The 57,671-nt window shown below is 42.0% G+C and carries 45 protein-coding genes, 1 pseudogene and 1 riboswitch (2 of these 47 cut by a window edge); of the genes and pseudogenes, 35 read left to right on the plus strand and 11 right to left on the minus strand.

The annotated features are described in order from the left end of the window. A protein-coding gene (locus CSV77_RS05990; protein ID WP_158232030.1) for a S8 family peptidase crosses the window boundary here: on the plus strand, positions 1-620 show its final stretch. Its footprint begins 895 nt before the window's first position; only the last 620 of its 1,515 coding nucleotides appear in the window; its start codon lies off the left edge, out of view; the stop codon is at positions 618-620. A gap of 67 nt (positions 621-687) precedes the next feature. Here the strand turns inward: CSV77_RS05990 and CSV77_RS05995 are convergent, their stop codons facing one another. The 3 genes from CSV77_RS05995 to CSV77_RS06005 are packed head-to-tail and all read right to left on the minus strand — an operon-like array spanning position 688 to position 3,241. Continuing rightward, a complete protein-coding gene (locus tag CSV77_RS05995) occupies positions 688-1,728 on the minus strand; it encodes an ABC transporter substrate-binding protein (protein ID WP_099672699.1) in 1,041 nt (346 codons plus the stop codon). Continuing rightward, positions 1,725-2,477, minus strand: coding sequence for an ABC transporter permease (locus tag CSV77_RS06000; protein WP_233212182.1), 753 nt, complete (start codon positions 2,475-2,477; stop codon positions 1,725-1,727). Before CSV77_RS06000 ends, CSV77_RS05995 begins: the two co-directional genes overlap by 4 nt. After that, a complete protein-coding gene (locus CSV77_RS06005; protein ID WP_099672803.1) occupies positions 2,474-3,241 on the minus strand; it encodes an ABC transporter ATP-binding protein in 768 nt (255 codons plus the stop codon). The genes CSV77_RS06000 and CSV77_RS06005 overlap by 4 nt, the downstream gene beginning before the upstream one ends. Before the next feature lie 87 nt (positions 3,242-3,328). After that, positions 3,329-3,426, minus strand: a riboswitch (TPP riboswitch). 159 nt (positions 3,427-3,585) lie between these two features. On the opposite strand from CSV77_RS06005, the gene CSV77_RS06010 reads away from it, so the two are divergent. The 3 genes from CSV77_RS06010 to CSV77_RS06020 all read left to right on the plus strand — a co-directional run bounded on the left by CSV77_RS06010 (position 3,586) and on the right by CSV77_RS06020 (position 8,797). Continuing rightward, positions 3,586-4,155 (plus strand): TetR/AcrR family transcriptional regulator, encoded by a 570-nt coding sequence (locus tag CSV77_RS06010; RefSeq protein ID WP_099672700.1) that lies wholly within the window; start codon positions 3,586-3,588, stop codon positions 4,153-4,155. Between the two features lie 39 nt (positions 4,156-4,194). After that, positions 4,195-7,251, plus strand: coding sequence for a YhgE/Pip domain-containing protein (locus tag CSV77_RS06015; RefSeq protein WP_099672701.1), 3,057 nt, complete (start codon positions 4,195-4,197; stop codon positions 7,249-7,251). A 562-nt stretch (positions 7,252-7,813) separates the two neighbouring features. Continuing rightward, positions 7,814-8,797 carry a nuclease-related domain-containing protein gene (locus CSV77_RS06020; RefSeq protein WP_099672702.1) on the plus strand — a complete coding sequence of 328 codons (984 nt, stop codon included), beginning with the start codon at positions 7,814-7,816 and terminating at the stop codon, positions 8,795-8,797. Between the two features lie 259 nt (positions 8,798-9,056). On the opposite strand, the gene CSV77_RS06025 is transcribed toward CSV77_RS06020, so the two are convergent. Beyond that, complete coding sequence (locus CSV77_RS06025; protein ID WP_099672703.1) at positions 9,057-9,377, minus strand: GRAM domain-containing protein; 321 nt, start codon at positions 9,375-9,377, stop codon at positions 9,057-9,059. A gap of 478 nt (positions 9,378-9,855) precedes the next feature. Here CSV77_RS06025 and CSV77_RS06035 point away from each other — a divergent pair, with 478 nt between their 5' ends. The 13 genes from CSV77_RS06035 to CSV77_RS06090 all read left to right on the plus strand — a co-directional run bounded on the left by CSV77_RS06035 (position 9,856) and on the right by CSV77_RS06090 (position 23,370). Then, entirely contained in the window at positions 9,856-10,833 is a 978-nt protein-coding gene (locus CSV77_RS06035) for a LacI family DNA-binding transcriptional regulator (protein WP_099672705.1), read from the plus strand. Continuing rightward, positions 10,833-11,711, plus strand: coding sequence for a ribokinase (rbsK, locus tag CSV77_RS06040; RefSeq protein WP_099672706.1), 879 nt, complete (start codon positions 10,833-10,835; stop codon positions 11,709-11,711). Before CSV77_RS06035 ends, rbsK begins: the two co-directional genes overlap by 1 nt. Then, the gene (gene rbsD, locus CSV77_RS06045; RefSeq protein ID WP_099672707.1) at positions 11,708-12,097 is read left to right on the plus strand and encodes a D-ribose pyranase; all 390 of its coding nucleotides are present in this window, start codon (positions 11,708-11,710) and stop codon (positions 12,095-12,097) included. Before rbsK ends, rbsD begins: the two co-directional genes overlap by 4 nt. A 16-nt stretch (positions 12,098-12,113) precedes the next feature. Further along, complete coding sequence (locus tag CSV77_RS06050) at positions 12,114-13,610, plus strand: sugar ABC transporter ATP-binding protein (protein ID WP_099672804.1); 1,497 nt, start codon at positions 12,114-12,116, stop codon at positions 13,608-13,610. Continuing rightward, entirely contained in the window at positions 13,597-14,538 is a 942-nt protein-coding gene (gene rbsC, locus CSV77_RS06055; protein WP_099632244.1) for a ribose ABC transporter permease, read from the plus strand. The genes CSV77_RS06050 and rbsC overlap by 14 nt, the downstream gene beginning before the upstream one ends. A gap of 15 nt (positions 14,539-14,553) precedes the next feature. Further along, a complete protein-coding gene (gene rbsB / locus CSV77_RS06060; RefSeq protein ID WP_099672708.1) occupies positions 14,554-15,489 on the plus strand; it encodes a ribose ABC transporter substrate-binding protein RbsB in 936 nt (311 codons plus the stop codon). A 728-nt stretch (positions 15,490-16,217) separates the two neighbouring features. Next, a complete protein-coding gene (locus CSV77_RS06065) occupies positions 16,218-17,471 on the plus strand; it encodes a M20 family metallo-hydrolase (protein WP_099672709.1) in 1,254 nt (417 codons plus the stop codon). Between the two features lie 35 nt (positions 17,472-17,506). After that, a complete protein-coding gene (locus CSV77_RS06070; RefSeq protein WP_099632241.1) occupies positions 17,507-17,731 on the plus strand; it encodes a hypothetical protein in 225 nt (74 codons plus the stop codon). Then, positions 17,731-19,194 (plus strand): sodium:solute symporter family protein, encoded by a 1,464-nt coding sequence (locus tag CSV77_RS06075; protein WP_099632264.1) that lies wholly within the window; start codon positions 17,731-17,733, stop codon positions 19,192-19,194. Before CSV77_RS06070 ends, CSV77_RS06075 begins: the two co-directional genes overlap by 1 nt. Positions 19,195-19,233: 39 nt before the next feature. Beyond that, on the plus strand, positions 19,234-20,859 hold the full coding sequence (locus CSV77_RS06080; protein WP_099672710.1) for an amidohydrolase: 1,626 nt from the start codon (positions 19,234-19,236) through the stop codon (positions 20,857-20,859). 288 nt (positions 20,860-21,147) lie between these two features. Then, the gene (locus CSV77_RS16995) at positions 21,148-21,294 is read left to right on the plus strand and encodes a hypothetical protein (RefSeq protein WP_199171330.1); all 147 of its coding nucleotides are present in this window, start codon (positions 21,148-21,150) and stop codon (positions 21,292-21,294) included. 20 nt (positions 21,295-21,314) lie between these two features. Next, positions 21,315-22,865, plus strand: a complete 1,551-nt coding sequence (locus CSV77_RS06085) for a sodium/proline symporter (protein WP_099672711.1) — start codon at positions 21,315-21,317, stop codon at positions 22,863-22,865. A gap of 19 nt (positions 22,866-22,884) precedes the next feature. Next, the gene (locus tag CSV77_RS06090) at positions 22,885-23,370 is read left to right on the plus strand and encodes a hypothetical protein (RefSeq protein ID WP_099672712.1); all 486 of its coding nucleotides are present in this window, start codon (positions 22,885-22,887) and stop codon (positions 23,368-23,370) included. Between the two features lie 94 nt (positions 23,371-23,464). On the opposite strand, the gene CSV77_RS06095 is transcribed toward CSV77_RS06090, so the two are convergent. Further along, positions 23,465-25,081, minus strand: coding sequence for a PucR family transcriptional regulator (locus CSV77_RS06095; RefSeq protein ID WP_099672713.1), 1,617 nt, complete (start codon positions 25,079-25,081; stop codon positions 23,465-23,467). Positions 25,082-25,229: 148 nt separating this feature from the next. Here CSV77_RS06095 and CSV77_RS06100 point away from each other — a divergent pair, with 148 nt between their 5' ends. The 4 genes from CSV77_RS06100 (at position 25,230) to CSV77_RS06115 (ending at position 31,261) form a co-directional block, all read left to right on the plus strand. After that, entirely contained in the window at positions 25,230-26,699 is a 1,470-nt protein-coding gene (locus tag CSV77_RS06100) for a CoA-acylating methylmalonate-semialdehyde dehydrogenase (protein WP_099672714.1), read from the plus strand. 19 nt (positions 26,700-26,718) lie between these two features. Continuing rightward, a complete protein-coding gene (locus tag CSV77_RS06105; RefSeq protein ID WP_099632235.1) occupies positions 26,719-28,089 on the plus strand; it encodes an aspartate aminotransferase family protein in 1,371 nt (456 codons plus the stop codon). A gap of 182 nt (positions 28,090-28,271) precedes the next feature. Further along, positions 28,272-29,411 carry an alanine dehydrogenase gene (ald, locus tag CSV77_RS06110; RefSeq protein WP_099672715.1) on the plus strand — a complete coding sequence of 380 codons (1,140 nt, stop codon included), beginning with the start codon at positions 28,272-28,274 and terminating at the stop codon, positions 29,409-29,411. A gap of 179 nt (positions 29,412-29,590) precedes the next feature. Beyond that, a complete protein-coding gene (locus CSV77_RS06115) occupies positions 29,591-31,261 on the plus strand; it encodes an N-acetylglucosaminidase (protein ID WP_233212185.1) in 1,671 nt (556 codons plus the stop codon). Positions 31,262-31,306: 45 nt separating this feature from the next. On the opposite strand, the gene CSV77_RS06120 is transcribed toward CSV77_RS06115, so the two are convergent. Further along, a complete protein-coding gene (locus CSV77_RS06120) occupies positions 31,307-32,218 on the minus strand; it encodes an NAD(P)/FAD-dependent oxidoreductase (RefSeq protein WP_233212183.1) in 912 nt (303 codons plus the stop codon). Positions 32,219-32,408: 190 nt separating this feature from the next. On the opposite strand from CSV77_RS06120, the gene CSV77_RS06125 reads away from it, so the two are divergent. Continuing rightward, on the plus strand, positions 32,409-33,344 hold the full coding sequence (locus tag CSV77_RS06125; RefSeq protein ID WP_099672718.1) for a carbohydrate kinase family protein: 936 nt from the start codon (positions 32,409-32,411) through the stop codon (positions 33,342-33,344). A 290-nt stretch (positions 33,345-33,634) separates the two neighbouring features. Here the strand turns inward: CSV77_RS06125 and CSV77_RS06130 are convergent, their stop codons facing one another. Next, entirely contained in the window at positions 33,635-33,919 is a 285-nt protein-coding gene (locus CSV77_RS06130) for a hypothetical protein (protein ID WP_099637427.1), read from the minus strand. Between the two features lie 255 nt (positions 33,920-34,174). Between CSV77_RS06130 and CSV77_RS06135 the strand changes: the two genes are divergently transcribed. The 4 genes from CSV77_RS06135 to CSV77_RS06150 all read left to right on the plus strand — a co-directional run bounded on the left by CSV77_RS06135 (position 34,175) and on the right by CSV77_RS06150 (position 37,936). Next, complete coding sequence (locus CSV77_RS06135) at positions 34,175-35,563, plus strand: trypsin-like peptidase domain-containing protein (RefSeq protein WP_099672719.1); 1,389 nt, start codon at positions 34,175-34,177, stop codon at positions 35,561-35,563. A 137-nt stretch (positions 35,564-35,700) separates the two neighbouring features. Then, positions 35,701-36,405, plus strand: a complete 705-nt coding sequence (locus CSV77_RS06140) for a CBS domain-containing protein (protein WP_099672720.1) — start codon at positions 35,701-35,703, stop codon at positions 36,403-36,405. A gap of 23 nt (positions 36,406-36,428) precedes the next feature. Then, the gene (locus tag CSV77_RS06145) at positions 36,429-37,175 is read left to right on the plus strand and encodes an ABC transporter ATP-binding protein (protein ID WP_099632220.1); all 747 of its coding nucleotides are present in this window, start codon (positions 36,429-36,431) and stop codon (positions 37,173-37,175) included. Continuing rightward, entirely contained in the window at positions 37,172-37,936 is a 765-nt protein-coding gene (locus tag CSV77_RS06150) for an ABC transporter permease (protein ID WP_099632219.1), read from the plus strand. Before CSV77_RS06145 ends, CSV77_RS06150 begins: the two co-directional genes overlap by 4 nt. A 1,190-nt stretch (positions 37,937-39,126) precedes the next feature. Here CSV77_RS06150 and CSV77_RS06155 read toward each other — a convergent pair. Next, positions 39,127-40,479 (minus strand): YjiH family protein, encoded by a 1,353-nt coding sequence (locus CSV77_RS06155; protein ID WP_099672721.1) that lies wholly within the window; start codon positions 40,477-40,479, stop codon positions 39,127-39,129. Positions 40,480-41,054: 575 nt separating this feature from the next. Here CSV77_RS06155 and CSV77_RS06160 point away from each other — a divergent pair. From CSV77_RS06160 to CSV77_RS06180, 5 genes are all read left to right on the plus strand, one after another. Beyond that, positions 41,055-41,579, plus strand: a complete 525-nt coding sequence (locus CSV77_RS06160; RefSeq protein ID WP_099632217.1) for a DinB family protein — start codon at positions 41,055-41,057, stop codon at positions 41,577-41,579. Positions 41,580-41,674: 95 nt separating this feature from the next. Beyond that, positions 41,675-43,297, plus strand: a complete 1,623-nt coding sequence (locus CSV77_RS06165; protein WP_099672722.1) for a M20/M25/M40 family metallo-hydrolase — start codon at positions 41,675-41,677, stop codon at positions 43,295-43,297. A 414-nt stretch (positions 43,298-43,711) separates the two neighbouring features. Continuing rightward, positions 43,712-45,592 carry an ABC-F family ATP-binding cassette domain-containing protein gene (locus CSV77_RS06170; protein WP_099672723.1) on the plus strand — a complete coding sequence of 627 codons (1,881 nt, stop codon included), beginning with the start codon at positions 43,712-43,714 and terminating at the stop codon, positions 45,590-45,592. Between the two features lie 21 nt (positions 45,593-45,613). Next, positions 45,614-46,735 (plus strand): virulence factor, encoded by a 1,122-nt coding sequence (locus tag CSV77_RS06175; RefSeq protein WP_099672724.1) that lies wholly within the window; start codon positions 45,614-45,616, stop codon positions 46,733-46,735. Between the two features lie 159 nt (positions 46,736-46,894). Beyond that, a complete protein-coding gene (locus CSV77_RS06180) occupies positions 46,895-48,997 on the plus strand; it encodes a methyl-accepting chemotaxis protein (protein ID WP_099672725.1) in 2,103 nt (700 codons plus the stop codon). Positions 48,998-49,195: 198 nt separating this feature from the next. On the opposite strand, the gene CSV77_RS06185 is transcribed toward CSV77_RS06180, so the two are convergent. Then, positions 49,196-50,110, minus strand: a complete 915-nt coding sequence (locus tag CSV77_RS06185; protein WP_099672805.1) for a LysR family transcriptional regulator — start codon at positions 50,108-50,110, stop codon at positions 49,196-49,198. 125 nt (positions 50,111-50,235) lie between these two features. On the opposite strand from CSV77_RS06185, the gene CSV77_RS06190 reads away from it, so the two are divergent. The 4 genes from CSV77_RS06190 to CSV77_RS06205 all read left to right on the plus strand — a co-directional run bounded on the left by CSV77_RS06190 (position 50,236) and on the right by CSV77_RS06205 (position 55,827). Continuing rightward, entirely contained in the window at positions 50,236-51,252 is a 1,017-nt protein-coding gene (locus CSV77_RS06190) for a YeiH family protein (protein ID WP_099672806.1), read from the plus strand. 178 nt (positions 51,253-51,430) lie between these two features. After that, positions 51,431-51,877 carry a MarR family winged helix-turn-helix transcriptional regulator gene (locus CSV77_RS06195; RefSeq protein ID WP_099672726.1) on the plus strand — a complete coding sequence of 149 codons (447 nt, stop codon included), beginning with the start codon at positions 51,431-51,433 and terminating at the stop codon, positions 51,875-51,877. A 3-nt stretch (positions 51,878-51,880) separates the two neighbouring features. Continuing rightward, positions 51,881-54,523 carry an MMPL family transporter gene (locus CSV77_RS06200; RefSeq protein ID WP_099672727.1) on the plus strand — a complete coding sequence of 881 codons (2,643 nt, stop codon included), beginning with the start codon at positions 51,881-51,883 and terminating at the stop codon, positions 54,521-54,523. Between the two features lie 107 nt (positions 54,524-54,630). After that, positions 54,631-55,827 carry an NAD(P)/FAD-dependent oxidoreductase gene (locus CSV77_RS06205; RefSeq protein WP_099672728.1) on the plus strand — a complete coding sequence of 399 codons (1,197 nt, stop codon included), beginning with the start codon at positions 54,631-54,633 and terminating at the stop codon, positions 55,825-55,827. Positions 55,828-55,966: 139 nt separating this feature from the next. On the opposite strand, the pseudogene CSV77_RS06210 reads toward CSV77_RS06205, so the two are convergent. Continuing rightward, positions 55,967-57,292 (minus strand): annotated as a pseudogene (locus tag CSV77_RS06210) (CitMHS family transporter). A 186-nt stretch (positions 57,293-57,478) separates the two neighbouring features. Next, positions 57,479-57,671: the 3' portion of a response regulator gene (locus CSV77_RS06215; protein ID WP_099672729.1), read on the minus strand. The gene runs 503 nt beyond the window's last position; the window shows 193 of its 696 coding nt (coding positions 504-696); its start codon lies beyond the right edge, outside the window; its stop codon occupies positions 57,479-57,481.

Consider the following 57,671-nt stretch of genomic DNA (forward strand, 5'->3'; position numbering starts at 1 on the left):
TTTCAAACTATAACTCTCACGTTAGCTTAGTTGCGCCAGGCGTGGCAATCAATACAACATCAATCAATAATAGCTATATATCAGTCAGTGGAACCTCTTTTTCAGGACCTATGGTAGCAGGCGCCGCGTCTTTAGTGAAGTCTTTGAAGCCGGAAGCAACGCCTGCTGAGATTAGTAGGCTACTTGAAATGACAGCGACTGACTTAGGGGCACCGGGTAAAGATATTTATTTCGGTGCGGGTTTAGTCAATATAGAACGACTTAGCAACGCGTTGCCTGCTATCACTACACCTACTTCACCGAATGAATTTACCGGTGATTTTCCAGAGTTGAAAGTACTACCGAATAAAGTATTCACAATCAAATTTACGAGCGAATTGTCACTTGGAAAAGAGTATGCTCCACATATTTTTATTACCCGTAAGCCAAACAGTGCAGAACGTATCGAAAGTTTTACAGCGAGAGTGGATCCTATGAATAGTAAGCAATTATTCATTACACCAACTACAGAATGGCAGCCAGGTGTTCATTATTTACGTGTGGATCGAGGGCTACAGAATAAAAATGGGATTGCAATGAAGAAGTCCTTTGCTGTGATGTTTACCGTATATCCTGACTAATCACATACAATCGAAAAAGGCTATTGCGATCAGTCATGGAGACGCCCGCAATAGCCTTTTGTGTACTTTACTTCGTTACTTTAGAAAACATTTCATCCGTACTAATATCTAAGATCATATCGTCCACTTCAGGTTTCGTCTTGATCATTTCCATTTCATGGAGCCAGTCCCGTACATCTTCCCACGAAGTTTCATCCAGAGCGCCAAAAGCTTCACCGTGTGTATCCATCTTAGGCAATAGAATTTGTAAGCTTTCCGTTTCGATTGCTTTGTCCAACGGGAAGTTTGCTTGATCTTGGTTGTTCAGCAAGAGGTCGAGTGCTTCTTCGGGCTGTTCTACCATAAATTCATAGCCTTTTTGTGCTGCTCGCCAGAAAGCCTGGATCGCGTCTTGTTCTTTATCCCAAGTATCATCACTCGTCAATAACACGATTTCACTATAATTCGGCACGCCATAGTCTACCGGATTAAAGTAGCGTGTTTTGAATCCTTTTGAGTCCATGACAGGCACTTCGTGATTAATAAATGTTCCCGTCACGGCATCGACGCGTTTTGAAACGAGTGAAGATTCCAGTTCAAATCCGACGTCGATCATATGTACTTTGTCGTAATCGCCCCCGTCATTCGACACCATCGTTTTAATCAACGATTCGTTCAGTGGAATCCCGGGATAGCCGATAGTTTTCCCTTCAAGGTCTTTAGGTGATTGAATCGAGCTTTCTTCCAGCATGACGGTGTAATTAAGCGGCTCACGCACGATGGAGGCAATCGCTTTAACCGGAATATCTTCATTTGCTTGCGCTAAAATGACATCGGGTTGGTAATACAGTCCAAGTGTCACTTTTCCCGCTGCAGTCAAGTTCATTGGATCGGTCGGATTGGCAGGAAATTGAATGTCTACCTCCACATTTTCTTCATTAAAATAGCCTTTTTCCTGCGCTACATATAGATAACTATGTACGGCATTCGGATACCAGTCGAGCATGATACTAACTTTTTTCATTTCATTGCTAGGTGTTTCTTCTTGTTTAGCAGGGGGTGTATCTTTCGTACATCCAGCTAGCAATAACAGAAGAAACATGATGCTAAGGAACAGACGTTTTTTCATTGATGATTCCTCCAGTGTAAAAAGTGTTTTTCTAATACGACGACGAGTAGAAAGAAGATAATACCTACTGCAGAAAGCAAGACGATCGGTGCGAATACGGCGGCACTGTCAAATTGCGTCATCATTCTTCTGCTGAAATACCCGAGTCCTGCCTGAGCGCCTAGCCATTCTCCAATAGCTGCACCGATTACGCTAAGTGTAACCGCCACTTTGAGCCCGGAGAAGAATGATGGCAAAGCGGAAGGTAGGTCTAGTTTATAGAAGATATCTTTTGAAGATGCGCCCATTGTCCGCATTAATTCATGCAAGTTTTTATCCGAAGAGCGTAAGCCGTCGAAAACGCTGACGGTTATCGGGAAAAAAGTAATGAGGACGGTGACCGCGACTTTACTCCAAATGCTGTAGCCGAACCACAAGACAAAAATCGGTGCGAGCGCAATGACAGGAATCGTTTGCGACGCGATGAGAATAGGGTAAAACGCTTGCTCAATTGGCTTCTTACTATACATCGCAATCGCCAGTGTGGATCCGATGATGATCGAAATAGATAAGCCGATCAAAATAGTTAAAGCAGTCGGAGGTAAGTGGTGGATAAACAGCTCCGTTTTCAGCTCCCATAACCTGATCAGAATCGCAGAAGGGGACGGGAAGAGGAAGCTTTTGTCGTAAAGACGTGCTGCAATTTCCCATACGCCAAGTACGATCGCGACGAAAAGTATAGACCAACTATACGAAGTCATCTTCTTCATAGCCGCGCCTCCGAACGAAGGTCGCCGATGAGTTGCTCTTTCAGTTCCATCAGTTCCGGGCGTGCCAAGTCCCGCGTCGTGCGTGGTCGGCTGAGAGGCACGATGACTTCGCGAATCGTCTGCACCGGTTTTTCAGCGAGCACAAAGATGCGATCGGATAGAAATAAAGCTTCGTCGATATCATGTGTGATGAAGACGATGGTTTTATCGAGTTTCTGCCATTGATCGATTAGCCACTCTTGCATCGTCAGCCGCGTGATTGCGTCCAGTGCGCTGAATGGCTCGTCCAATAATAAAATATTTGAGCCGGTCAGGATCGTTCGCAAAAAGGAAACACGTTGTCGCATCCCGCCGGATAAGTTTCCAGGGTAGGCGTTTTCTTCTCCAGCTAGTCCGAAGTCAGCGAGTAGTTGGATGATTTCATCGGAAGAAGGTTTGCGTCCTTGAAGCTCTACTGGTAATTGAACATTTTCTAGAATCGTTCGCCACGGCATGAGTAAGTCTTGCTGCGGCATATAGCCGACCTTGCCTAGCCGCCCCATTGTCACTTCTCCGTTCAATGAAATCTTCCCACTGTCAGGGTTCTCAAGGCCGGTGACGAGTCGGAATAACGTACTTTTACCATACCCGCTTGGTCCAATAATGCTAACGAATTCGCCTTCTTTAACGTGCCAGTCAACTTGATCGAAAATAACAGTAGGTTTCGAAGCTTTCGTTGCTTGATAATGAAAAGAGACATTCGTAAACTCTAAAACTTTATTCATCATATTCTTACCACTTCTCATTTCTTCAAAAAATTCACACAAAAAAACCACTTCTCTGTGCGAAGCGGTTGCATAGTACGGCCAAAATCCGTCATATGTCCACTTCCCTCCGCTAGCATTATCTAGTGCAGGTTCAAGGGTTAAGGCGAACGCCTTTCTCAGCTAAAGCACCCCTAGTGTTTATCCAACTCTTATCGTTACATAGTCTAGTAAAGTAGTCAACTTCAATTTAGTAACTATTCTAGTAACAATCCGCAAACCTCTTGCATTTAATTGGTCATCTATGTAATATAATGACTAGCAGACCGGAATGGTATTTCGGTCATTTTAAAGGGAGTGTCTTCATGGATCGAAGAGAAGAAATTATATTGGCGGCTGAAAAATCATTTTCGATGTTTGGCTATAAAGCGACGACGATGGATCAGGTAGCGAAGATAGCGAATGTAGGAAAGGGTACGATCTATACGTTTTTCTCAAATAAAGAGGAATTATTTCATTCAATTGTGTGGAAAATGGTTGAAGAAATGAAAGATATCTCTGAACGGACAGCTATAGAAGGTGCGACTTTTCAAGAGAATGCCCATGCGCGTATTATGCAGTTGCTGAAATTTCGCGAGACGCATCAGTTATTCATTAAACTGATAGAAGAAGAGAAAGAGTTGCGCACACCTGCTGTAGGAGATGTGTTAACTACTATTGAGAAGGAAATAGTGAATTTCATTGCTGGAAAGATTGATCGCGGTGTCGCAAAAGGAGAATTGAAGCCATGTGACAGCGAGCTGATTGCATATCTTTTATTCAAATCTTATGTAGCACTAGTTAACGATTGGTCAAAAACGCATGACAAACAGCTGACGGAGAAGCAAATCACGGACGTGTTAAACAATACAATTTTCTCCAATTTATTAGTGTGACGTGCGAATGACGGAATATAGAGTGAGGGTTTATACTAGATGAATAAAATTTGGTTCATAGTCAGACGGGATCTCCGGAATATCTCCAAGAATAAAGCCGCGCTCATTGTCATTGCGGCGATTGCGTTTCTCCCTTCCCTTTATGCTTGGATGAACATCCTCGCTTCGTGGGATCCCTACTCCAATACGAAAGGCGTAGAAGTCGCGGTCGTCAGTGAAGACGTAGGTGCAAAAATCGAGGATAAGGAATTCAATGTCGGGGATGAAGTCATCGTCTCGCTGACCAAGAACGACGATCTAGGCTGGCAGTTTGTAACGAAAGATGAAGCGTTAAAAGGCGTGAAACACGGCGATTACTATGCTGCGATCATTATTCCGGAAGACTTCTCAGAGAATTTAAGCAGTATCGTAACCGATGATATTAAAAAGCCATCATTGGATTATTATATTAATGAAAAAATCAATGCAATTTCCCCGAAAGTAGCGGGCAAAGGCGCGTCTGCTATTGTAGAAAATATCGACAAAACATTCGTCGAACAAGCGAATGAAGCAGTCCTCAAAGTATTCAATAATCTCGGAGTAGAAATTGAAGGAAATCGAGTGAATATCGAAAAACTACGGGATTTAATTTATCAATTGGAATATGACATTCCTGAAATTTATTCGAAATTACAGATGGTAGATAAAGGCTTGGATTTTGCCGATTCATCTATTGATCGCGTAGATGTCGTGCTGGATGATGTCAATGCCGTGCATGCTAATGCGAAAAAGTTGAACGCACGCTTGATCAATAAGTTGCAAGAGAATGAAAAGGCTGTGGATCACACGTTGCGCGTCATTACGTCTAATTTGGAGAGTGCACAGACGGCATTTCGCAAAGTACCTAATTTAACGAGCGAGCTGTCAGGCAAAGGAGAAGACGTCGATCGTCTTGTCGAATCGCTACGTGATAAGCAAGGCAAGTTGGAAGATACGAATGCGCGTTTAGATGATATTTACGATTATTTGAAAAAACAAGATCAGAACCTTAAAGAATCTACAAACATTAAAGATTTGCAGAGTACTTTGAATGATAGCGTCACAGATTTAAACCGTCTGAAAAAGAATTTGGAAACGATCATTTCTACTTTGCAGAGCGGTAACAATCCAGCGACTGATTTAATTACGCAAACACAAGCGCTGTCTGACAAACTCGCTGAAGATATGGAAAAAATTAAAGGCAATTACGAAAATGTATTATCACCGCAAACTCAAAAGCTCATGAAGCAGTTGAATGAGCTTTCCGTAAATATGACGAGCATATTAAATCGCGCGACTGAAGTAAACAGCAATGCACAGAAAGTCGTTCAAAGCTTAATCGGTAAGCGTGAATCCATTGACTTCAGTAAATACCAGGAGCAATTCGACACTATGTCTACTGCGATAGAAAGTCAGATTGGTAAAATGGATACAGTCATTTCTGTTTTAGAAGCGGCAAGTAAAGTGACAGGCAGTGACAAACTTGACGGTTTGCAACAGAGATTCATCGCGTTACGGGATCAATTATCGTCGACCAAACAAGCCATTGATAAAGTGCAAGCCGCTATTACTAAAGGGGAGAAACCGAGCCTCGAGTTGTTGAATCAACTAAACGGACAGCTACAGGCAAGCCAGCAGAAGATTGTCGATGCACGCAATCAATTCGATACGAATAGCCAAAATGCAATTCAAGATGCTATGGAACAACTACAAACTTTCGATGAAGGACTTCGCGATCGGTTCAATGAACTTCAAGCCTCAAAAACAGAAATTGATGAGAAACTTGCTGGATTGCTAGAAACGACGGAAGATCCCAAGGTGACAATTGGTGTACTTCAAACGATGGTCGGCCGAATCGATAACGGACTTTCGGCAATTGGCTCCATCCAAAATGGATTAACGGATCTTGAGAAATTTATTAATTCGGATACACTGTCCAATGAAATCGAACGAATCAAAACGGTTCAAGACAGCCTGACATCTGCCCATTCATCAGTGGACGGCTTAGTGGGTCGAATCAATGAATCAAAAGCGAACGGCAAAAAGCATTTGGCTGAAGTCGATCGTGTATCGGGAGAATTGGATCGTTCAGTTGGAGAGGCTATCGATTTCGTCAATAGTGATTTGACGAGAAAGTATAAATCCGCGATCCGTGATGCAACGAATGCATTGTATGATGTATCTGACGTATTGGATGAAGTAAACGGACGGATTCCACGTCTGCGGACTGCGCTTGAAAAGGCAGAAGAAGGCGTGGCACTTGGCAAAAAAGATTTGGCGAAAGTGCAACAACACTTCCCAGAAGCACGAGACACAATTGAAAAGTTAGCAGAAAAGATCCGCAAGTTAGAAGAAGACGGAGACTTGGATAGATTATTGGATGTTCTTTCAACAGATCCGACAGGTGTCAGTAAGTTTCTTGCTGAACCCGTTGTCTTGAATGAACATGCGTTATATCCGATTCCAAACTACGGTTCAGCCATGAGCCCGTTCTACACGACACTTTCATTGTGGGTCGGTGCGTTGTTGATGGTGTCTACATTGAAAGTCGACATTCGAGAGAAGACACGATTTAAAAACTATCAAACCTATCTTGGACGATTGATTATCTTCGCTGGGATTGGCACAATTCAATCATTAATCGTCACGCTCGGTGAGTTATTCATCATGAATGTCTACGTCGTCAACAAGTTGCCATTTGTATTATTCGGTGTACTGATCAGCGTCGTATTCGTTACCATCGTCTACACACTCGTGTCTGTATTCGGTAACACCGGGAAAGTCATCGCGATCATTTTAATGGTCATGCAACTCGGTGCATCAGGGGGCACATTCCCCATCCAGATGGCGCCAGAATTCTTCCAACAGATTTCTGCCTTTATGCCATTCACGCATGCCATCACCTTATTGCGTGAATCTATTGGTGGGATAATCTGGGGAGTCGCGTTGAAACAAATTCTTTATTTACTTATCTATTTCGCATTGGCGTTAGGTGTTGGGCTTGGATTGAAGAAGTTTTTCAATAAGTCGAGCGATAAGTTTATGGAGAAGGCGAAGGAGAGCAATATTGTGATGTGATGGATAGATAGATAGAAAGACTGCGCTGGGGGTCATGTTAGTTGTGACGGCTTCTTGGTGCAGTCTTTTTTGTGGTTTGGGAGGTGGCGGGGGAGGGGGACGTAGTGGGAGTGGGTGTATGGGGACGGACCGCGCTATTCGGAGCGTAAACCGCGCGAAAGTTGAGGAAGACCGCGCTATTAGCAGTCTAGACCGCGCCAAAGTCATCCATCATCGCGCTATTGCCGCTTGAAACCGCGCCAAAGTCATGCCACATCGCGCTATTCAGCTACCTATCATTGAAAGTTCTACTTGTTTTGATGTCCCATACAAGTGTCACGTCATAAATGGCCAGCAAAAGTGAGAAAAGTTCACTAATTAGTAAGGTAAACGTAATTATTTTCATCAAATATGGCGTTACATGAATACATATCAAGTCAACTTTTCAATTTCATTACCCAAAATGCTAGTAGAATTGAAAAGTGCCCCTCAATTTAACACTGAAATTCAAAAAACACACAGATGTTCTCAAATGGTTACCTCCTTGTTATACTTATAGGAACAAAAAAGGGGGTAATTTGTATTGATTTATAAGCAAAGGAAAGTTCCTGAAATTTTAGTTGGTCAGCAATTGTTGCTAAAGAGGCTACGTCCTAACCATCCGAACTTCTTGAAGTTACAGAAGGACTGTTACAATAGCCAAGCTGGGTTTGGTGGAGAAAGAGATTTCGATTATCAGATGCGGGAGTTTAAACCAGATTATCCGTATGCCATTCTTCATGATCTATATCTTCAGCATGATCACGTATATTTTCAAATCGATTCGCTATTAATAACACCGAGTGCCATTATAGTTTTTGAAGTGAAAAACATGGCCGGTAAACTTTTCATTACACAGAATCCTACTCAGTTTATTAAAGAAGAGTTGAGTGGCAATCGTTTGGTATTGAAAAGTCCAATAGAAGAGTTGGAAAGAAAAAAGTATTTTTTGACACGGTGGTTGAAAGATCATGATATCGAGTTACCGCTTCTGGATTTTGTAGTTCTCGCTTATCAAAATGAACTTATTATCGAGAATTTGGCAACCGACAAAGTAGTGTTTGCTTATGAGGTACCCAATAGATTGAGGAGGTTGGAAAACCAACAAACTATTTTATCTAATGAAGAAATTCGTCAACTAGCTTATCAACTCAAAATTCAGCATCGGGTTTTTCATCCATTTCCCCTCCATAAGAAGTATGAAGTAAGTTTGTCTGATATACAGTCTGGTGTTTTTTGTACGTCTTGTCAGCACTCCCAAATGACTTGGCTGTCAAAAACGTGGAGATGCCTTCATTGTGGTCATCGTGATCTCAAAGCTCACTTTCCTGCACTACAAGATTGGTATTGTATTTTTGGACCCCATATAACAAATAACCAACTACGCCAATTCCTATCCATAAATAGTCGGCACACTGCTCGCCGTCTTCTGACTACACCAAATACTAGTGTTACTGGAAGCGGTCGCGCAGCAGTTTATCGTATTTCATCCGATATTCTCCTCACGAATGAATTCATCCATAGCTAAAAATTAATTATAAGTATCTTTTCTTCTGTGTAATGAACGTGGAAATAAGTATTCAGCCGCGCAATTAAGGCTGAAGATAGCGCTAAATTATGAGTTAATCGCGCCATGTTAAAGATGAAAAGCGCCATTAGGCACTAAGACCGCGCTACTGTTGAATAACACCGCGCCAAACTAGTCTAATACCGCGCTTTTATGCATAGTCGGCTCAACAAAAAGAGCAGTTCACCAATTCGAACCGCTCTTTCAATCTTCATTCTATTTACATCAAATCCCAAACCGTCTTGATAATCTCATCGCATTTCACAAATAGTGAACTCTCTAAAACAAATGTATGCAGAGTTCCATCTTTTAACTCAACCGTAATTCCATTCGGCACAATACCCAACACGTACGAAGAGTCAATATTATTGATGTCGGCAATATCGAATTCCAAAATATCTCTTTGGAAATGCATATTGCGTGGCTGGAAGATAAAACGCTGATTGGTGATAAATAAGTTTCCACTGACGTAATCTATACTTTTACGCAAGTCCACAGGTAATTCGTATTGAACTTTTTCGTTTTCTTGAGAATTCGTCATGCAGATCTCTCCTCTATGGATTTTATCTATGACTCTATTTTCATTTTACCTCTATAGATATGTATAGACAAGACATCTAGGTTTGCTTAGGCGCTCTATTGCCCGTGCTATCCGCTCAATCAATGTCCGCGCGCGCTCAATGTGTTGACCTAAGCGCTCTATGGCCTGCGCTACCCGCTCAATCCACGTCCGCGCGCGCTCAATGTGTTGATTTAAGCGCTCTATGGCCCGCGCTATCCGCTCATTCCACCCCAACACCCGCTCTATGACCCGCGCTATCCGCTCAATCCAAGTCCGCAAGCGCTCTATGGCCCGCGCCACCCGCTCAATCCACCCCAACACCCGCTCTATCTAACCCAATATTCGCTCAATAAACCACGCCCGAAGCCAAAATTACTTCTCTATTGACACTAAAAAACTCCGTCTGTTATCATTATGTGTAACCGGTACCACATAGAACAGAATGTAGGTGAAATAGTTGGCAAATATACGGGATGTGGCTAAAGCTGCTGGGGTTTCAGTAGCGACTGTTTCACGCTATTTAAATAATAAAGGATACATAAGTGAAGAGGCGAAACGCGTGATTGCACAGGCGGTTGAAGAGTTGAACTATCAGCCGAGTATGATTGCGCGTTCGCTTAGTACAAAACAATCTACGTTTATTGGCTTAATTGTTCCGGATATCGTCAATCCGTTTTTCCCGGAACTGGCGCGTGCGATTGAAGATGTTGCGTTGGCATACGGATATACGGTGATTTTGTGTAACTCGGATGAAGATTTGGAGAAGGAAATAAATTATGTGAAGACGCTGCAACAGAAATATGTGGCGGGTTTCATTGTCGCGACGAGTCATGCGGAAGCGGAACATTATATAGGGCTGGATATTCCCATTGTCGCAATTGACCGGAGAATTCATTCATCAATACCCTATATTGCGACGGATAACCGCGAAGGTGCTCGGATAGGAACGACGCATTTATTGGATAGCGGCTGTAAAAACATTCTTTGCATGCGGGGACCTTCCGGATTAGGTCCTGCAGATGATCGATTTGCTGGGTTCAATGATGCGGTGAAGGGGGAAAATATACATACACATATTATTGAATGTCCATTCCAGTTTGATGTAGCGGAGACCATGGTGAAAAAGGTATTGGCGGAAGTATCGATTGACGGAATTTTTGCGAGCAGTGATGTGACGGCAGCAGGCGCAATGAAAGCTGCGTATTCAGCAGGTATTCATGTACCGAGTCAGCTTCAAATCGTTGGATATGACGGAACGATGCTTGCGAGCCAATTAACACCAGGCTTGACGACGGTAGCGCAGGACTTGTATAGAATTGGTGCGATGGCAGCGCGGATGTTGATTAAATTAATTGAAGGGCAAGAGTTGACGGAGCGTGAAGTACTAATCCCGGCAGAGTTGCTTATTCGCCAAACAACGAGGAGTGAGGCATGATGATAACGGTAATTGGTAGCGCTAATATGGATTTGGTAGTGGGCACACAGAATTTCCCAGATCAAGGAGAGACGGTTCTTGGAAATGTGTTCGATACCGTGCCGGGTGGGAAAGGTGCGAATCAGGCAATTGCTGCGGCGCGACTTGGCAGTGAAACGCATATGGTAGCTTGCGTGGGAAATGATCTATTTGGAACGAGCATTGTGAAAAACCTTCAACAGAATAAAGTCGGCGTCACCGGTGTAGGTACTGTAGACGGAGCTTCGGGCATTGCGAATATATTGCTGTCAGAAGGAGATAATCGGATAATTGTCGTTCCGGGTGCCAATTCTTTGTTGATGCCGACTCATATTGACGAGATAGAAGACCTGATCAAGCGCAGTCAATTGGTCATGCTTCAACTTGAAATTCCGATACCTACTGTCATCTATACATTAGCAAAGTGCCAAGCGCTAGGAGTTCCCGTTATATTGAATCCAGCACCGGCAAGCGGGTTCGAACTTGACATGATGCCTTCCATTACCTATTTGACGCCGAATGAAACGGAATGTGAACAGATCTTCGGCATGGATATGGTCAGTGCATTAGAAAAGTATCCGAACCGTTTAATTATCACGCTGGGTAGTAACGGTGCACGATTCTTCGATGGAGAAAAACACGTCATCGTAGAAAGCTTTAAGACGAATGCTGTGGACACGACAGGCGCTGGTGATACGTTTAACGGAGCACTTGCACATGGCATTGTAGCCGGGATGGACTTGGAACGAGCAGTTCGTTTCGCGAATGCGGCAGCTTCACTTTCCGTAGAGAAGTTCGGCGCACAAGGTGGCATGCCTTCATTTGAAGAAGTGGAAGTGCGTTTGGAGGAAAGCCGATGAAAAAGCACGGCATGATCAATCGCGATATTGCGGCTGTGCTCGCTAAAATGGGTCACACCGATCAATTGACGATTGCAGACTGTGGTCTGCCGATTCCTGAAGGTGTTCCGTGCATCGATCTTTCTTACACACTAGGAAAACCAGGATTCACAGAGGTTTTATTGGAACTTATGAGAGACTTTCAAGCGGAAAAAGTATATATTGCAAGTGAAATAAAAGTGGAGAACCCTGCAGTGTATAGTGAAATAAAACGACTAGAATGCCAGATAGATGAGCTAACACATGATCAATTAAAAGAACAATCAAGACAATCGAAAGTTATTATTCGTACAGGAGAGGCGACACCTTATGCCAATATTATCGTACAGTCAGGCGTCATATTCTGAAAGTGGGTGTGCAGAAATGATTGCGATGAGCGGGATATCGAAAAGTTTCAATGGAAATAAAGTACTCGACAATGTGGAGTTTACTGTAGTCAAAGGAGAAATCCATGCGCTCATGGGAGAGAACGGTGCAGGGAAATCGACGATGATGAAGATTTTGACAGGGATTTATACGCGTGACGTAGGAGAGATCACGGTCAAAGGGAAAAAAGTAGAGTTCAAGAACGCCAAGGAAGCTGAAGCAGAGGGAATTGCGGTCATTCACCAAGAGCTTAATATTTTACCGGACTTGACAGTTGCCGAGAACTTTTATTTAGGTAAAGAAAAGACGTTCGGCAAAAGTGGGATTTTGAAGACGAAAGAAATGAATCGTCAAGCGGAAGAAACTTTATCGAAGCTAGGCTTGGATGTCGATGCACGCACGATCACTCGTGAATTATCCGTTGGTAAACAGCAGATTATTGAGATAGCGAAGGCGGTTTCTTCTAATGCTGAATTAATTATTATGGATGAGCCAACTGCAGCATTGACAGACCGTGAAATTGAAACGTTATTTAAAACCGTTCGAGCATTGCAAGCAGAAGGTGTTTCATTCGTTTATATCTCACACCGAATGGAAGAGATTTTCGCAATGTGCGACCGGATTACGATTTTACGAGATGGACAATACGTTGGTGTACGGAATATAAAAGACACGACGTTTGAAGAAATCGTACAGATGATGGTCGGACGTGAGCTGGGCGAACGATTCCCAGCGCGTGCATGTGAAATCGGAGATGTGAAGCTAAAAGTAGAAGGCCTCGCGCGTGGTGACCATTTTGAAGACATATCGTTTGAAGTGCGAAAAGGTGAAATTGTCGGTATTGCTGGATTGATGGGTGCGGGTCGTACGGAAGTGATTCAATCGATTTTCGGCTTTAAGAAACCGACTGCGGGTAAGATTTTCATTGATGGCAAGCAAGTGGTTATTTCTAATCCGTTGCAAGCGAAAAAGCTCGGCATCGGATATGTCACGGAGGATCGGAAATCGGAAGGGTTGATTCTTGATTTTTCGGTTCGGGAAAACATGTGCTTGACCAACTTCAAGCGGATTTCAAATTCAGGAGTCATTCAACGAACGAAAGAGAAGCAGTTGTATGACACGATGTCTAAACGTTTAGGCGTTCGTACATCTGGACCCGAACAGATTGTCAAGTCGTTGAGTGGCGGTAACCAGCAAAAGGTAGTCATCGCAAAATGGCTTGGAATTGAGCCCGATATTCTGTTTTTGGATGAACCGACAAGAGGTGTCGACGTTGGGGCGAAGAAAGAAATTTACAGCATCATCAATGAATTGGCTGAGCGTGGAGTCGCAATTGTGATGATTTCGTCTGAATTACCGGAAGTAATCGGTATGGCAGACCGCGTGCTCGTCATGCACGAAGGCCAGTTGATGGCAGATATACCGAAAGAAGAAATGACACAAGAACGAATTATGCATTTTGCAACAGGAGGTGACAAAGTTGTCCAAGACTAATATGAAATCGTCATTACAGAAATTAGGACCGGTTATCGGCTTACTATTGATCGTAGTTATTATTTCAATCATGAGTCCGAGTTTTTTAACGATGAACAACTTGTTCAACGTATTGCGTCAAGTTTCCATTAACGCATTGATTGCGTTCGGGATGACGTTTGTTATTTTGACCGGTGGAATTGATTTATCAGTTGGATCGATTCTCGCGTTAACCGGTGCCGTGACCGCGGGTATGATGTCAGGCGGCATGGATCCAATTCTAGCCATGCTACTCGGCGTATTACTAGGTGTGCTACTCGGTGCAATTAACGGTTTAATTATTGCGAAAGGAAAGGTCGCACCATTTATCGCGACACTCGCGACGATGACGATTTTCCGCGGATTGACTTTAGTTTATACTGAAGGCCGTCCGATTTCAGGACTTGGCGATTCATTTACATTCCAAATGCTCGGAAAAGGATATATTTTCGGTATTCCAGTTCCGGTCATCACGATGGCCATCTCCTTTGCAGTGCTGTACTTTATATTGAAGAAAACGACATTCGGACGCCGTGTGTATGCCGTCGGTGGTAATGAAGAAGCGTCACGTCTTTCCGGAATTAATGTAGACCGGGTGAAGATTTATGTCTATTCATTAGCAGGCGGTCTGACAGCCATTGCGGCATTAATTTTGACATCGCGCTTAAACTCGGCACAGCCTACAGCGGGTAATATGTTTGAACTCGATGCGATTGCGGCCGTTGTACTAGGTGGGACAAGCTTGACTGGTGGTCGCGGATGGATTGTTGGCACATTGATTGGTGCTTTGATTATAGGTGTTTTAAATAATGGGTTGAATTTGATCGGTGTTTCCTCTTTCTTCCAACAGGTTGTAAAGGGTGCAGTAATATTAATCGCAGTACTCTTAGATCGCAAAAAAACAGCATAAGGAGATGTGAATGTAATGAAAACTATCAAATGGTTACTACTTATGGCAGTCGTTCTCGTATTGGCTGCTTGTTCATTGGATCAACCCGGCTCGAAATCTTCATCAGATGAAAAAGGCAAGGTTGGAAAAGAAAGCGACAAGGCATATAAAATCGGTCTTTCCATATCGACACTAAACAATCCATTCTTCGTGACACTGAGTGAAGGTGTGAAGGAACAGGCGAAGGAATCTGGATCAGAAGTAATCGTTGTCGATGCACAAGATGATGCGTCTAAACAAGCGAGTGACGTGGAAGATTTAATTCAACAAGGTGTAGATTTATTGATTATCAACCCTACAGATTCTGAAGCAGTTGTCTCTGCAGTACAATCGGCAAACAGTTCCAACGTTCCGGTTATCACGGTAGACCGTAGAGCAGAAGGTGGAGAAGTGGTTTCCCACATCGCCTCTGATAATAAAGCGGGCGGTGTGTTAGCTGGAGAATACATGATGGAGTTACTTGGCGAAGATAACCCGAAAGTGGCAGAGCTTGAAGGCATCTCAGGTTCATCCGCGGCACGTGACCGAGGAGCGGGCTTTAACGAAGCGGTAGACGGCAAAGTAAATATCGTGACGAAACAAACAGCGAACTTTAACCGTGCAGAAGGTTTAACGGTAATGGAAAATATTTTACAATCGAATCCAGACATCCAAGGCGTATTCGCGCATAATGATGAGATGGCGTTGGGCGCATTAGAAGCCATTAAGTCAGCTGGTAAGGACATCGTAATTATTGGATTCGACGCAACAGACGACGCGGTCAAATCTGTCAAAGATGGTAAGTTGTCCGCCACGGTCGCACAGAAGCCCGAGGAAATTGGGACGAAGGCAATGGATGCAGCAGTAGCCATACTTAACGGTGAAGAGGTAGACGCAGATATTCCTGTTGATTTGGAATTAATTAAAGAGTAAATGCGAGTTTTAGTTTGAGGGAGCTCTCTGGCCAAGTTTTTTTGGCTGGGGAGTTTTTTTGTGTTTTTTGAGGGGGTGTTGGATGGGGATAGAGCGAGTACCCCGTGAGATAGAGCGTTCGCGGTCCTCTCTAGAGCGGATAACTCGTAAGATAGAGCGATCACGTGCCCTGATAGAGCGGATAACCCGCTCTATAGAGCGTTCGCGACCGGCTATAGAGCGGATATCCCGTAAGATAGAGCGTTCGCGGTCCACTATAGAGCGGATATCCCGTAAGATAGAGCGTTCGCGGTCCACTATAAAACGGATAACCCGTAAGATAGAGCGTTCGCGGTCCACTATAGAGCGGATATCCCGTGTGATAGAGCGCTCGCGACCCGCTATAGAGCGGACATCTCGTGAGATAGAGCGTTCGCGGTCTACTATAGAGCGGAAATCCCGTAAGATAGAGCGCTCGCGGTCCTCTATAGAGCGGATAACCCGTGAGATAGAGCATCCGCACTATCTTGTATCCAAGTTACGTCGTATAACATTCAACAGTGTATAAAAGGAGTGTTGTTATCATATGCATGTACTGTAAACCCTCATCGTTTTATGTGGACTATATAAAGTAAATGGACAATCTGTTTTGGTTTCTATGCAATGACTTTACATTTAGTAAAATGAATCTCCCTGTTATGCAATACACATTGAATAGCAGGGAGATTCATTCAAAGGAGAGTGTTTAAATGAAAGCAACCACATTTTCAATTCAATCAGGAAGAGTAAATAATAATCTACAAGTTTTAGGGAGAATAGGGAAAATTGATTCCACTGGTGTCTCCAGACTTGCACACTCACCTGAAGATAAAGAAGCGGTGCTCCATGTGAAAAAGTATATGGATGAAATCGGTTTACAGACGGAAATTGATCAATTTGGTAATTTAATCGGGAGAATGGATGGCGTAGCGAATGATGCTCCAGCCTTAGTAATGGGCTCACATATTGATTCACAACCTTATGGTGGAAGATATGATGGGGCGCTTGGAGTAATCGGGGCGATTGAAGTATTGGAAACGCTGCATGATAAGGGGATAAAGCCTGAAATCCCCATTATGATATTTGCCTTTGCTGATGAGGAAGGCTCACGATTCAATAAAGGCTTATTTGGTGTAAGAGGCGTGTTAGGTAAATTAGAGGAGGGAGAGCTCGAACGAAGGGATAAGAATGGAATGACGAGGCGAGAGGCGCTCATTGAATTTGGTTGCGATCCGTCAAAGTTTCAAGAATCGTTGATTGACACTTCTACCATAGCGGCATTTTTAGAGCTTCATATTGAACAGGGACCGGTTTTGGAAGCGAAGAATGAACCCGTTGGAATTGTTACCGGTATTTCAGGCCCTTTGTGGTTGACGGTTGAAATGGAAGGCATGGCGGGTCATGCGGGTTCTGTGCCAATGCCCATGCGTCAAGATGCTTTAGTGGGTGCAGCTAAAGTCATTGTAAAGTTAAATCAGTTAGCTCAAGAAGTTCCAGGAGCACCCACAGTGAGTACAGTCGGAAGTTTGCAAGTGTTTCCTGACTCTCGCAATATCATTCCTGAAAAAGTCACGTTTACAGTGGATTTGCGGGATATTAATGAAAGTAGACGGGATCATATTGAACAAGCTTTCCTTCAGGAACTAGAGAACATTGCAGATGAACATAGCCTGTCTTATAAGATCAGTGAAGATACACGAAGTGAACCTAGATTTTGTCATAAAAATATTATGCAGATCATGAGAGAAGAAAGTGCTGACATGAATTTAACCCCACCAGAATTCATGAGTGGTCCATTTCATGACGCGCTTGAAATGTCCTATGTATGTGACTACGGTATGATTTTTGTTCGTTCAAAAGATGGAATTAGTCATAACCCAAAAGAATATAGTTCACCAGAGGATATTGCATTAGGAGTGGAGTTACTTTATAAGACTGTTTATAAAATGGCTTGTCAAAAATAATCATTCACAAAGAATATGGCGAATGGAGGGATTGGATGAGTAAAAAGAAGTTCACTACTATTTATATAATGATCGTTACTATTCCTTTTTTATTATTAATATTTCCTTTATTCGAGATAGCAAACCGAGCAACTCCTATTATTATGGGACTACCTTTCTCATTTTTCTATATTATTCTAGTAATCTTAATCACATTTTCAGGGGTTTTGATTTTGTATAAATTTGATCCAGAACATCAATTTGAAGAAGGTGATGAATGATGGAGCATTGGCAAATTGCATTAATTATTATGATTAGCTATTTAGTCATCGCATTGGTTGTTGGAGTGTGGGCAGGTAAAGGTCAAGATTCCAGTTCACTCGATGAATTTGCCGTTGCAGGAGGTAAGTTAGGGTTAATCGTCATGTGGTTCTTGATGGGCGGAGCTGTATTTAGCGCTTTCTCATTTTTGGGCGCGCCTGGTTGGGCTTATGAAAAAGGGGCTCCTGCATATTATATTATTATCTATACAGCATTTGCGATACTACCTTGGTATATTATAGGACCTAAAATCTCTAGAATCGGAAAGAAATTTAATCTGTATACATTATCTTCATTTTTCAGAGTTCGTTATAGAAGTAAGACTCTCGGCATAATAGTTGGTTTACTTGCATTATTAGCTTCCATTCAATATTTGGCTACCCAGTTAACAGGAATGGCACACATCTTTAATATCATGACAGAAGGAAGAATTCCATTTTGGCTCGGAGCTCTTCTCGCATACGGAATTGTTGTTATTTATGTGGCGACAGGAGGGCTACGGGCCGCAGCTTGGTCTGACGTATTCCAAGGGTTACTCATGATTATTATTTCATGGGTTGTAGGAATAGCGATTGTGAATCAGTTACACGACTCGATGGGAGTTATGTTTACGAATATTGCAGCTGAAAACCCTGGATTCTTACAGATAGGAAAAGAAGGATCTGCTATGGGGACGATACCCTTTACAACGACAATTTTAGTATCTGTAATAGGATTCTTGATGTGGCCACATCTATTCACGAAGTCCTATGCATCCAGCCCCAAAGTGATTAAGAAAACAGTTTTGGTTTATCCGATCTTCGCGCTATTCCTAGTCCCTTTATTGCTGGTTGGATTTGCAGCTAAAGGCATTGTAGATGCGAACTTGATTGAAAGTGCGGATCAGGTACTCCCATTTTTGATCACTACTGTCATGAATCTGCCGGGATGGGTGTATGGACTAGTTGGCGCTGGTGCACTAGCAGCTGCCATGTCGTCCGCTGATGCGATTACGCACAACGCCACCTTGGAAACGACGGACGGTGTGATTCGTACGATTTTCAAAGATTTATCCGATAAGACCGTTTTAAAGATTATGCGTATAGGTGTATTCGGTATCGGTGGATTGGCTTATATTATCACCGTTTTCGGAGGTCAGGGATTAATTGTCTTACTTTTAGGAGCTTATGGCGCTATTGTACAGTTTGCACCAGGAGTTTACAGTGCACTGTATTGGCGTGGCGCAACGGCTAAAGGAGTTATCAGTGGATTAGTAGTGGGGGCAATGTTGAATTTCTATTTCCAACTAGTTGCAGACACTACACCATTAGGCATCCACGCTGGAATTATTGGATTGATTGCTAATGTTGTCATTATGATTGTAGTAAGCCTACTTACAAAATCAGATACAAGCGAGGAAGAAGACACGTATATTCGTAGCTAATCAATACATGTGTAGTCAAGTACAGAGAGGTGATCTATAATGCATGCAGATATAGTATTTACTAATGGAGAAGTGATCACAGTCGATAAGGATTGCTCCATCATGGAAGCGGTAGCAATAAAAGATCATACAATCATTGGCGTCGGTCAGATGGAGGAAGTTGGAGAGTTTATTGGAGAAAACACGAAAGTTATCGACCTGGAAGGAAAATCCCTTCTTCCAGGTTTCATAGATCCGCACTTACATTTAACTATTTATGGAACGAACTTGCTCGGTATTAACTGTGCAAGTGTTGAAATCGATTCGTTGGAAATCTTGTATGAGAAAATGAAAGAGAGAGCGGAACAAACTCCAAAAGGAGAGTGGATCCGGGTTACAAGCTTTAATGAAAATGCTGTTAAGCAAAAACGTTTCCCTACCATACAAGAGCTGGACGCTATATCTGCTGAACATCCAATCGTAATTATTCGAGTTTGTAATCATACGTCTATCGTAAATAGCAAGGCATTGGAACTTGCAGGTATCACATCGAAGTCTGAAAATCCTGCAGGCGGTGAGATAGAGCGTGATGTACATGGTGAATTAACAGGTAAAATGATTGAGAATGCACATATGCAACTATTTAATGTAGCAGATTATAGTGCAGATGAAATTAAAAAAGGACTGAAATTAGCGTCGCAGATATTTGTGGAGTCCGGCATAACCAGTTTACATGATGCAGGCAGTTATGGCTGGGGACCAGATATTTTAAAGCTGATGAAAACAAGTATAGATTCAGGAGATGTAAAAAACCGAGTGTATGCCCTCATTGGATCTTTGACGGATTCAGAATCTTTTATCCGACATATGATCGATGAAGGTGTAGTTACGGGAGATGGCGATGAATGGTTTAAAATTGGACCCGCTAAACTCTTTACAGATGGCAGCAGTACAGGACCTACTTTATCCACAAGAAAACCATATGATAGTGATCCGACAGATACAGGCATACTTTATTACGACCAGGAAAGAATGAATGAAATTTTAGGAGAAGCACACAGCAAGGGATACCAAATTACTGCACATGCACAAGGCGATCGGGCGATTGAAATGGTGTTGAATTGTATAGAAGAGGCGCTAGAGAAACATCCACGGACAGATCATCGTCATCGAATTGAACATGCCGGAATAGCTAGTATTGATCTACAGGAACGGATGAAGGAGTTAGGAGTTGTTGTTATTCCGAACCCCGCTTTTATGTATGTGAATGGTGATAGCTATCTTGAATTTTACGGTGATCGCGTACATGTGATGTATCCAGCAAATGACTATTTGGAAAAGGGAATACCTTTTGCATTTGCCTCTGACACGCCTGTAGTAGACCATAATCCTCTTCTCGGTATACATGCGGCAGTGAATAGAAAAACTATTTCCGGACAAGACGCTGGGACTTATCAGAGAGTGAGTGTGCTCGAGGCCATCAAAGCCTATACCTATATGGGTGCTTATGCGAGTTTTGATGAAAAACAAAAAGGGAGTATTGAAGTTGGGAAATTAGCAGATTTGGTTGTGTTAGATCAAAGTATTCTATCAGTCGATAGTGAGAGCATTAAAGATCTGACTGTGGAATTGACGATGATCGATGGGAAAATAGCGTATGAAAAGCAGTATAGTAATAGGAAATAAGATGTTTTATTAAAAAAGTTGCATACTAGTTTATGGAAGTACCAGCCATTCGATATTTTCGAATGGCTCTTATTATGGAGAAATACGATGCAAAACCATATAATACTCGCATTGGATCCTAAAGTAATTCTTTAACGTAGATCGGTTGACAGCAAATGATATGCAAGACATAGTGACTAAATATTTTTATCACGAAATAACAGTATGTCCAATGTATGATTACCTAGTTATTACTATACTATATCAAGCCTAAAGAATAGAGAGTACATTGAAACGGGAGGTGAATACATGCTTGGTTTTCCTGTAGAAACATTTTGGTGGTTTGTTCCATGGCCTTTCATATGGGTAGGGTTAGCAACCATTATCTACTTTAAAATGAAAAAAGATGATGAGTTGGAAGAGAAGATGGAAAAAGACCAGAATCAAAATCTATAGTCGCGATGGGAGGGCATTCAATGAGCATGGATGGGGTAATTTTCATTATATACTTAGGGATTCTATTAACGATTGGCTTGTGGTTTTCACGAAGATCGTCCGCCTCTACAGAACAGTATTTACTCGGTGGGCGATCTCTTGGACCGGCCGTCACTGCTATGACCATGCAAACGACAGCTATGAGTGGATTTATGTTTATGGGAGCTCCGGCGATGGCCTTTAAATATGGCTGGTATGCCATTTGGTACGCGATTGGGGATGCAGGTGGATCGATTATTAACCTGTCTGTTTTAGGTAAGCGAATGAGAAGAATGTCTGAATTATTGGGAGCGCTTTCACCAATTGAATATTTGGAGAAACGTTTTGAAAGCCCGAGTGTGCGAGTGGTCGGTTCTATCATTTCTATTGTCTTTCTATTTGGATACGTTTGCGCTCAGTTTATTGCAGCGGGTAAGGCAATGTCTGCACTGACAGGTTTTACATATGAACTGTCTCTGCTTATCGGGATTAGCGTCATTATCATCTATACTGTGGCAGGCGGGTATTTAGCTGTCGCATACACTTCTTTTGTACAAGGCTTGATCATGGTTCTTGGTGTCGTAGGGATTGGTATTCTCGCTTATTTTCATATAGGTGGACTTACGGGATTGAACGTCGCACTGAAAGCTGTAGACCCTACGTATTTAAGTATTTGGGGTAAAGATCTTGCCTACTATGGTCAATGGGGGATGGTGCTCGGCGCAATACTCATTTACTCAATTGGATATATGGGACTTCCACATGTGGTAGTTCGCCATATGTCGATGAAGAGTACGAAAACAGTAAAAGGTGCAGTTATTATTAGTGCTATATGGAATCAATTTTTCATCTTTGTACCGTATATTCTAGGAATGATCGGGATTATTTTACTCCCCACTATTGCTGATCCAGAAATGATTATTACAGAGCTAGCGTATACGTTATTCCCTGGAATTTTTGCGGCATTATTGCTCTCAGCCATTATGTCGGCAGTAATGTCCACTGCAGACTCTATCTTGATGCAAGCAGGTTCTATTCTTTCACGTGATGTCTATCAACGTTTCATCAACAAAGATGCTAGCCCCAAAACGATGATTCTTGTATCAAGATTATGCATTCTATTGGGAGGAGTAGTAGGAGTGGTAGTAGCCATTTATGAACCGCCATCCGTGTTTGCCTTGGTTTTGTTCGCTTTTGGTACATTGGGGAATGCTTTCTTAGTTCCGTATGTTGCTTCAGTTTACTCGAGAAAAGCGAATTATATCGGTTGCTTATGTGCAATGATTGGCGGTGCTACAACAAATATCATTTGGACTTCCATGGGGTTAGAAACTTCTACAGGACTTCATCCGTTCTTGGCAGGTTTACTAGTATCTCTGTTAGGCATGATCATCGGAAGTCGATTTGGTCGTAAACCATCAGATGAAATACTAACAGCGTTCGAACAGTCCAGAAAAAGACGTGTATTTTCAAAAGAATTTGACCGCAACATTACACGTGATTTGGCTCCCGAAGCTAGCAATGTATCTAAATTTTTGGCAGACAATAAATAACTTACAGGAGTAGGTACTGATGAGCGCTATATTGCTACAAGAAATCGAGTTTACTAAAGAAGAGGTATTGCTAGGATTGCAGCAATACGAAAAAGAAACGTATTTTCAAATCCAAGATATTATTTACTATCCTTATTACTTTTTTGAATATCAAGTGAGTGCTAAAAGCTTGCTGAAATTTAAGGGGAAGGCAGCTTGTACAATCGATGGGCTTGGTGGAAGAGGGGCGATGGTGGATGTTAGGCCAAGCTTTTCTAGAAAGAAAGTGGAAGTGGGTCGGTTCCCCGAGTTGGTGATTGGAGAGGAAGAAGCGGCGGGGATGGCTGAAAGATTTATTTTTGACAATGCTTCTTCAAAAGCTAAATTTGTTACGATGCCTAAAATCACAGAAGTTCAAAGGAATCTATTTTATCGACCATTTTGGATAACAAATTTCAAGTTGGACAATAAAAAATCAGGGCAACTCATAGTGGATGCGATTAGCGGAAGCTATCATCCGTTATAACAAGATCGACGGTCAAAGTTAAAAATGAAGTCGTATACAGCCACTCTTCGCACTATGCAAGCGAGCAGTGGCTGTAAACAGGTGGGGATGATATTTACAGTAAAACTTGTTTGGCCATTATGGCTACTTCGAGTGCAATCCGATTTAATGGGGACATAAAATTCTCCCCCATTATAGATTCAATCTTTTCGAGTCGATGGTACAGTGTTTGTCTGACGATAAATAGACGATCTGCGGTTTCTTTTTTTGAACCGCCACATTCAAGATAAATACGGAGCGTTTCGAATAAGTTACTGTCGTTCTCTTGATCGTAATCAATAAGGTCTTGTAGATAATCTTCTACATAGTTATCAAGGTTTCCTTGTTCGTTGAGAAGAAGTAGTAGTCTATAGACCCCTAAATCTTCATAAAAATTACTCTCGAATGCAAACTTTTGTTTGAGTTCAGCCACTCTTTTTGCTTCTTTATATCCTTCTTTGATGTGTGAATGGTTATGGTGAACTAAACTGATACCAAATTTATATTCCCGTTCGTTAAAGAAATGGTCATTGTCCATGGCTGTTAACTGTTCGGTTACTTGAGTGAAACGATTCATGTCTTTTACATGTGTACCCGAAGCGATAAACGATGCAATAATTGTAATTTCATTTTTAGTTACAGAGATAGTTGGAAAGAAACTATGTCGTTTAAAGACAGAACGAATCATCATAGATTGTTGTAAGCGGATTTCTTCCCAACTGTTTTCATCTATAGTGGTTTCATGCGTATCCAACTGAATGACGAAGATTCTGTAATGAGTATTCGGACTTTTCGTTGGTAAAAAGGATTGGATATCTTCTGCATCTACAGGACGGCCATGCAGTAAGTTACGCACAAACTCATCCTCATTGTATTGATTTCTCTCTTGAATAGTGCGATTCCGAAGTAATATTTGAGCAATTGCAAGGGAGGCCCTATCCAAGATTAAAAAGACAAATTCATCTTTTATTGCCTGTGGAAGGTGAAGACATAAATATCCAAGAGATTGGCCTAAACCATTGATGGGGAACAAGGCAAATGGCTGATCATCGATGGTATAGATGTCCTGTTCTAGCTTTTGCGTAGTCTTCTCACTAAGAAATTCTTTTATGCTATTTTTCCACGAAGTCGATTCAACAGGGTAGTAATAAGATTTCGCATCATCGGATATAAACAACACCGTCTGATTGAACAGCGAGTGTAACTCGTGAAGAATCTTTAAGATTCCGTTTGGCATTAAACTTAACTCATTAAACCTTCTCGATAATGTATCTAACTTCGACAGCATTTCATAATGACGATTAATGATTACTGTATGTAAATCTTGTGTGATATCAACAAATTTAACGACTTTTTCGAACACGATAATTGGAAACTTTTGTGCATCTGCAAGAGTGATAATATCTTGTTGGATCTCACTGACGTACGGCCCTATTTCAACACACAGACAGGCAACTTCTAGTTCAATTAGCTGTTTTATATATTGTAGCTGTGTTGCGTTATCCAGTTGTAGATGAATGCCTGTCGTTAAGATAATTTCACCGCCATTAACTAGCGAACTAAACTCACTAACTTCTAATACGTGCGACCATTTAACTTGACGATCCAATCCGTTACTTCCAGCAATAACTTTGGCGTGCTTGAAAGTGTCGCGGGCTAAGACGTCTTGAACGGTCAAAGAAAGTTCATTCATGAAAATAGACCTCCGTATCGTCAAAAGATTATCCGTACGATGTTACACAATGTAAAATGAAAGTATTTTGATAAATTGTTAAACTATAGAAAGTAGTTTAGCTCAAGTCTTGTTGTAAAGCAAGATTAGGTGAATAGGAGGAATGAAAATGAATTCAATAGTAATAGAAAAGAAAACGCTTTCAAATTTTATTAATGGACAATGGGTAAAATCACTCACTGATAAATATGAAGAAGTGCCAAATCCGGCGACAGGCGAAATTATTGCAGATGTACCTATTTCAACTGAAGAGGACCTTCAAGTTGCGGTAGATGCAGCGAAAAAAGCGTTTTCTTCTTGGAAGAAAACAGCTGTACCGCAAAGGGCTCGTATTCTATTTAAATACCAGCAACTTTTGATTGCTAATTGGGATGAGTTGGCACAACTGATTACTATAGAGAACGGAAAAAATTATACGGAGGCTTACGGTGAAGTTCAGCGCGGGATTGAGTGTGTGGAATTTGCTTCAGGAGCTCCTACGTTGATGATGGGGTATCAACTTCCTGATATTGCCACAAACATCGAATCGGGTATGTATCGCTATCCTTTAGGAGTGGTTGGAGGGATCACGCCTTTTAACTTCCCGATGATGGTTCCTTGTTGGATGTTCCCGCTTGCCATTGCAGCAGGAAATACATTTATTTTAAAGCCTTCAGAGCGTACACCACTCTTGGCAAATAGATTAGCAGAGCTATTAACAGAAGCGGGATTACCGAATGGTGTGTTCAATATCGTTCATGGCGCAAAGGATATCGTGAACGGAATCTTAAGTCATCCAGATATTCCTGCCGTTTCATTTGTTGGGTCACAGCCGGTAGCAGAGCATGTATATAAAACAGGAACTGCCAATGGAAAACGTGTTCAAGCACTAGCAGGCGCCAAAAATCATTCGATTGTTATGCCGGATGCGGAATTGGATTTAACAGTTACTAATATTACCAATGCGGCATTTGGTTCTGCTGGCGAAAGATGTATGGCTGCTGCAGTAGTAGTTGCAGTTGGTGATATTGCTGACCAGCTTGTGGAACGCTTAGTTGAAGAAGCAAATAAGATGACGATTGGAAACGGATTAGAAGAAGGAGTATTCCTTGGACCTGTCATTCGAGATTCCCACAAAGATAAAACACTTTCATATATCGAGGCGGGGATTGAAGAGGGGGCAACTCTTGTACGTGACGGCCGCGGCGATCCATCTACTTCTGAAGGGGGATATTTCGTAGGGCCTACGATTTTTGAAGGGGTTACAACCGAAATGCGGATTTGGAGAGAAGAAATATTTGCACCGGTACTTTCAGTAATCAGAGTAGAAACATTGGATGATGCAATTGAGCTTACAAATCAATCAGACTTTGCAAATGGTGCATGTTTATACACAGATAGCTCGAAAGCGATCCGCCAATTCCGAGAAGAAATTGATGCAGGGATGCTTGGTATAAATCTGGGTGTACCAGCGCCTATGGCATTCTTCCCATTCTCCGGCTATAAGAAGTCCTTTTATGGGGATTTACACGCAAACGGCCGTGATGGTATCGAATTCTACACACGTAAAAAAATGTTGACTGCACGCCACGAATATTGATAAAAAGGGAGGAAAGATATTGAAAACTGTACATGAACAAGACCGGGATAATAAAAAGAAAGTAACAGAACAAAATCGGGATAAAGTTTGGCATCATATTTCAGCATACAATGAAAAAAATCCACCGATGATTATTGAAAGTGGGGAAAATGCTTGGATTACTGATCATGAAGGTAATCGGTATTTAGATGGTATGTCAGGACTATGGTGTGTGAATGTGGGCTATGGAAGAGAAGAGATAGCAAAAGTAGCCTATGAGCAAATGAAAAAACTTTCTTATGTACCCATGACACAAAGCCATGGACCGGCAATTGAACTGGCCGCCAAAATAAATGAAATGCTAGGCGATGACTATAAGATCTTTTATTCAAATAGTGGTTCAGATGCGAATGAAGTAGCATTCAAGCTTATTCGTCAGTATCACCAGCAAAACGGGGAACCTTCCAGATATAAATTCCTCTCTCGTTACCGTGCATATCATGGAGGCTCAATGGGAGCGCTATCCGCTACAGGTCAAGCTTTGCGAAAATACAAGTATGAGCCGCTAGTGCCAGGATTCTTACATGTAGCACCTCCAGATAACTATCGAAAGCCCGAAGGAATATCGGTCGAAGATTATAATATCCAACGCGCTTTGGAGCTTGAAGAAAAAATCATTTGGGAACAAAAAGATACGATTGCAGGAATTATTATGGAGCCGCTCATTACAGGGGGAGGAATCTTAATTCCGCATCCGGTGTACTTAGAGAAAGTCCAAGAAATCTGTACCCGTCACGGTGTCCTCTTGATCATGGATGAGGTGATTTGTGGGTTTGGACGTACTGGAAAAGCATTTGGACATCAACATTACAATGTGAAACCAGATGTTGTGACGATGGCGAAAGGTTTGACTAGTGCTTACCTTCCATTATCGGTGACAGCAATCCGCAAAGATATCTATGAAAAGTTCGATACTAGCGAAGACTACAGTCATTTCCGTCATGTCAATACGTTTGGTGGAAATCCAGCTGCGTGTGCAGTTGCGTTAAAGAACCTAGAGATTCTAGAACGCGAAGATCTTATCAATCGTGCGGCAGAACTTGGGGAGCGGCTATCGGATGAACTTGCATGTTTACAAGATCACCCGAACGTAGGAGATATTCGTAGTATTGGCTTCTTGATGGGAATTGAACTCGTCGAAGATAAGAAGACAAAAGAGCCTGCAACGAATGCACGCATGACGAAAATTATTGGAGAGTGTAAAGCGAATGGACTGATTGTGGGTCGCAACGGTGAGACAGTAGAAGGATTTAATAATGTCTTGGCACTTTGCCCGCCACTTTCTTGTACAGATGAAGATGTCGACTTCATCGTATCCGTTGTTAAAAAAGTATTTAAAGAGAATGAATAATAAGTTGTCTACCTAGTAATGATATGAAAAGTGCCTCTTGACGACTCGTGTAGCAATGAGTAGTCAGAGGTACTTCGTCTATACATGATGTAGCGACGTGTACTATCCATGGCTTATACGACTAAATCTCAGCGAACTGATAACTATACACTAGTAGACATTGGATCCGAGGAGGAATGAGTATGTTGATTGGTGTACCAAAGGAAATTAAAAATAACGAGAATCGTGTTGCGATGACCCCGGCAGGAGTGTACACACTTCGTTCGTGTGGCCATGAAGTACTTATTGAAACGGCAGCTGGTGTAGGATCAAGTTTTACAGATGAAGAATATATTGAGGCGGGGGCAAAGATCGTTCAGACAGCGGAAGAAGCATGGAGCGCTGAAATGGTTATGAAAGTAAAGGAACCCATTGCCTCTGAATATCGTTATTTTCGTAAAGGATTACTTCTATTCACATACTTGCATTTAGCATCTGAGACGGAGTTGACTCAAGCTCTTTTAAAAAGTGAAGTAACAGGACTTGCCTATGAAACCGTTCAGTTGCCTAATCAATCATTGCCTTTGCTCGCGCCGATGAGCGAAGTAGCAGGAAGAATGGCAACACAAATTGGTGCTCAATATCTTGAAAAAACGAATGGTGGAAAAGGTATTCTACTAGCTGGAGTACCGGGTGTTTCTCGGGGGAATGTCGTAGTAATTGGTGGTGGGCAGGCAGGAACAAATGCAGCACGTATTGCGATAGGGATGGGTGCTCACGTAACCGTACTGGATTTGTCAGTAGATCGTTTACGGCAATTAGATGATATTTTCGGCAATAATATTCAGACGCTGGTTTCAAATCCACATACTATCGCAGAATCAGTCAAAGAAGCAGACCTCGTAATTGGTGCAGTGCTAATACCGGGAGCCAAAGCACCTAAGCTTGTCTCTGAAAAAATGGTTCAATCTATGAAGCCTGGATCGGTTCTTGTAGATATCGCAATCGATCAAGGAGGAATTTTTGAAACATCAGATCGTGTAACGACACACGATGCCCCGATCTATACAAAACATGGTGTAGTACATTATGCAGTCGCAAATATGCCAGGTGCAGTACCGCAGACGTCAACAGTAGCATTAACTAATGTCACTGTACCCTACGCGCTGCAAATTGCCAATAAAGGATGCAGACAGGCGCTGCTAGACAATGAAGCACTTCGAAAAGGTTTAAATACTATGAATGGTCATGTAACACACCAAGCCGTTGCGGAAGCACAGGCTATACACTACACACCTTCAATCTCTATATTAGAAAACAATGGTTTAGTAACTAATACTTAAAAGCATGGTTATGTACAAATGAAATGAGTCCCTCTACCACCCTATATTTTGAAAAAAATATAGGGTGGTAGAGGGACTTTTTTTCTTTATACGATTGAACAAATCTTTCATTCTATATAGTAAATCTAGTAAAATCCTGTATAATCGTCAACAAAAGGAGGTTGCTAGATTTGAAATTCATGACGAAATGTATTACATCTACTCTGTTCGCTGTTCTGCTTACCCTCGTGATGACGCTGTCAACCGAAGCGGCTACTTGGCCAGACCATTCACCTGATCAAAATCCGGACAAGCAGTGGACTATCACGTTCAATAAACCAGTAAAAAAGTCTACAGTCGAAAATTCGATTTATATCACGGATTCTAAAGGAGTAAAACAGAGCACTGCAATAACATACTCAGACTCCGACAAGAAAGTACATATCGCGCCGCCAACAGGAAACTATCATAGCGGCGAAACGTACACATTACATATCACACAAGCCGTGCATAATACAGATAACCAACCATTAAAAGAACCGGTTACTAAAACGTTTTCCATTAAAACGGGAATCACATATGACTTGGCGAATGTACAAGCCAATGGCGCAACTACCATAGTGGAAAGGTTTCCAAGTTTTGAAGCAGCGGCAAGCCGAATGAATAGCAATCAAGTCGTGCTGTTCCAAAACAACATCATCCACATGCCGAAAGGGCTTATTTCAACCGTGGCATACGGTGGTAGCTCATTGACCATTTTGTATGCTGATCAAGACTTGAAAATTCAAGAAACATATGTCCCAGCTGACACGGAACTTGTGTATGTTGACTCGACAGCCACTTCTGTAAAAATCGAGCTAGCGGGAAGAAACTTCTATATCAGGCCACAAAATGCAACGATGTTACCGAGTCAGACCGTAACGGATCGCACCTATTACAAAGTATCGAATCGTTCACTCTATCATTTCATTTACTCACATAGGACAAAGACATTCGCTTCGTATGAAATGGGTGCTGCTCCAAACTTCATGCAAGAAGGGGTAAAGTATTACAGCACGGACGGCAGTCATTTCCATAATGAAGCAGGGGCTTTGATTGGCACGGCTCATCAATACTTCCAGTACTTACCGATGCGTAGTATGACACGCTATACAGCTGAAGAGTTGGATGCATATATTATGAAACAGCTTAGGGGCCTGGAGCAGTCTTATCCTAACTCTTCCATTTATAAAAATGCGGCAACGAGAAGTAAATTAATCGGGCTGGGCTCAGAATTGAAGCGAATTGAAAGAGAGAGTCATGTCAATGCGATGCATATACTAGCGCTTGCACAGCATGAAAGCCAGTATGGACTCAGTAAGCACGCGCTGGAATCCAATAATTTATTCGGTATGTACGTAACAGACGATAATCCGTTGAATAAAAACTTTGATTCGGTAAGCGCAAATATTCAAGAACTGGTCGATGCCTTTTTGAATAGAAATTACTTACCGCCTCAAGCCAAATATGCGAATGGAACGAATTTCGGAAATAAAGCAGTCGGCATGAATGTTAAATATGCATCCGATCCATACTGGGGATCTAAAATTGCAGGGCATTTGTATCGAATGGATCGTTCAATGGGTGGGAAAGAAATAGCGAACCAGCTGAAGATTGGATTGACGAATCCGCCCAGTTTGAATGTACGTCCTATACCTTCGTCAGCACCAGGCACGCCAAACATATATAAATATCAAAAGATGGGCATGCCACTCGTTATTTTGGATGATCAACTACCTGAAGCGCCATGGATCAAAATCCGTTCAGATAAAGCTCCATATGACACAATATACGTGAATGGGGATTTTGTAGATCCGTTAGAATGGCAATGAACACGGAAACAACCCCTTACCTAAATTATTGGTAAGGGGTTAGTTTTAGTCCATCCGCTTGAAAAACTCTTTCGTCAAGTCACCATTGATACCTATAGCTGCAGCGCTTCCGGTTCCCGCTGCGACTAGTAGCTGTGAAGGGACGATATGTGAAACGTCGCCCGCTGCATAGACATTCCAAACTGTTGTCCGTCCGTATTCATCGGTTAAAATCCCACCGTATTTATTGCGCTCACACCCTAAGTCTTGAGCGAAATGATTGGGGTGACTCCAGCGAGGAGAGGCAAATCCGCCTGCACGGTCTATCAATGTACCGTCTTCAAGCCGCACCCTGTGTAGTTGCCCATCTTCTCCTTCAAGACCTGAAATGATATCATCGACAATTTGTATTCCTTTCGCACTCAATTTCTTTTGTTCCTCTGCCGTCAGCTGACCTTCTCCACCGGTGAAAACAATCAGATCCCGGCTCCATGTATACACTTCCGTTGCTAATTTAAACACGTTTTTATCCGCAAACACAGCCAAAGAACGATCGCGCAATTCCCAGCCGTCGCAATACGGACAACTGAAGATGGATGTTCCATAAAAGCGCTCAATACCTGGCACATTAGGCTGTTCATCACGCAAACCGACAGCAAGAAGTACTTTCTGTGTGCGGAACGTCCTGCCGTCTGCTGTCATCAACTCATAATGTGATTCATCCAATCGTTCGACTGCAACAATTTTTTGATGATGAAATGTCACAGACGGATACCGCGTCAGTTCCTCCCGCCCAAGCTTCCGTAATTCTGAAGGTTGCATACCGTCACGCGTTAAAAATCCATGTGATGCACGAGAGACGCGGTTTCTTGCATGATCGTCATCGAAAACAATAATATTCCGCCTTGCCCGTCCGAGTACTAATGCCGCACTTAATCCAGCGGGTCCGCCACCAATAATTGCACATTCATAGATCATTGCTATTTTCATCCCTTTTCATTCCATTTTGGTTATAGGACTTCCCATGAAACGTCTGAAGTAAACTGTAGTGTGTGCAGATTAACTTAATTAGCACAGAAAGTATGGATCAACATTTTATTCGGACAGTATCACAGTTAAGTTGGTTCCGTGATACGATAGAAAGAAAACTTCTTGGGAGGTCGAGTACATGAAAAATCGACAAGAAAAACACGTCCTAATATACGGGGACATTTTCGTAGACTATATCGCAACAGATGAAACGAACACCAAATTCTCTACATTTCTCGGCGGAGCAACAATCAATGTAGCGGCGGGTGTCTCTCGCCTAGGTACAAAGTCTTCATTAATCACCGTAATCGGAAAAGACGAGGACTCGGTATTTGCGGAAAATGAGCTACGTCAAGAAGGTGTGGATATAACGTTTGCTGTCCGTTCTCCAGAGAAGAAAGTCAATCGTGTCTATGTACATTTGACTCCTGACTGCGATCGAGTATTTGTAAAATATATAGATGACACGCCTGACCTTCAAGTCCAACCGAGTGATTTACAAGAACAAGCTTTCCAACACGCTTCAATTTTACATATATGCTCCGGTACGATGTTCCAGCCAACAGCTTTGGCAACGACGATGAGAGCTGTCGAATTAGCAAAAGAACACAATGTATATCTCTCGATAGATCCTAATATACGTCCGTTACGTTGGGAAAGCGAGGAGAAATGTCGAGATACAATCCTTTCATTTTTAGATCAAACGGACTTGCTTAAACTAACCGAAGAAGAACTCATGTTTCTTATGCAAGAATCGAGTATAGAAAAAGCACTAGAGCGACTGTCCGTCTATAATATTCCTGTTATCATGCTGACGATGGGCGAGGCAGGAACTCTTGCCGTCATTGAAGGAGCACAACATCATGTAGCGGTTGAGCCAATTGATCCCGTAGATACAACAGGGGCTGGTGATGCTTTCTTGGCGGGCGTCCTTCGCGGTCTTCATTTAAATGGCAAGCCAGAATCGCTCGAAGAAATGCTTGCACATATCGAGTTCGGCAATCAAATGGGGGCGCTATGCGCAATGAAAGTCGGCGCGCTTTCCGCGATGCCGCATGCGGATGAACTAGAGTGATGTTGCGATTTAGATTTTGACCTAATACTCACTCATGGCCGATCAGCGCTCAATGTGCCTGCTAATTCGCTCAATCGTAGCCACCGAGCGCTCTATGTGTCCGCTTATTCGCTCAATCATTGTCCGCAAGCGCTCTATAACCTCATTCATCCGCTCTATCACATCCCCTGGGCGCTCTAAAAAGATAAATGAGGAACATAATAAACACATTAAAAAAGCAATGGAGAAAAAACATAGCCAAATAGAATAAAAAAATGTACACAGTGCGCTGTGTACATTTTTTTATTCTTTTAGGAGCCATATCTAATAGTACAAATATCATCTACATCAATCATCTGGACTTCTGAATCACCAAATGGCTGAAAGTGGACTGTACGAATTTTTCTGTCGAATTGTAAGTAGTATCCGTTATGTTGTACATCCTTTGAATCCTTCAGTGTAATTTCAACGGGTGCGCCCATTGTCAAATCAACAAGTATATGAATAATTTTCTTTTCATCATAACATCGTGCTTTTCTTCTCGGAATATAGGGCACGTCATAATCATGGTGTGGTCTGAACCTTTTAGATGACATGTTTTTATGCACCTCCTTCTCTCTTTAGCGTATGTAGAAATTGGTTAGAGAACTGTGCCGCTTCATTGGATATATGCAATAAGAATGAATTGGTGTATATATTGAAAGAAAAAATACTAAAAGTCATATTTGCAACGTCGGTAGGGATAGTTGAACTAGAGTAAATTGAAGTGTGTCTTTTGTATTAGTCCATATAATATAATTGAGAGATAAAAGTCATTCGAATTCATTGGGGAATGGAAGAGGGGGAACCGTATGTACTGTCCGAAATGTGGTCATAAAAATACAGAAGATGCGAACTTTTGTGGAGGCTGTGGTAAGGCGATACGAGCGGTGCGCAATACTAAACCTATTTTCGCAATGATCTTGGCATTATGGATCGGTGGGCTTAGCTATGGCTACGCGACAGATTGGAGTTTTCGCTGGCCGACAGAAACGATAGCTTCTGTTAAAACAAAATTTGTTAGTAAAGATGAAACCGAATTGAATATTAAAAAGGCGCCTACTGTTGTCAATGAAACGAAGAAGCAAGTGAAAGATAAAACAGAGCTCATTAAAGAATCGTTACCGAGTGTTTTTACCATTGGTACGGGAGACGGTTCGGGTTCAGGTTTTCTGTATAAGGCTGGTGGCTATATCGTGACGAATGCACACGTAGTGGCAGGCTATACCGACGTGACGGTGAAGAATTCTGTGGGTAAAGATTTTAACGGTACTGTCATTGGAATTTCTGATCGTTATGATATCGCGCTGATCAAATCAGAAGCGAATAAACATGTGAAACCATTTGTGACCGAAATGAAAGAGACTCCTATCGGTACGGAAGTTATTGCACTAGGGAGCCCAAAAGGTCTTGAGAACACCGCGTCTATTGGGTATTTGACCGGTTTAAATCGGGACATGGAAATGGATTTCATTTATGAAAAAATTTATCAGATTGATGCACAAATTGATCACGGCAGTAGCGGCGGCCCGTTGCTAGATGCAACTACGGGTAAAGTGATTGGCATTAATTCCTTACTCTATAAAGACAATACCGTATTCGGGTTTTCTATTCCGATGCATAGTATGCAAAAGCAGGTTGACGACTGGATTGACGAGCCAATGAGCAATAAAGCGGTGGCTGCGTTATTCAACGTCTATGATGATTATGTGCCGGAGTCGTATCAAAATTCGGATGATACTTCGTTTGACTATGAGGACTATGGTGGCTATGACGACTCTGAAGAGGAAGACTATAATTACGAAGAAGAGCCAGAAACAGAAGAGTATGGGGATGATACGGAAGTAGCGGATGAAAAGGTAGAGTATTTCATTCATGATTTCAGGAATCAATATGAAGCGGCTATCGACCATAACGATTATGATTATATTGCGCCCTATATTGCAACTGGAAGTTCGGCAGAGAATGAGCTGATAGAATTCCTAAATGAGCTATCCGTGAAAAATGAGTTTTATGAATTTATTGATACGTCCGTGACTGATGTGATCTATACTAATCAATCGATTGAAGTGTACACGTATGAAACAGTGAATTTCACGAAAGAAGATGGAACGGTACAGTTTTTGGAAAAGAAGAAGTTGTATACAGTGGTGAATGATGAGTATGGTAATTATCAAATTCAACAGATTTCGAATCAATAATAAGTTGTTGCAATGTCCGAGTTGAGGCACTGCAACGACTTTTTTGTATTATTGGAAGCAGAATATGCCATGAATTCTACAGGCTTGAATGGTAGTAAAATATGCTATAATTTTCCTAGAGTAGGAGGCGATCTTTCATGGAGCATAAAAATTCAGAGCGTTTTCTCATTGCATTTAACCGAATTGATAAATCGTTGATGAAGATTACAGATTTGCCGAACCATTTTTCATTCTCAAAGAAGATTGATAGAGCAAAAACACAACATGCTTTGGTTTCTCATTATGAAGAGGATCTACGGGAGTTTGGCAGTTTACGTAATGCCATTGTGCATAATCGGACGGGGTTTGATTATGCTATAGCAGAGCCCCATGATGAAATTGTAAAACTGATTGAGAGTATAGATGAAAAATTAGCCAATCCGTTAACGGTCAAAGATTTATTTTCCGGCAAAGTACATATTGTGCAAGCGGATGAATCACTCGCCACCGGTCTGCGTTTAGTGAGAGAATGGAAGATCAATCAATTGCCTATTTACAAAAAGGGTCGATTTATCGGATTAATTACCGCAGATGGCATTATGAATTGGCTGGCCGATCAGGAAACAGATTGCATTTCCCGGGAAATACCGGCATTATTAGACATATATAATCACGAGAAAAGAAGAAAAACCTATCGTTTCGTCAAAAGTTCCATGTCGGTGTATGATGCAGAAGGTTTTTTTAGAAAGTCCATTGCTTCGGGGAAACGACTCGAAGCACTGCTCATCACCGAACAAGGCGGTAAAGATGAGAAACTACTTGGCATCATTACGCCATTGGATTTACTGAAAATAGATGAATGAAGAGTTTAGAAAAGGTGAAATGGATGGATAGTGAACAGAATAAATTATTGTATGAGCCTGCGATTCATTTTCACAATGTGTCGTTTGAAGTAAGGGACACGAAGATTCTCGATGCGATAACCGGATCATTCCCTACAAATCAAATCACCGTATTGGTCGGTCCTTCTGGTGCTGGGAAAACGACGTTATTGAAAATGTGTAACGGTCTGCTGAGTCCTACTACTGGAGAAATTACAGTACAAGGGCAGGCAATTCATGAAATGTCACCAATCGATCTACGTCGAAAAGCGGGTATGGTGTTACAAAATTCACCAATGATCACCGGAAGTGTCTATGATAATTTGGCCCTGCCACTACGTTTACAAGGCAAGAAGTTGAGTAAAGAAAAAGCGTTAGATATTTTAGATCAAGTGGGTCTTGAAGGTGAGTATCTCGAACGTGACAGCCAGTACTTGTCGGGTGGTCAGCAGCAGAAAGTATCGATTGCAAGAACATTATTGAATCAGTCGAAGATTTTATTGATGGATGAAATTACATCCGCGCTAGATCCGTCTTCATTGAATGAAGTGGAAGATTTGATTCGTACACTGCATGAAAAGCATGCCATCACGGTCATCTGGATCACGCATAATTTGGAACAGGCGAGAAGAATGGGGCAATATGCATGGATTATGGTGGACGGGAAGTTAGTGGATGCCGGCGAAATATCTGTACTTGATGATTCAGATATCCCTTCGGTCAATCGCTTTTTGAAAGGGGACTTTTCATGAGTACCACTGCCTTATTCCTAACACTGATATTTGTGTTGATACCGTTAGTACTCTCCAAAACGCTTGGATTGCAGTTGGAGAAAGATACTATTATCGCAACGATTCGTTCAACTGTGCAATTAGTGGCGGTCGGCTTCGTATTAAAGTTTGTCTTTGATTCAGAAAGTTATTTGTTCATCTTTTTGATGGTAGTCTTGATGATCGGCGCGGCCGTGCAAAATGCGCGTAAAAAAGGAGAAGGTATTAAAGGAATCACATGGAAGCTGATTGTGACTTTTGTGTTGCTAGAAGTGTTGACGCAAAGCATCTTACTTGGATTCAAGATTGTCCCGGCTACTGCACAATATATTATTTCATTGACCGGTATGGTGATCGGAAACTCGATGGTACTTGCGATTTTATTCCTCAATCGTTTCGTGGCGGAAGTGGAAGCGCATCGACCAGAAAGTGAACTGATTTTGTCACTTGGCGGCACACCAAAACAAGCGATACATAAGCAATTGATCCGCTCGATTCAGGCAAGTATGATTCCGACAATTGAAAGCCAAAAGACGATCGGACTGGTGCAATTGCCCGGTATGATGAGCGGTCAAATCATCGCAGGGGCCGATCCTTTAGAGGCTGTTCAATTTCAAATCTTAGTCATATTTTTATTACTGACAACTGCTGCATTAACGAGTGTTTGTTTAGGTTTACTCTCCTATCCAACATTGTTCAATGAACGCATGCAAATGCTACAACGACAAGAGCACTCGAAGTAACTACTTTTCGAGTGCTTTTTAAAGTAATACAAGCCGAAATTTTGTACGACTCGTAACAGTAATATTACGGAGAATCCACGGAACCATCTTGGTATAAGACAAGCTTAGCTATTCGAAAATCGACGTCACTGCAAAAAGCCTGCTACAAAGGAGCGAGGCTTTTTTGTCGTTCAAGAACTTTAGAGGTTCCGATGATGAGTCACTCATTATATGTAGACGTAACCATCATTGTTTTAAATATCCAGCCACTAGTACAAAGTATTCATTCTTGTAAATCTATTTGACAATGATTCTCATTATCGACTATGATGATACTTATTGAGAGACATTCTCATTGCGTTCAAGAAAAATGAAGTTGGTTAAAAAGTTAGCGGGTGGGAAACATCATCTTCCTCTTAACGAGTGGCAGTTTACCCATAGTTGCAGCTGTCTTAAGCCTGATGATTGGCTGGTTTCTTCCTACATACAGTAAATTTGAGATGGGATCTTCGCTTTCCACGTGTGTTAGTCGGAGTTAGTCTTGTAATCACTGGTGTGTTAGTACGAGGTAATTCATTACGGTGGCTAGCACAAACTTGTCGCTGGCATTCCGATTGTGATCTATGCAGTGGAATAGGCCTCCACTGTATAGATGGCTTTCGGTAACCCGTTAGCACACAGTACATTGCGTAAACACTTGAAAGCAAACTGTACACGTCTACTTATTGGAAATTAGCGTACAAAAGCCCGCCATTGCTTTGCCACGCTAATTCCCAAACGCAACCCTCCCTTTACTTGCGGACATTCACGACATTCCAGCAGGGTTGCTTTCAAGCTGTTTCATTTGGCTGCTTTCATTATTGAGGGCAGTTTTTTTGTGTTGAAATGTGATGAAGGTAGACTGTGTTGTTGGGTAAGCGCTTTATTGGTCGTATGATTCGCTCAATGTCAGGCGTGAAGCGCTCTATCATTCGAGTGCTCCGCTCAATGTCACAGTCGTGAAGCGCTCTATCATTCGAGTTCTCCGCTCAATGTCAGTCGTGAAGCGCTCTATCACTCGAGTTCTCCGCTCAATACCAGTTGTGAAGCGCTCTATCAATCGTGAACTCCGCTCAATGCCAGTCAAGATGCGCTCAATCATTCGATTAATCCGCACTATCCAAACAAAAAAAACCGCCACTTCACAAAGAAGTAACGGGTTCTCACTCAACTTAAAATAACAAATGCGCAATTCCGGCAATGATTGGTAAGGCAATGAGTGTACGCAACAAGAAAATGATCAGTAAGTCAAAAATATTCAATGGAATTTTAGTACCTAAGATCAAGCCACCGACTTCGGACATGTAAATTAGCTGAATTACGGAAACTGCCGCAATCGTAAATAGTGTAATAGGCGATGTAATGACGCCTTCCGCTAAAATAACAGGCAAGAACATGTCTGCGAATCCGACGACCATCGTCTGTGCGGCTTCTGCAGCCTCGGGAATCTGCAAGAAATTCAAGATGTATTCGAACGGCTTACCTAGAATACGGAATATACTCGTATACTCAGCCATTACTAAAGCAACCGTCCCGAAAGCCATAACGACTGGCGCGACGCCGAACCACATATCAAGCACGTTCTGCATTCCTGCGCGAACTGTCTTCACAACAGAGCGTTGTTTTGAAGCTGTATCAAGGGCGCTAGTAAGCCCCAGTTTGAAGACGCTTGTTCCAGCGGGCAGTTTTTCGTCCTCTTCGGAATATTCACGATCATCAATATACGTATTCTTAATAGAACGTAATGGATAAATTCTTGGCATAATTAAGGCAAGAATCACTCCTGTGAACAGAACCGTCGCATAAAATGGTAAGAAGTAATTTCCAAGTCCGACTTTGTCAATAATAACAAGCGTAAATGTAATCGACACAACAGAGAATGTAGTCGAAATAATCGCTGCTTCACGCTGTGTATAGTGGCCATCCTCGTATTGTTTACTTGTAAGTAAGACACCAATTGTTCCGTCTCCAATCCATGAAGCCAGTGCATCAATGGAAGAACGTCCAGGTAATTTAAATAAAGGTCGCATAACCTTTACCATTAACGTACCGAAGAATTCGAGCAATCCGAAGTTCAGTAATAAAGGAAGCAGTAGACCGGCGAAGAAGAAGATACTGAACAAGAAGGAAACGAGTCCATCACCTGCAAGTAGCAATCCACCTGTATTCTCGCTCCAAATCGCTTCAGGACCTAATTTATAGACGACCATGATGGCGAAGATTGCCCCTATAATTCGGGTAATCGTCCAAAACGGTGTAACTTTGAATAAGTTTGTAAAGAATGAAGGTCTGTTTGGATCTTTTTTAACAAATAGATAGAGTATAGATCCGAGTGCAGACACAATGATCAAGCACATCATAAGTTGTGGAATAATCGGTTCCAATGAGCCTGACAATAAATCCGCCAATTTCGCAATCGGTACTTTCCAACCCGCTGCAAAAGGTAGTGGAATCATGAATAATATAACTCCGAGTATAGACGGGATTAAGAATACTAGCCAAGTGCTAGCCGTATATTTTTTCAAGGTATTTCTCTCCTTGCACATAATCTAGTTGATGTATATTTATTCATTATACTGTTTAACGGGTCGATGTAAATACTTTAGCACAAAGTGTAACTTTTCAGTCAGCAAGCAGTCTATATGGAAATGGGATATGTAACGGCATATGGTCGGTAAAATACTATGTAGGATTACAGTAATCGGTAGCGCAAAGATGGATTTGATGGCACAAGCGGACAAGTTTCCTTTACGAAGTGAGATGGTTAGGGGAAAGAACTTTCAGACGGCATCTGGTAACAAATCAAACTGTAGCCTGTGCTAGACTTGACCATAAAGTGCAGCCGATCGGCACGGCAGGCGCAGGAGATAAATTTAACGGAGCGCTCGCTGGTCGACTGCTTCAGAACTAGTAAAAGAGGTAGAAAATCTTGCGGATAGAATTGGGAAGAAATCCTTTTGTATCAGGTCTGATTGGCACTCATCTGTCACCATTGACAGGTATTACTAAAAATCTAACCGTTCTCCCTTTAAATTTTTGAACAAAAGGCGTATGCTATGGCAATAGAATGGATTACAAGGAAAAATGGAGGTAGATGTTGATGGTTTTTGGAGAGAATATAAAGGTCCGTAAACGCATCTTGCAGTTGATTGATGGCTTAACAGATGAGGAATTTAACGGAACACCATCGCATGGCGGCTGGTCACCCAAACAAATTGTAGAACATTTAGCATTAATGGAATGTCGAGTTGCTACAAACATCGCCCAAGAATTGAAAAATCCTGAGAGTTTACGTGTCTTCAAAAAACCGATCAGTGTATCGGCTAGTCCTTTAGTAAAGGCATATTTCATGGAATATACACAACCAACCGATATGCATCTTTCCATTCCAGAGATTAAAGAGAAGTTGCATGCATCCAGAAATTATTTACTGGATATCTATGAATCTGCCACTATTACAGAACTTCGCTGTAAATCACTAAAGCATCCGATTTTTGGAAATGTACCGTTAATTCAATGGTTCCGTTTCGTAGGATTCCACGAAAAACGTCATCTACGACAGCTGAAACGTACAGTAGAGCAAGTGAAGTCGGCTCGCGTACCGCTAGTTTCAACGTCTAAATAATAAAAAGAGAACTTGTTGCCTCCTAGGGCACAAGTTCTTTTCTCATTTTACTTTGAATCAGCTATACTTTACTTAACCGTGAAGGAGGAGATGGAATGAATCGATACCGTTTTGATACCCCTGAAAAGCTGCGTGCATTGCTTTGTGAACTAGTAAGTTGGGATAGTCGTACGTTAACGGAAGGAGAGCGTTTCTTTTCCTGGAAGCTACAAAATAAGTTGAGCGAACTGGAATACTTCACTGAGAATGCTGATAATATTACACTTCATGATGCGGGTCTCGGGCGGCAAGTCGTGCATGCCCTTTATGAACATCCTGATGCCACAGATACGATTGTGTTGATCAGTCATTTTGATACTGTACAAACGGATGAATACGGAGCACTTGAACCACTTGCATTTCATCCGGAAGAGCTGACTAAGAAGTTGCTAGAAAATAAAGATATGTTGCCTGAAGCTGCGCGCCTTGACTTGGAATCAGGAAAATATCTATTCGGCCGAGGTACGATGGATATGAAGATGGGGTTGGCTTTACATATACAGTTGATCGAACGAGCAAGTATGGAGAATTGGCCTATTAATTTATTATTGTGTACAGTACCGGACGAAGAAGTGAACTCAGCGGGGATGCGTGCTGCCGTAAAGGAACTTGTACGCCTGCAAGAACAAGAAGGGCATCGCTTTAAGTTATTCTTGAACGGAGAGCCTTCATTTTCACAAGGACCTGCGGATACGAAAGAATATATTTACTCCGGGACAATCGGAAAGATTATGCCAGCCGCATTATTTTATGGAAAAGAAACGCATGTAGGTGAACCTTTAAAAGGGATTACTGCAGATTATATAGCGTCTTTTTTGACACAAAAGATGGAATGGAATCCTCTATTCCTTGAAATAGAGCAGAACGAATCAACACCTCTTCCCGTCACATTGCACCAAAAAGATTTGAAAATCCAGTACTCTACACAAACACCACAGCGAGCAGCAGCGTTATATAATGTCTTCTTATTCAAGCGGACAGCTGCTGAAATCATGAATATATTTGAACAAGTGGCGAATGAAGCGATGGCACTTTGTACTGAACATTATAAAGCGGTGTGTGCACGTGAATCGGCAGTGCCTCTAGGAGATATTCGTGTACTGCGTTTTGAAGAGTTATTAACATACGCTGAAGATCAGTTAGGAAAAAATGAAGTAAACAGATTGAAACAGGAAGTGCTGTTGCAAGAAGAATGGGATGACCGTGAGCAATGCATACGTATTGTCGATACGCTCATGATGGCGTGTCAGGAATTAGGTCCAGCGACCGTCCTATTCTATGCGCCACCTTATTACCCGGCTGTTAACTCGTCTGACGATCCCCTTGTGAAGGAATCGATTGCGTTTGTGCAAGAGCGTGCGCAAGTATTTGATTTAACAATTGAACAAGTACATTATTTCAATGGAATTTGCGATTTGAGTTATGTGCATTATAAGGATGAAGAGGATCATTGGAAGGCGTTCGCAGAGAATACGCCAGTCTATGGTGCGACGTATTCGATTCCGTTTGAAGATATGCGCAAGCTAACTGCACCGGTGTTGAATGTGGGTCCGTTTGGTAAGGATGCGCATCAAAAGACGGAGCGGCTGCATATCGATAGTGCGTTCAGGGAAATGCCAGTGTTGTTGGAGCAGTTGGTGAAGAAACTCGCGGGCATGAATCAAACGAAGTCTAGATGAGGTTTCAAACAATTTGGGTCTAATGGGTAGAAGTGTTGGACCGGCGTTCGACGTAGTTTGGATACTAGAATTTGAAAGTGTCGAACTCTTGACACGCATTGGTGCGTGGCCCTACCCGAATGAAAATCAACGTATTGATAGTACTGATAACGAATTTTAGGCAAAGCAATAGGCATAGACAGGCTAACATCCTGTCTGTAGCTTCTTGCGAAAGTCATCTACCTGAGTCGAAGTGCGACCAATGAACTCTCCACTTAAAATGGCTCGCAAAACAACCTCCCCATGTTACACCCCACTCACTTTCATTAACCATCAAACACCACCATACATAGTACGCAAACGTGCATGTTTTCAACTTGCTTGAATTTCAGCTATACTAAGAGTAGAAGCAATTTAAGAATAGGATGTGCCAGGATGAGTCATTTAGTGGTAGAAAAATTAACTAAAACAGTTGGAGAAAAAACACTTTTTAAAGATGTAGCATTTAATTTAAAAAGTGGAGATAAGATCGGTTTGATTGGGATTAACGGTACGGGAAAATCTACGTTACTCTCCATAATTTCGGGGCAGGGAAGTGCGGATACGGTGACAATGGATCATCCGAATAAGTTCCGTGTGGCATACTTGCCTCAAGAACCGATTGTCAATCCGGACTTAACCGTGATGGAAGCAGTATTCGAAAGTGATGCACCTGTTATCCGTACAAATCTACATTACGAGCATGCATTGCAACTACTAACCGAAGATCCTTTAAATGAAGAGTATCAGGAACGTTACTCATTCTATCAAAATGAAATGGATTCAACGGGCGGCTGGGATTTGAATGCATTAGCACGTACTATATTAATGAAGCTAGGTATCGAGACATTCGATAAGAAGATGGGCGAATTATCCGGCGGTCAACTGAAGCGTGTGGCTCTCGCTAAAGTATTAATTGAACCGGCAGATCTATTGTTGTTGGACGAGCCGACGAACCATCTGGATGTCGCATCGATTCAGTGGTTGCAAGACTTCTTACAAAATGTTCAAGGAGCAGTATTATTTGTTACACACGATCGGTACTTCTTGGATCAAGTCGCTACACATATTTACGAGTTAGCGGATAAAACACTTTATTCGCATACCGGAAATTACGCAGATTATTTGGAGTCAAAAGCACTGCGTGAAGAGATGTCAGCTGCTTCAGATCAAAAAGACCGTAATCGCTACCGTAGTGAATTGAAATGGATTCGCCGCGGTGCTAAAGCGCGTTCGACGAAACAGAAAGCGCGAATTGACCGCTTTGATGAACTTCAATCGAAAGTGAAGCAGACTGATGAGTCATTGGACTTTGAAATGGATTTACAAACGACACGTCTTGGTAAAAAAGTGTTGGAAATCAACAATATTACAAAAAGATTTGACGATAAAGTGATATTGAATGGTTTTTCTGCTATTCTACAAGCGAAAGAACGTATTGCGATTATCGGACCGAATGGTGTAGGGAAGACGACACTTCTTCAAATGCTGGATGGGACGACGATGCCGGACACCGGTGAAGTCGATATAGGCTCTACCGTAAAGATTGCACATTTCCATCAACATTTGCCACCAATGAATGAAAATCAGCGGATTATTGAGTATATTCGTGAGACATCCAATGACATTGAATCAGGAGATGGTGAGCGATTGTCTGCGACACAAATGTTGGAGAGATTCTTATTCCCTTCCTCTGCACACGGAACGCCAATCGGTAAATTATCAGGTGGGGAACGCAAACGTCTATATTTATTAAAGTTATTAATGGAACAGCCGAATGTTTTGCTGCTGGATGAGCCGACGAATGACTTGGATCTTGAAACGTTATCCGTTTTGGAGTCGTTCATTGATACGTTCGCTGGAGTAGTCGTGACGATTTCCCACGACCGTTTCTTCTTGGATCGAATCTCACGTAAGCTATGGATACTAGATGGTTCGGGAGAAATCGATGTACGTCTTGGTTTGTATTCAGATTATCTTGAAGAAAAGAGTACAAAAGACGTGAAGCCCCAAGCTAAAGTTGCGGTTGTTGCTCCGGCTCCAGAAGTTAAAGAACCTAAAAAGAAAATGACATACGCGGAAAAACTTCAGTGGGAAACCATTGAAACGGATATAGAAGGAATAGAAGAAAAAATAGCCGCGGTACAACAAAAAATGACGATTACGGGCTCAGACTATGATCAGCTTCGTCAACTGGATGAAGAACTCGTAACGCTGAATCAACAATACGAAGAACTGGTCGAGCGCTGGTCTTATTTACAGGAATTAGCCGATTAATTATATTGGAGGAGATTGTTCTTGAAAATCAAATCGATTGAACCGACACCGAGTCCAAATTCCATGAAAATTATTTTAGATACCCCTTTGCCCGATGGAGTAAGCCATAACTATAAGAAGAAAGATGAGGCACAGGCACCTGAGCCGGTTCGTTCTCTTTTGGCTATACAAGGAATTAAAGGAATCTATCACGTATTAGATTTTATGGCAGTAGAGAGAATTGGAAATGTTGCGTGGGAATCCATCCTGGCCGAAGTACGTTCCGTTTTAAATGAAGACGGCGAATCGCTTGAACAAGCTGAAGAACAGAAGATAGACGAGCATTTCGGTGAAGTCTACGTTCATGTACAGACGTATAAAGAGATCCCGCTGCAAGTGAAAGTGTTCAATAGTGATGAGGAATCACGGTTTGGATTAAGTGAACGTTTCATCCAAGCGATGGAAACCGTTCACCATTCTGAAGTGGAAAACTATATCTTACTGCGAAAATGGGTAGATTACGGAATTCGTTACGGAGAATTGCAGGAAGTGGGCGAGCAAGTTGTACAAGAACTTGAAGCCGCGTATCCTGAAGCACGCTTGCAGGAGCTTGTGGAAAAAGCGGAGAAGGCAGACGGAGAAGCAAAAGTTCGTGGAGAGAAAGTGACTTTGGCGGAATTTACTGTTCCAGAATGGGAAACGCGCTTTCGCTTATTGGATCAAATGCCAGATCCCGACGTTTCGGATTATCCAGTACTTACGCTGGCACTTGAAGATGAGAAGATGTCCATCCGCAGATTGGCTACAGTTTACCTCGGTATGATTGAAGATGAAACAGTCATTCCGTTTATCGAAAAAGCACTCGAAGATAAAAGTTGGGCGGTTCGTCGTACAGCCGCAGACTGTATGAGTGACCTTGGCTATGTTGGTTTCGAATCAGCTGCTATCCGTTTACTACAAGATAAGAACAAGTTGGTTCGTTGGCGTGCCGCAATGTTCCTCTATGAATCCGGAACAGAACGAGCATTACCCGCACTGCACGAAGCAGAAAACGATAATGAATTTGAAGTGAAACTGCAAGTCCGTATGGCGATCGCTAGAATTGAAGAAGGCGAAGAGGCAAAAGGCTCCATTTGGCGTCAAATGACCGAAAGAACTAACTAATTTATTCAAGTCCACCGAGAGACGTTAAAAGTCTCGAATCCTAAACCTTGTCTACCCGACAAGGTTTTTTATATGACTTTCAGATAAAAAGGTATACTTTTAGTAAGGACTAAAGGTATAATAATGATCTGATCATAATTTACTAGGAGGGCACATGAAGTGAAGAAGTCTGCAAGTATTGCGATGAAACTCTCAGGACTAATTATCGCATTATTTTTATCACTATTTTTGGTATACTCAGTTGTTACCAGTTTCATGTTACATAAGCAAAGCATTAAAGATGCTGAGGAATTTGCGTTGGAAAGTGCAAATAAAAATTCACTTGTTCTTAGTGCGAAATTCAATGAAACAAATGATATGTTACGCACAACAAGTCACATATTGGAAACATTACAAGCGACAGGTGATATGAAACCGGAGGAAATTATTCGGATCATCAAAAACAATTTGAAGAAAAATGAGGATGCTACCGGGATGGCAGCGGTAATCAATCAGTCCGCATTCGCTGAAGGGGAAGTCATACCAAAGAACTTGCTAGATGAAAATCAGCAATTCATTCCTTATGTCTTTAAACAAGACAATACTACGGATGTAGAACCATTAAGTGGAATGGATGATTCTACAGCGAATAGTTGGTATACCGTTCCAAAAAATGAAGCACGTGCGATATTAACAGAACCTTACCCGTACGAAACAAATGGTAAAACAATTCTTATGACTACTATTTCCGTTCCAATGGTCGATGCATCAGGAAATTATTTTGGTTTGTTAACCACAGATATATCAATAGATTTCTTGACTGATATGGTGAAGACGATTCAACCAAAAGGCGGCTATGCTTCTATTATTACAGACGCTGGATATATTACGGCGAACAGTCTAAAGCCTGAACTAAACAATAGCAATATGGCAGATGCAATCGATTGGAATGCTGCTAAAGTAAATATTGATCAAGGTGAATTGGCAAGTATGTATGTAGATTCTCAGAGTCTAGGTGAACAAGCATTTAATGCATTCTCTCCAATCAACTTAAAAGGAATCGATGAGAGATGGTCAGTACAAACTGTTACACCGAAATCTGAGATTTTGGATACATTCACCGCTATTTTGTGGATTACAATTGTATCTGCAATCGTGATTATGTTACTGATGTCAAGCGCCTCCACGATTTTCATTTATCGACTGTTGAAACCGTTGAAAACCTTACAGCAATCCATGCAAACCGCTGCTGCAGGAGACTTGACGATGATGGTAGATGAACAGAAAATCCGTCACGATGAGATAGGATTAGTAACACTTGCTTATAACGATATGTTGCGTCAGACGAATGCGGCGTTACAAACCGTGCAACTGTCTTCGAGTCAGTTGAGCGATTCATCCTCGCAAGTCACACATGCCTTCGAAGAGCTAGTAGCTGCGAATCAGGAAGTATCAGTAGCGACGGATGAAATTGCACAAGGCGCTTCTAAACAATCCGAAGATACGGAAATAACGAGCCTACGAATTTCTGATTTAGCAGACCGTATGGATCATATCCACACGATGTTCATGACAATGAATCAGTTGTCTACAGACGCTTCTAATTCTGCTGAAAGTGGAATGTCAGAAGTGAAAAAGCTACGTGTTCATAACACAACAGCAAATGAAATGAATAAAAAAGTACAGCTTCAAATACAAACATTGACTACTAAAATATCATCTATTAATCAAGTCATTGAAACATTGCATGGTATTACTGCAAGCACGAATCTTCTAGCGCTTAATGCAAGCATTGAAGCGGCTCGAGCGGGTGAAAGTGGTAAAGGATTTGCGGTTGTTGCGAATGAAGTACGTCAGCTAGCAGAACAGTCCCGCAGAGAAACTGAAGTAATTCAAGAAACCGTGAAAGAAATCTTGTCAGAATCACAGCAGACAGTTGATGTCATTGAATTGAACATGAAATCAATGGACGGTCAAAATCAGTCCGTTACAGATACGGAAGAATCATTCGTACAGAACGCGGACATCATTGATCAAATTCGCCAATCCATCACGGAGCTATCCGAGAAGCTTGCCGAAATGATGGAATATAAAGATGAAGCCATTCTAGCCATCCAAAACGTTTCTGCCATTTCGGAGCAGACGGCTGCCTCTTCTGAACAAGTGAGTGCATCGGCTGCCGCACAACAGAGTGAATTGGAACAAGTAGCAGATTCTACAAATCAAGTGAATGAGATCGCTGGGGAATTGCGAAGTGTAGTCGATCGATTCAAATTATCATAATTCAATCGTGTAATCAGCAGAAGTGGCGTAGGCCACTTCCGCTTTTTTGGATTGAAAGCATTATTCTATTTGGAGTCTGTTTTACGCAGTACAGTTTATGATGTGAAAGTGTCTGCAGTTCTTTTTGCTATGGAAACGTGAGTGAATATGCAATGACTTACGTAAACCATCCACCAACCCCTCGCTAGGAAATGAATGTCACGATGTGGTCCCGATATTCAAAACCGTCAACTCCTCACTATTCTTTAACAACTCAATAAACACTTGCAATGCCTTCGTTTGAAACGGCGAGTTCGTCACGATAGAGAAATGCCGCTTGAATGGCGTTCCTTTCACCGATAGCGTCGTCAAATCACCATAACGTAATTCCTTTTGTATCGCCCACTGTGACAGCAAGCTAACGCCAAGCCCCGCTTCGACAGATTCCTTAATCGGTTGCGTACTGCTGAATTGCATAATGCGCTTTGGATAAAATCCAGACTGGGAAAAGAATAATTCTGCAGCTTCCCGTGTACCTGAACCTTCTTCGCGTAATAGCCAGATTTCATCTTCTAATGCAGTGATCGACTGCCGCCCTTTTTTCTGAGTTAGTGGATGATTGCTAGGCGTGACGATGTACATTTCATCTTCTGCAAAGTCTTCATTTTGAAGCGGTGCAGCTTCCTTGAAATGTCCTTCGATCAAACCGATGTCGAGTTGGTGAGTAATGACTAACTCCGCGATGTCTGCTGTATTTCCAATGGTGACTTGTGGTTCAATCGCCGGATAGTCTGCGACAAGTTTAGACAGAATATGAGGCAAGACGTATTCACCGAAAGTATAGCTGGCTCCAATGGCGAGAGAACCGCTAGCTTTATGGGCTAAATCATCTACTAAATTTTGCATTTTGGAATACAAGCCCGCAATTTCTTTTGCGTGATGATAGACAATTTCCCCAGCTTGGTTAAGTCGTACATATTTATTCGTCCGCTCGAGCAATCGTACACCAATGGATTCTTCGAATGAACGAATATATTGACTGACAGCAGGTTGTGTCATATGCAGTTCTTCTGCTGCTCTAGAGAAGTTCTTTTGCTCGGCTACCTCAATGAATACTTGCAGTTGTTGATCGATAGGGAGGCATCTCCTTTCCGTGTATATAGATTTACTTATCATAGCTATTATAAATAGTTATTTCACTTATAGCCAGCTGTTTTCTATACTATTACTAGGGAGGTGTCATCATGATTTGTTCGAATATGACTCCAGAACAGCACGCACCACAACATCCATCTAAATGGAAATCATGGACCAGTGGAATAGCTTTTACATTTTTCATTGCATTTTTAGGTTATTTATTAGCAAAAGTACCAGGTTTCAATCATATAGGACAACTGGCCTGCGCAATCATAATCGCAGTGGCATACCGTCAATTTTTTGGCTATCCTGAAATGATTCGAAGTGGAATTGCCTTCTCATCCAAGCGTTTACTTCGCACGGCAATTATTTTATACGGTTTGAAATTAAATATAGATACCGTCTTAAGCGATGGGCTTGGTTTACTCGCTCGAGATGTAGGTGTGATCATTTTCGCGATATTCATGACCATTTGGCTCGCTAAAGTATTTAAAGCAGATAAAAACATCTCCCTGCTTTTAGGTGTCGGGACAGGAGTCTGCGGTGCAGCGGCCATTGCAGCAGTGGCACCGATTATTAAAGCAAAAGATGAAGACACTGCAATAGGTGTAGGAATCATCGCATTAATGGGTACAGTGTTTGCGATTGGCTACACGATTTTACGCCCCATTCTTCCACTCGATTCAATCGAGTACGGAATGTGGGCAGGAATCAGTCTACATGAAGTTGCGCACGTGGCTTTGGCGGGTGCACCGGCTGGAGAAGATGGCTTAGCGATTGCCTTATTGGCTAAACTTGGCCGAGTATTCCTATTGGTGCCACTATGCTTCATCTTCATTGCTATCATGAAACGTAAGCATACAGACGAAACGGGCGCTAAAATTGAATTTCCCTGGTTCCTCGTCGGCTTTATCATTCTAAGTATTTTAGGAAGCTATGTGTTCGGTCACTCCATTCCTGTCTCGGATCACGTAATGGAGGGCGTCTTTACACTGACGACATGGTTACTAACAGCAGCCATGGTTGGACTCGGCCTAAACGTCAGTCTACGAGATGTAAAAGACCGCGCGATGCGTCCACTTGCCGCCATGACTGTCACATCCATACTATTATCCGTCATCGCCTATTTCATTATTTAATACACCATACCGATAAAAAGTCAGTCTACGAGTAACTATCTCGTAGGCTGGCTTTTTTGTAGTGAATTCTATCCATAACTGGCAATCAATAAAAATTCCATAAAACGCGACTGAACTAGTTGACTTTATTTAGTCTACCCCCTAAACTATTAATTATTGGTTTAGGGGGTGGACTACTTTGAGAAATCAGCTTCAAGAAGCGGTAGAACTATTTGAAGAAGTCATGATCTACGGTACAGAGCATGTTGTGAAAAACTTGGACGTTCCTATATGGAAGGATTACTCACCAGAACAAATCCACGTACTAAAAATACTATCTGCTTACGGGCAGCTATCCAGTGGACAACTGGCGGAGATTCAAGGCGTACATAAAAGTGCCATTTCGAGTCGTCTTAAAAAGCTAGTCGAAAAAGATCTTGTACAGTCTGAAAAAGACGTGAATGATCAGCGGATGAATCGAATATCACTAACCGAAAAAGGTCGTGAAGTACTATCCATTTCAAATGCTGCAATAAATGAAAGCGTTGAAAACTTGTTGAAAGATCAAATCGATGAACAGGAGCTTGAACAATTCATTAAGACATTCCGTAAACTGAAATCGATTTTAGTCACAAAGGAGAGATAAGGCGTGAAAACGATACTGAAATTTAAATGGCCTATTGCGATCGGTATTGTCATACTGACGGCTGTTTTATTTATACTAGCACCTGATTTGGCAAAGCAGGCGGAAAAAGCAGGTTCTTTCCAATTGCTAGATTCGGCAGATTCCCAGAAGGCTGCAAAAATGTTAGAAGATGCGGGACAAGCGGATGAAACCATTTCGCTCGTCTATGACCTCGATAAACCGGCAGATAAAGCAAAAAAACAGGAAATTTCTGCAACTGCCAAAGAAATCCGGGATGCCAGCAAGATTGTAACGGATGTTCTAGATCCGTTTGAAAGTGAAGAAATGAAAGATCAGCTCGTTTCTAAAGATCAAAAAACTGTATTGCTCCCCATCATGGTAGACGGTACAGATGATGAAATCATTCAGTTGGCTGAAAAAATAAAAAAAGATATCGTATCTAAAGAAGATACAGTGTATATGACGGGCGAAGTAATTATCAATCATGACGTAAATGAAAGTGCGCAAGAAGGACTGAAAAAGACAGAAATTATTACGGTCGTATTGATCTTTGCTTTATTGCTCATTGTTTTCCGTTCGATTGTCACACCATTCGTTCCGTTAGTCGCGGTAGGAATCGCTTATTTATTAAGTCAGTCATTCGTAGCGTTCTTCATCGACTGGTTTGGGTTCCCAGTTTCGAACTATACCCAAATATTTTTAGTCGCGATTTTATTCGGTCTTGGAACAGATTATTGTATTCTGTTATTAAGTCGGTATAAAGAAGAATTACTAGCCGGACATGAAGTGGAAGAAGCAATTATCAACACGTATAAAACAGCTGGACGCACTCTATTCATCAGTGCACTTGCGGTATTTATCGGCTTCGCAGCCATCGGATTTGCAGACTTCCCGATATTTAAATCGGCAGTCGCAGTAGCGGTAGGGATTGCGGTGTTGATGTTCGTTCTATTCACTGTCGTACCGCCGTTGATGTCCATTTTACAAGACAAATTATTCTGGCCTGCAAAAGGAGCGGCTTCGCATAAAGATAGTAAATTGTGGATTGCATTCAGTAAATTATCCGTTATGCGCCCATTACTTTCCATGGCCATCGTAGCCATCATCACGATTCCGCTATTATTGACATATGATAATGATCTATCATTCAATACGGTAGATGAAATTGATGGTAGTAAAGAGTCTGTCAAGGGATTACATCTTATTTCGGATGCTTTTGGTGAAGGGGATTCACTGCCTGTACAAGTATTGTTAAAGAAAGATTCTCCAATCGTTAAAGAAGGGGATATTACCTATTTAGAAGCGATTGCCCGAGATTTGGAGAAAGTAGAAGGCGTCAAAAGTGTTCGTACCGTTACACGACCGACTGGTGAGTTATTGGAAGACTTGTATGTAGATCATCAAATCGGTTTGATGGCAGACGGCTTGAAACAAGCGAATGATGGTATACAGGAAATTCGTTTAGGATTGGCGACAGTGCAGTATAATTTACGCGACGCGGCTAATCAATTGCCTTCTGGCGGCACGGGTGGTGGCCTTATCCAAGCTGCAAACGGTATTGAGCAGATCAATGGTCAGCTAGCGCAAATTTCTGGCGGCCTCCAACAAGGTCTTCCTGCCGCACAAGCAGCTGGAGGGTTGGATGCGCTAGGTAAAGAATTGGATAAGATTAGTAAAGGCATTGCGGGAGCTGGATCTCAGATCAACCAAAGTGGTTCGCAAATCGGACAATTAAAAGGTGGTTTGAAACAGCTGGGTAGCGGTGTCAAAGCTTCCAAAGACGGTTTGGCTGAAGTGACGACAGGTCTTCAAGAAATTGCGGATATGCTCGACGATATGGCGGATACGAAAAGTGTGCGCGACACGGGTTTATTCATTCCTAAAGGAACACTTGATAGTGAGGAATTTGCACCAGTCATGAAGCGCTATACATTCGACGGTGAAAAAGGAATTTTGATGGAAGTGATCTTGAAGGAAAATCCTTATTCACGTGAAGCCATTTCAACGGTGAAAGATATTAAAGATACTGTGAAGCGCTCGGTCATCGGTACACCATTTGAAGATGCAGATGTAGCCTTCAGCGGTATTTCGAGCATGAACTCGGACTTGAATGATATTTCATCCGCTGACTTTACACGTACAGTAACCGTTATGTTAATAGGGTTATTCATCATTCTCTTCGTCTTATTCCGTTCAGCTATCATGCCATTGTATATGATCGGTTCATTATTGCTGACATATTACACAGCGATATCTATCACGGAATTGATCTTCGTCAATGGTCTTGGTTATGACGGAATCAGTTGGGCAGTTCCATTCTTCGGATTTATCATGTTGATTGCGCTTGGCGTAGATTACTCCATTTTCTTACTCGATCGTTTCCGCGAAGAGAGTATTGGCGGTATGAAGGTCAGGGAAGCATTGATGCATTCTATGGCGAAGATGGGTACTGTTATTATTACGGCAGCTGTCATTTTGGCAGGGACATTCGGTGCTATGATGCCTTCAGGCGTCTTGAGCCTCATGCAGATCGCAACGATTGTGATTTCGGGATTACTGCTCTATGGTTTAATTATTTTGCCATTGTTAATTCCAGCCATTACGATCTCGTTCGGACGCGGTGTTTGGTGGCCGTTTAGAGGATAAAGGAAAGGTGCTCAGCTACTGACTGAGCACCTTTTTTGTCTATGTTTATAGGACCAGTCTCACAGGGTAAAGATAGTAAAAAACGAATAGATAGGGGGTTGCTGCTAATGAAGTTACATACGGGGTCATTATATTGGGAGTCGACTTTTACAAAAGAAGGTTTTGCAGAAGTGAAACGTCAAGATCTATATGATGTCGCAATAGTAGGTGGCGGAATGTCGGGTGCGCTGACTTCATACGTATTGGCGAATGAAGGGTATTCAATCGTGTTGATTGAACAAGGAGAAGTAGGTGGGGGGAGTACTGCTGCAAATACTGGTTTACTACAGTTCTCCAATGATATTATGCTGCATGAATTAATGGAGCAAATTGGCGAAGAGAAAGCTGTGGAATTTTATCGGACGTGTAAAGAAGCAATGATCCATTTGCAAGACGTTGCGGAACATGCACCCTTTGATGTCCATTTCCACACACGTGAAAGTTTATATTATGCCAGCACTGAAGAAGATGTAGTGAGATTGCGTAAAGAGTTTGAGGTGTTACAAAAGTATGGTTTTCCGGTAGAGTTTTGGGAGCTTGAAGATATTAAAGCGCATTTTCTGTTTTCGCGACCTGCCGCTATCGTGACGGCGGGGGATGCAGAAGTGAATCCTTTGCGTTTGTGTATGGGCGCGATACAGTATGCATATGAAAAGGGCATGGATATTTTTGAACATACCGAAGTACTCGGAATTCTAGATACAGAAGAACGTGTATTCATTCAAACGACGAACGGAGAATTTCAGGCAAAATCCGTCGTGGTCACTACTGGTTATGCACCAACTCCGGATATGGTGATTCCTCAAAAAGACTTAAAAGTTACATATGCAATCGCAACTCAGCCAATAGAAGATTTGTCATTCTGGCACGATCGTATGATGATTTGGGAAACCAAACGTCCTTACTTGTATATGCGATTGACGGATGAAAATCGCATCGTGGCAGGTGGCTTGGATCAAAACATGGATACAATACCGAGCTCACAAGAAGACATCGATAAGAAATTCAAGCAATTAAAACAGGAATTGCAAGAGCTGTTTCCTAATCAAAAATTCCATTTTGAGTATGAGTGGACAGCGTTGTTTGGAGAATCGACGGATGAGTTACCAGTCATTGGCCGCCATCCATTTGAACGGAATATTTATTATTTGATTGGTCTTGGCGGGAACGGAACGGTCTACAGTATGTTGGGGGCGTATTTATTACGTGATGAATTAGCAGGTACGTCGAATCCTAATGAATCTATACTAGAAATAGAACGTTAAACAACAGGTACGAAAGTTTTTAGTTGCTTATAGCATGTATGAATAGAAATAGGCTGTCGAGGAAATCATTCACATGACGTTCCGCGACAGCCTATTTTTTCATGATGGTGCTAATAACGATATGGAATGATCAGAGATTTTACAACGTAATAACGCCCATAGCCATTGTAATGAGGAATAAGACGATACTGAACCCCCACATGATAACGAATGAGTAGCGAATATGCTTGCCCATCTCTAATCCTGCAAGTCCCAATGCCAGCCAAAGTGCAGGCGAGAAGGGGCTAACGAATGTACCTATAATATTTCCAACGATTAATGCATAGGCGATGGAAACGGATGGAACACCGAAACCGGAGACGACTTGCTCTACAATCGGCAGTAATGCGAAGTAATACGCATCCGTACTTTACAATAGATCGAACGGAACCCCGAATAGGCCGATAATGATGTGCAAATACGGTACGATGATGGCCGGCAATACTTTTACTAAATCGGTCGCTATCGAATCTAGCATATTGGTCCCATTCAAAATACCGAGGAACGAACCAGCTGCTAGAATGATTGCCGCCATGAGTAGAGCATTTGGTGCGTGCGCTTTAATACGGTCCATCTGTTCATTCACAGAGCGATAATTTAATGGAAGTGCGATACTGAATCCGACCATGAAGATAAAGCCTGCAGGTACTTTTCCCCAAACGAGTAAGCCGATGACGGTTACGGCAATAATCACGTTAATCCATAACATTTTTGGACGGAGGAGGGAAGTGCCTTCTGATTCTACTTTTCGTTCTTCCACTTCTCCTAGTTCATCCAATTTGTCATCAAAATCCCCACTAGCTACTTTCTTAGCGATAACTCGCTTTTCACGTAATCCGAGAATGAACGCAACGGCAATTAATAGTAGGAGACCGATGATTTGAATTTTAATAAGTGGTCGCCATAATTCCGTAACATCGACACCGAGTACAGCTGCTGCCCGTCCAAGCGGGCCGCCCCATGGAACCATGTTGACGATACTTGCTGAGATACCGACAAGTAGTAGCAGTAAATAAGGATTCATTTTCAACCTTTTATAGAGCGGTAAAAGCGCAGGGATCGTAATGAGGAATGTGGAGGCGCCAGAGCCGTCTAACTGTGCAATAGCAGCGATTACCACCGTCGCCATAGCAACAGCAATTACATTTCCTCGTGAAATTTTAATCATCGTATTAATTAGCGGGTTGAATACACCTGCATCTTGCATAACACCAAAGAATAAAATCGCAAAGATGAACATAATCACAACGCTAATGACAGACTCAATTCCGCTGTTGAAAAATTCTCCGACTTCCTTGAAGTTGAATCCAGCGAAAAATGCACCGAAGATCGGAACGATGACCAACCCAACAATGGGTGTGATCCGGCCACTGATTAATAATGCGACGATAATAAAGATCGTTAGTATTCCAATAATACTTAACATAGCGATTTCCCTCCAATGGATAAAATGGTGAAAGAGTCTGTAAGCGGATACAAATAGAAGTATCTGAATAATTCCACTTAAGCTGTCCATAATGTACCATGTCGAAAAGCCGCTAAAAAGCTTGTTTACATAAGATCGATATAATTCATATTATGCGTTTTGTTCATTTTGTTCACGGTTGCGTATTTAGATTTTTCTATATGTCCGTTCAGGTCTACCGACATCTCCATAATGCAGCTGTGCTCCTACTACTTCAATCAATACAAGGTATTCTAGATATCGACGTGCAGTAGAACGGCTAACACCGGCTGCTTTACCTACTTGAACAGCAGTTATTCCTTCTGCAGGACTTTGCAGCAAAACGTTTTCTATACGTTCA

The sequence above is a fragment of the Sporosarcina sp. P16b genome, from assembly GCF_002743065.1.
In the GTDB taxonomy this organism is placed as follows: Bacteria; Bacillota; Bacilli; order Bacillales_A; family Planococcaceae; genus Sporosarcina.

Bases quoted from the DNA above. Each gene is read 5' to 3' on its own strand.
- CSV77_RS05995 (WP_099672699.1), bottom strand. From the start codon at position 1,728: ATGAAAAAACGTCTGTTCCTTAGCATCATGTTTCTTCTGTTATTGCTA.
- CSV77_RS06000 (WP_233212182.1), bottom strand. From the start codon at position 2,477: ATGAAGAAGATGACTTCGTATAGTTGGTCTATACTTTTCGTCGCGATC.
- CSV77_RS06005 (WP_099672803.1), bottom strand. From the start codon at position 3,241: ATGAATAAAGTTTTAGAGTTTACGAATGTCTCTTTTCATTATCAAGCA.
- CSV77_RS06010 (WP_099672700.1), top strand. From the start codon at position 3,586: ATGGATCGAAGAGAAGAAATTATATTGGCGGCTGAAAAATCATTTTCG.
- CSV77_RS06015 (WP_099672701.1), top strand. From the start codon at position 4,195: ATGAATAAAATTTGGTTCATAGTCAGACGGGATCTCCGGAATATCTCC.
- CSV77_RS06025 (WP_099672703.1), bottom strand. From the start codon at position 9,377: ATGACGAATTCTCAAGAAAACGAAAAAGTTCAATACGAATTACCTGTG.
- rbsK (WP_099672706.1), top strand. From the start codon at position 10,833: ATGATAACGGTAATTGGTAGCGCTAATATGGATTTGGTAGTGGGCACA.
- rbsD (WP_099672707.1), top strand. From the start codon at position 11,708: ATGAAAAAGCACGGCATGATCAATCGCGATATTGCGGCTGTGCTCGCT.
- CSV77_RS06050 (WP_099672804.1), top strand. From the start codon at position 12,114: ATGATTGCGATGAGCGGGATATCGAAAAGTTTCAATGGAAATAAAGTA.
- rbsB (WP_099672708.1), top strand. From the start codon at position 14,554: ATGAAAACTATCAAATGGTTACTACTTATGGCAGTCGTTCTCGTATTG.
- CSV77_RS06065 (WP_099672709.1), top strand. From the start codon at position 16,218: ATGAAAGCAACCACATTTTCAATTCAATCAGGAAGAGTAAATAATAAT.
- CSV77_RS06070 (WP_099632241.1), top strand. From the start codon at position 17,507: ATGAGTAAAAAGAAGTTCACTACTATTTATATAATGATCGTTACTATT.
- CSV77_RS06075 (WP_099632264.1), top strand. From the start codon at position 17,731: ATGGAGCATTGGCAAATTGCATTAATTATTATGATTAGCTATTTAGTC.
- CSV77_RS06080 (WP_099672710.1), top strand. From the start codon at position 19,234: ATGCATGCAGATATAGTATTTACTAATGGAGAAGTGATCACAGTCGAT.
- CSV77_RS16995 (WP_199171330.1), top strand. From the start codon at position 21,148: ATGCTTGGTTTTCCTGTAGAAACATTTTGGTGGTTTGTTCCATGGCCT.
- CSV77_RS06085 (WP_099672711.1), top strand. From the start codon at position 21,315: ATGAGCATGGATGGGGTAATTTTCATTATATACTTAGGGATTCTATTA.
- CSV77_RS06090 (WP_099672712.1), top strand. From the start codon at position 22,885: ATGAGCGCTATATTGCTACAAGAAATCGAGTTTACTAAAGAAGAGGTA.
- CSV77_RS06095 (WP_099672713.1), bottom strand. From the start codon at position 25,081: ATGAATGAACTTTCTTTGACCGTTCAAGACGTCTTAGCCCGCGACACT.
- CSV77_RS06100 (WP_099672714.1), top strand. From the start codon at position 25,230: ATGAATTCAATAGTAATAGAAAAGAAAACGCTTTCAAATTTTATTAAT.
- ald (WP_099672715.1), top strand. From the start codon at position 28,272: ATGTTGATTGGTGTACCAAAGGAAATTAAAAATAACGAGAATCGTGTT.
- CSV77_RS06115 (WP_233212185.1), top strand. From the start codon at position 29,591: ATGACGAAATGTATTACATCTACTCTGTTCGCTGTTCTGCTTACCCTC.
- CSV77_RS06120 (WP_233212183.1), bottom strand. From the start codon at position 32,218: ATGATCTATGAATGTGCAATTATTGGTGGCGGACCCGCTGGATTAAGT.
- CSV77_RS06125 (WP_099672718.1), top strand. From the start codon at position 32,409: ATGAAAAATCGACAAGAAAAACACGTCCTAATATACGGGGACATTTTC.
- CSV77_RS06130 (WP_099637427.1), bottom strand. From the start codon at position 33,919: ATGTCATCTAAAAGGTTCAGACCACACCATGATTATGACGTGCCCTAT.
- CSV77_RS06135 (WP_099672719.1), top strand. From the start codon at position 34,175: ATGTACTGTCCGAAATGTGGTCATAAAAATACAGAAGATGCGAACTTT.
- CSV77_RS06140 (WP_099672720.1), top strand. From the start codon at position 35,701: ATGGAGCATAAAAATTCAGAGCGTTTTCTCATTGCATTTAACCGAATT.
- CSV77_RS06145 (WP_099632220.1), top strand. From the start codon at position 36,429: ATGGATAGTGAACAGAATAAATTATTGTATGAGCCTGCGATTCATTTT.
- CSV77_RS06150 (WP_099632219.1), top strand. From the start codon at position 37,172: ATGAGTACCACTGCCTTATTCCTAACACTGATATTTGTGTTGATACCG.
- CSV77_RS06160 (WP_099632217.1), top strand. From the start codon at position 41,055: ATGGTTTTTGGAGAGAATATAAAGGTCCGTAAACGCATCTTGCAGTTG.
- CSV77_RS06165 (WP_099672722.1), top strand. From the start codon at position 41,675: ATGAATCGATACCGTTTTGATACCCCTGAAAAGCTGCGTGCATTGCTT.
- CSV77_RS06170 (WP_099672723.1), top strand. From the start codon at position 43,712: ATGAGTCATTTAGTGGTAGAAAAATTAACTAAAACAGTTGGAGAAAAA.
- CSV77_RS06190 (WP_099672806.1), top strand. From the start codon at position 50,236: ATGACTCCAGAACAGCACGCACCACAACATCCATCTAAATGGAAATCA.
- CSV77_RS06205 (WP_099672728.1), top strand. From the start codon at position 54,631: ATGAAGTTACATACGGGGTCATTATATTGGGAGTCGACTTTTACAAAA.